Genomic DNA, 53988 nt, shown 5'->3' on the forward strand with positions numbered 1-53988 from the left:
TCGCGGCCACTGTTTTCGTCTCCGCTTCTCCCTTCCCTCATCTTTTCCATTCACCGCCCAGCAAGGACCGCCGCATTGAAATCAGCCAGCGCAACCACCTTCGACGAAGCCTATTACCAGCGCTTTTACTTCGACAAGAAGACCAGCGTGGTGGACCCCCAGCACATGGAACGCCTGGGCACCTTCGTGTGCAGCTACCTCAAGTACCTGCGCGTGCCGGTGCAGCGCGTGCTGGACGTGGGTTGCGGCATCGGGCTGTGGAAGGACATCGTCGCGCAGCACTTTCCGGCGGCCAGCTATCAGGGCGTGGAGTTCAGCCCCTACCTGTGCGAGCGCTACGGGTGGCAGCAGGGCTCGGTGGTGGATTACCAGGCCAGCGGCGAGCCGTTCGACCTGGTCATCTGCCAGGGCGTGCTGCCCTACCTCAGCCCGCCCGATTTGAAAGCCGCCCTGCGCAACCTGGGCCAGCTGAGCCGCGGCGCGCTGTATGTCGAGGCAGTGTCCCGCGAAGATTACGAGCGCGACATCATCGATGAAGACCTGACGGACGCGCGCATTTTTCGGCACTCCGCCACGCTGTACCGGCGTGGGCTGCAGGAGGGCGCGCTGGAACTGGGCGGCGGCCTGTGGCTGAGTCGCAAGGCGGAGGTGCCGCTGTTCGAGTTGGAGCATGTGGGCGGGTGATGGGAATGCTCGCAGAAGCGTGCCCGCGCGCACGGGCCGGCTGCGGCGCAGAGTGTGCAATGGGTGCGCCCTAGAATCCCTTCGCATGCACTCCGCCATCGCCCAACACCTGCCGCGCATCGCGACCATTTGCCAACGCTTCGGCGTGCGCCGGCTGGAGGTGTTCGGCTCCGCCGCACGGGCGGAAGACTTCGATCCCGGCACCAGCGATGTGGATTTTCTGGTCGAGTTCGCTGACAACGCGCCCGTCGGGCTGCATTCGTTTTTCGGCACCAAAGCCGCGCTGGAGCAATTGCTCGGCCGCCCGGTGGACCTGATCGAGCCGGACGCGGTGCGCAATCCCTACGTGCTGGCCAGCATCAACCGCCATCGGGAGCCCGTGTATGTTGCCGCGTGACCCGCGCGCCTTTCTGTGGGACGTGCAGGCGGCAGCAGAGGCCATCCAGAAATTTCTTCAAGGCATGGATGCCGAGGCTTACGCTGCGAATGAGATGGCTCAGGCGGCCGTGGAGCGCAAGTTCGAGATCATCGGCGAAGCGCTCGGGCAGTTGGCCAAGGCCGATGCCGCACTGGCCGCGCGTGTGCCGGATCTGGCGCAGATCGTGGCGTTTCGCAACCAGCTGATCCACGGCTACGCCACCATCCGTGTGAAAACGGTCTGGACCGTTGCACAAGACTCGTTGCCTGCACTGATCACCACCGTCGCTTCGCTGCTGGAAGAGCTCGCTTGACCGATCTTTCGGGCCCGTCGTCCGGCAGCGCGTCCAGCCCCCACGCCGTTTCGCGCCTGCGCACCGAGCGCCTGGCGCGCAGCTCCAAACCCTTCCTCGCCCGTGGCGGCCCGCGCGGCGAGCGTTGCCCCGGTTGCCGCCTGGTGCCCAGCCATTGCCTCTGCGCCGTGCGCCCGCAGGTGAACACGCAGGCTGGCATATGCCTGCTGATGGCCGACATCGAGCCGCTCAAGCCCAGCAACACGGGCTGGCTCATTGCCGATGTGGTGCCCGACACGTTCGCCTTCGGCTGGGCGCGCACGGTGGTGGACCCGGCGCTGCTGGCACTGCTGCGCGATCCGCAATGGCAGCCGTATGTGGTCTTTCCTGGCGAGTTTGCGCAGGCTTCGCGGGTGGTGACGCAGGTGGAGGAGACGGGGCTTGCCGGCGCCGCCTCGCCGCTGTCAGGCCGGCGCCCGCTCTTCGTGTTGCTGGACGCCACGTGGACCGAGGCGCGCAAGATGTTCCGCAAAAGCCCGTATCTGGACGGCCTGCCGGTGCTGAGCCTGCACCCCGATCAGCTCTCGCGCTACCGGCTGCGCCGCTCGCAGCGCGACGACCATTTCTGCACGTCCGAGGTGGCGGCCATCTGCCTCGATCTGGCCGGCGAATCGCACGCGGCGCAAACGTTGGAGGCCTATCTGGACGTGTTCACCCACCACTACCTGCAGGCCAAGCACCAGTTGCCGGTGGAGCCCGATGGCGAGGCGCACGGCCGTTTGCGGGCGTTGCGCGATGGGCGTTCACCAAACACTGCGGCATAAGCGCCCGCACCTTGAATCGCCCGGGGTGCGCGGTGGACAATGTACCGCCGCCGCCCTTCAGCATCACCGTTTGCAGGCCTCGCAGTGGTAGAAGTAAACGTCTTCTTCTTCCTTGCCCGTGTCCTTGCGCACCGGCGACAAATAGCCCACGCCGCTGTCTGCCGTGAAAGAAAGGCGCACCTGCCGCCCGTCCGTGAACTGAACGTCCACGGTGTCGCTGATGCATTCCCCGAAAGAGCCGTAATAGTTCATCACCGCCACTTGCGAGATCGGGAACGCTTGCCGCAAGAAGCTGCGCACGTATCGCTCGGTGATGCGTGCCGGCGCAGGCGCCGTAGCGCACGGCTTTCCTTCCGCATCGAAGAATTTGGGGCTGGAAAACGTGATGCGGCGCACCTTGCCGATGGCGTAGGCGCGTGCCTCCATGCGGCGCCGGTCCTCTTGCAGTTCAGCGGCAGACAGTTCGGGGGCAGCGGCTGACGCGGCCGATGCCGCGCTGGCCGGTGCTGGGGCTGCGGCAGTGTTTACTTCCGATGCGGCATGGGCCAGCGTCGCAGCCGCTGCCCATGGCATGCACAGCAGCGTGATGCAGCGAAGAAGCGATTTCATTGCCATGCCGCGGTACTCGCTTCAGTCGGGTTTTTACGGCTCACGTCGGGGTGGCGGAACACCTCATTTTTGGGAATGGACAGCGACATGGCCAACTCGTCGACCAACCATTGAAGAGAAGCGTTCTGAGCGTTGTTCACAGGCTCGTAAACGGCGTTCTGGTTGAAGAAAATTTCGCGTTGCCGAGGTGTCGCATTGGCGGGCGGATTCTTGCCGGGAGGCAGCATGGGCCGCCCCACGATTTCTATCCCCAGGCTGTCGATGTTGGACGGGTACCGCACCGGGACAGACTTTTGCATCTCGATTTTGTGCATTCTGTCCGGAACGCTGGTCTGAGGAAATTGCCTGGATTGCCGGAACTCTGCGGGTTGGCATTTGAGTTCAACGAGACACCGTGCGAGCAGTGGGCCCACATGGTTGGTTCGTTTCTTGACTGAGGCCGTTTGATAGATCGTGCCGTTTTTGTCGATGAGGAAATGCGCGCCGTTGGCGTTTGCGTTGCCGTAGCTGTTGAAAGCGCTGTCGGCGGTTGCGGCCCCCGTCTGGTGAACAATGATTCCGTGGATCTCCGTCAACGGCTGCCGCTCGATTTGCGAGTAACGCCTTGGTACGACGCGTGCGTGAACGACCATTCCTTGTGCTTCTATGGTGAGCAAATTCTTCTCCCTCGATGAACGAACCGATGTGTTTTGAATGCCGTGGCAGTGGCTGGCGATGAGGCTTCATTCCTGCGAACAAGACAACTTCACAGATTGATTAATTCGCAGATAAAGGCGCCGCCCGTTTGAAGGCGAGCCATCTTGCCTGAGCGAAAAATGCGCTGTGTTTTAAAGCGTTAATGATGAGCGCAGGGCTGTCCTGGCATAGGTAGTAATGCAGGACTGAAAACCATGCCTGTATTACCTACCTATCCCGAAAAACAAAAAGCGGCCTTTAAAAAAAGACCTTTTGGCTCAGCCTTGGCCCCGCAGTTTCGTGGCAAACGGCCGGCTCAAAAACCGCGAACCCTTCTCCCCGAACCGCCAGGGCACATCCACCGCTTTGGAGATGCCGATGCGCGGCCCTGCGATCACTTCGGGGGCCGGATGGCCGGGGGGCGGCTGCAGCAGTGCGAACGGCGGCAGGTGCAGGGGCGCGCCGTTGAGCCGGGCATCGATGCCGAGCGCCTGCGCCAGCCGGCCAGGGCCGGCGCACAGCAGGCGGGCGTCTTGCAGGCCGCGGCGCTCGCGCAGGGTGTCCAGGCCGTGGGTGGGTTCGATGGCCCGCAGCAGCACGCCGGCGCCATGGCCCGCTTCGCGACACACGGTGTTGACGCACCAGTGCAGTCCGTATGAGCGGTACACGTACGCGCAGCCGGGCGGGCCGAACATGGCCGCGTTGCGCGGGGTGGGGCCGCCGAAGGTGTGCGAGGCAGGGTCGAGCTGGTCGTAGGCCTCGGTTTCCACGATGCGCCCGCCCACGCCGTCAATCAGCAGCGTGACGCCGATGAGCCGTTGCGCCACCTCGTGCGCAGGGGCGGTGAAGTCGATGTCGGCCAGGATCAGCGGCGTGTCGTTGGGCATGGGCACGATGCTAAAACAGCCGCGGTGCGGGGCATTGCGGCCGGTGGTGAAGGCGAGCGGCCCTCGGGGCGATACTGCCGGGCTGACGGCCGTGGCCGCGCCCTGGTTGCCTTGGCCACGCTGTCACGCTTTGCATTTTTTGACCGCCGACGAACCGACTTGAAAGCCTTGCCCATGAACCGCTCGCCCCACCGATGGATTCGCACCTGCTGTGCACTGCTCCTTTCCTGCCTGCTGGTGGCCACCCCATGGGCGGCCGAACTGAGCGCCAAGCGGCAGGCGGTGCTGATGTCGATGTTCAAGCCCGATGCGGTGCTGACCGAGCAGGTGCACCGCGATTTCTGGGCGGGCCTGGACGTCAGCGATGTGGCGGCCACCGAGGCCGCGCAGGACCGACTGGCCGCAGCGATGCGCAATTCGCTGGAGTTCGAAAGCGCGACGGCGCTGAGCTACAAGGCCAGCATGAAACAGCGCAAGCCCGTCGTGAACCCGCGCTACGAGTCGGCACTGAAGGACCGGCTGGTCATGCTCAAGGCACGCAACCTGTCCCCCGATTCCGTGCTGGCCAAGGACAAGGCGTTCCGCGCCTCGCTGGTACCCATCTCGCGCGGCAAGCCGTTCGAGGTCGATGGCAAGAGCGTCGTGATGACGCCGGCGCTTGCCGATGCGGCGCTGAAGCAGGTCGAGGCCTCGCATGATCGGCTGGAACGGCTGCTCGACCCGGTGTGGCGTGAGGCGGCGAAGTAAGCGAAGAGAAGAGCTGAGGGACGAGGGCACACTGGCCCAGGCCTGGGCGACTCTGGCCCGTTTTGGCCGTTTTGGCCGCAGCCGGCGTTATTTCTGCCCTTCGGCGCTGCGTTGGCGGATCGCCTGTTCGATGCCGTCCGGCTGCAGATAGCCGCTGCACGACTGGTACAGGGCGAACCGGGTTTCGGCGGATGTGCCCACCACCTGCGCTGCCACGTCCTTCGCCGAGGCTTCCAAGGCCTGCGTGTAGAAGGCGGGCTCGGCGTCGTACACCGAAACGGCCGCGGCCATGAGGGCTTCGGCGCCGGCGCGCATGCCTGCTTGCTTGGCCTGCGGCACCGTGATCGACAGCGCGTTCATCACGTTGCCGCAGCGGATGAGGTCTTGCGCGACCGCCTTGCGCACTGCGGCCGGGGCGGACGATGGCGAGGGCGCTGTGGGACTGGCTGCGGCTTTCGAAGGCTGTGATGACTGCGCAGGGTCGAGGTAGCGCCATTCGTTCAGTGCGGGCGTATCGGCCGAACAGGCGCCGCGGTAGTTGCCCAGGAAAGCCTGCTTGCCCTGCAGGTCCCCAGTCGCCGTGGCCGTGACCCGGCTGTCGATCACCAGCCGGCCATCTCGGCCGTGCACCGTGATGTCGTAGGAGCGGCCGGCATCAGCGGTGCCTGCGGCGCCCGCGCCGGCCTTGGCACCGGCGGGCATGCAGGTGGCCTTCCAGGTTTCCAGCCCGGGCATGGGCTGCGTCGTTTCCCCCATCGTGCATTCCTGCCCGCGCTGCTGCATGGCGGGCTTCCAGGAACGGGCCGTCAGGCGCTCCAGGGCTTGGCGGGTCACGCACGAGGTGCGGTCCCCATCAATCTCGTCGGCATAGGCGCCTTCGCGCAACGGTTCCGCAGCCTGTGAGGGCAGGGCGCCAGCCATCAGGCAACTGGCCAGCGAGAGGGCGAGCGCGCGAGGCACGGGAAGGCAAAGGGCAAGGGGCACGGTAATCCTGGGTGTTGAGGCGGGCAGGGGGAGAGGCTAACGGACGGAAGGAAAGCCGAACTCCGGCTCCATGAGGCTTTCGCACGATTCGCAGTACAGGTAATGGGTGGTCTTGCCGATCTGCAGCACGCCCCAGCCGGTCGCGTTGTCCAGCGACAGCCGGCCTTTGCGGGCTTTTTTGAGCTGCACCTGCGCTTCGGCCTGGCAATCGCCCTGGTCCAGGCCCTGGCGGTAGTTGGGCTGGGCGCTCACCACGGCGTGCTGCCAGAAATACTCCACCCGCCGCGCGTCGAGCGTGAGCCGGGCGCAATCCGCGTGGCCGCCTTCCACGCTGTGGGCGATGCCGTTCGCGATGTGGACGGCAGCGAGTTCGCCGATGGCTTTGTAGGCATAAGCGGATGGCGGAATGTCGGCGCTGGCCCAGGCCGCGCAGGCACCGGTCAAGGCCCATGCCAGCATGCACGCGGCGCGCGCTACCGCCGTTGCCGTGGCGTGTGCAGGCCGCCGGTGCGCGCCGAAAGGCGCGGCGCTTGAGCCGTGAGGAATGTATGAAGAAAAGGTCATGTGCGTGCGGGTTGCCTCGCTGGTGCGGCCAGCCCGGGAGGATAGGCGCGATCTCCCAGGGCGCAAAATGCCCTGATGAAAGCTCCCCCCAGACTCCAGTCCCTCATCGAGGAAGGACTCATCGACACCGTGGTGCGCCAGCTCATGAGCGGCAAGGAAGCCATGGTGTACGTCGTGCGCTGCGGCGACGAAACGCGCTGCGCCAAGATCTACAAAGAGGCCACGCACCGCAGCTTTCGGCAGGCGGTGGATTACACCGAGAACCGCAAGGTCAAGAATTCGCGCTCGGCCCGCGCCATGGCCAAAGGCAGCAAGTTCGGCCGGCAGGAGCAGGAGGCCGCTTGGCAGAGCGCTGAGGTCGATGCGCTCTACCGCCTGGCCGCGGCCGGCGTGCGGGTGCCGCAGCCGTTCAATTTCCATGAAGGCGTGCTGCTGATGGAGCTGGTGACCGATGCGCATGGCGACGCCGCGCCGCGGCTGAACGATGTGGCCTTCACGCCCGAGCAGGCGCGCAGGCACCATGCCACGCTGATCGCCGAGGTCGTGCGCATGCTGTGCGCGGGCGTGGTGCATGGGGATCTGTCCGAATTCAACATCCTGCTGGCGCACACCCCCGGCGAAGGTGACGGCGAGGGCGCCGAGGGCGCGGAAGGCCCGGTGATCATCGACCTGCCGCAGGCCGTGGACGCGGCCGGCAACAACCATGCGCCCCGCATGCTGCTGCGCGATGTGGCCAACCTGCGCGACTTCTTCGGCCAGTTCGCGCCCGAGCTGCGCACCACCGAATACGGCCCCGAAATCTGGAGCCTGTACCAGCGCGGCGCACTGACGAACGAGACCGTGCTCACCGGCCGCTACGAGCGCCAGCACACCGACGTCGATCTGCACGCGGTCATGCGCGAGATCGACGATGCCCGGGCCGAGGACGCAGCGCGGCGGCTGCGCATGGCCGGGTAGCGGGCTGGCGCAGGGGCAGGGCAGGCCGTGGGGACGGACGGGGCGTACTCGTCCTGTTACGCCCTGCTTCCAGCCCTGGGGAACTGCGCGGCGCGGCAAGGGTCAGTCACCGCCATGGCCGGTGATCCTTCGGCCGCTGCCGGTCTTTCTTTTCTCGCACACGAGGGTGTCCACCACATGGTTGCTGTTCGATCGCTTTCACACCCCCTGCATCCCCGTCACCGCTTCCATGCCCTGCACCGCCGCGCTTTCGCCGCGGCCTGCGCTTTGCTGGCGCTGGGCCTGTTCGCCGTGGCGCCCCGCGCCGGGGCGCAGCCCAGCTACACGATCTCGGCCGAGCAGATGCAGGGAGCGGTGGCCGAGAAGTTTCCGCGCCGCTATGCGCTGGGCGGGCTGATGACGCTGGATGTGCAGGCGCCCCGGCTGCGGCTGCTGCCGCAGCAGAACCGGCTGAACGCCGACATGGACGTGACGGCCTCCGGCCCGCTGCTGCAGCGCCATTACAGCGGTGCATTCGATGTGGATTTCGCACTGCGCTACGAGCCCTCGGACCGCACGATCCGCGCGCACCAGCTGCATGTGAACGCGCTGCGCCTGGAAGGGCTGCAGCCCCAGGCGGCCGACATGCTGGACGTGTACGGCCCGCAACTGGCCGAGCAGACGCTGCGCGAAGTGGTGCTGCACCAGTTGCGTCCGCAGGACCTGGCCCTGCCGGATGGCCTGGGCATGCAGCCCAGCAGCATCACCGTGACGGACAAGGGACTGGTGGTGCGGTTCTCTCCCAAACCGGTGCCTTGAACGTGCGATGAGGCCGTGAGCCACGCGGCCCGGCCGGTGGGGTGTGCAGCATGTGCGGCATGTGCGGCCGTTGCCGCAGCGCTGCCCCACCCGGGCATGTGCGGCATGGTCCTACTCCTGCCCGGTGCCTCGTTTTCTACGATGGGCCATTCCGGCGCGGCTCTGGTGAGCCGTTCATGCGCCGTCCCTGCGGCACCGCCCGCTGTCCCACGGGCACCCTCTGCCCCTTTTTGGTCCGCCCTGTCGCCGGCCGCGTTCCGTGCGCTGCCGAGGCATTTTATTTTTCGAGGAGTTTCATGAACACGCCGTCCTTCACCTCGTGGTTCCAGACCGAGACGCTCTGGGGCCTGTCGCTGGTCAGCATCGCGCTGGCGGTGGCGGCCGCGCTGGGGGCTTACCTGGCCATGTCGCTGCTGCTGGGCGTGGCCGTGAACCGCGCGCGGCGGCTGGCCGAGGGCGGCAACCACCGCACGGCGGGCGTGGTGTACGAGCTGCTGGCCGGCACCAGCCGGCTGCTGGTGCTGGTGGCGGCCGTGCTGGTGGGCGTGAGCCTGCTCGACCTGCCGGGCCGCTGGGCCACGCGCGTGGCCCAGCTGTGGTTCCTGGCGCTGGCGCTGCAGGTGGGGCTGTGGGGCACGCGCGCCGTGGGCCTGGGTATTGCGCGCTACCGGGCGCAGCACGGGGTTGCGGCGGCGGGCGATGCGGCACCGTTCAGCGCATCGGCCACGCTGCTGTCGTGGGGGCTGCGCACGCTGCTGTGGACCACGGTGCTGCTGGCCATGCTGTCCAACCTGGGGGTGAACATCACCGCGTTCGTGGCCAGCCTGGGCGTGGGCGGCATCGCGGTGGCGCTGGCGGTGCAGAACATTCTGGGCGACCTGTTCGCCTCGCTGGCGATCGCGGTGGACAAGCCGTTCGATGCCGGTGATTTCATCGTGGTGGGCAGCGTGGCCGGCACGGTGCAGCGCATCGGCCTCAAGACCACGCGCATCCGCAGCCTGAGTGGCGAGCAGGTGGTGATGAGCAACACCGACCTGCTCAAGCAGACCATCAACAACTACCGCTACATGCAGGAGCGGCGCATCGTGTTCCAGTTCAGCGTGCCCTACGGCACCACGGCGGAGCAGGCCGAGGCGATTCCGCAGGCCGCGCGCCGCATCATCGAAGCCGAGGACAAGGCCCGCTTCGACCGCGCGCACCTGCAGGGTTTCGGCGAGAACGGGCTCAAGTACGAAGTGGTCTACATCGTGCTCGACCCGGGCTACAACCTGTACATGGATTTGCAGCAGCGCATCAACCTGTCGCTGATGCGCGAGTTGGCCGTGCTGGGCGTGGAGTTCGCCGTGCCCGCACGCACGCTGCATTGGGCCGTGCCCGGCGGTGGCCAGCCGCCGGGCGGATTCCTGCAGGTGCAGCAGCCGGTGACGGCCTGAGGCGGATCGATCGGGAGGGCCTGCGCCGCTTGGCGGTGGCTGCCCGCAGCGCCGTTGGTTAAAGTAGCGGCCCTCGTCCCGGCTGCACTTCGGCCCTTCGCCCAGCGCGCCCGCGGCACCCCTCATTCCCAACGCGGCAGAAAACCCATGACCCAGGACCCGGCTCGACAGAGCGAATTGAAGAAGATGGAGCTGTGCGAAAGCTGCGCCGGCATCCAGCGCAACTGGCGCCGCGCGCCGGGCCACGCCGAGCTGGTGCAGCGCGGCAACCGCAAGGAAGAGCGCGACCACGGCATCGTCACCATCACCCGCTACCAGTGCGACCGCTGCGGCACGGCGTGGGAGTACGAGAACGACAAGACCGACCAGCGCGCCGGCTGGTCCGTGGTGGGGCGCTGAGGCGCCTGCACCGGGCCCTTGGCCATGATGTCAGTGGATGTTCGGTTGCTATTGTTTTGATAGCTACGTGCCCTAGTACTGATTGCGCTGGAGGCCGATTGGGCTTGAAGCGCGGCGCAAGCCCGCGGCGCCCGGCATCGATCGGGTGAACCCTGAAACCGGTCCACCGCCTTTCCGGCACCGTCCTACGCCAGCGCCCCGGGGTCGGGGCTTAAAACAGCTTTGGAAGGCGGCGCCTTCGCTCCCTGCCGTTCCAGGGGCCCGCGCCGTCCGAAGCCACGACTGATTTCAAGGACCCCCGGACCCATGTTCTTTGCCCGCTCCTCCGCCCCCGATTCCGATTCCGAGCCGCCCGTCGAAGGCGGCAACGCCGCCACTCCCCTGCCCGAGCGCACCGTCGTCGTCATCACGGGTGCATCGAGCGGCATCGGCCACGCCACGGCGCTGGCCTTCGCGCGCCGCGGCGCGTGCCTGGTGCTTGCCTCGCGCGATGCGGACACGCTGTCGCCCGTGGCGATGGAGTGCCGGGCCGAGGGCGGCACCGCCATCGGCGTGCCCACCGACGTGACCGACCCCAAGGCAGTGCAGGCGCTGCTGGCCAAGGCGCTGCGCCACTTCGGCCACATCGACGTGTGGGTGAACGGCGTGGGCGTGGGCGCAGTGGGCCGGTTCGAAGACGTGCCCGTGGCCGCGCACCGCCGCGTGCTCGAAACCAATCTGCTGGGCCACCTGCACGGCGCGCACGTGGTGATGCCGCACTTTCGCGAGCGCGGCCGGGGCACGCTGGTCAACCTCATTTCGATGGGCGGCTGGGTGCCGGCGCCCTACGCCGCGGCCTACACCGCCAGCAAGTTCGGCGTGCGCGGCCTGTCGGAAAGCCTGCGCGCCGAAGTCTCCGACCTGCCCGGCGTGCACGTGTGCGACGTGGCGCCCACCTTCGTCGATTCGCCGGGCCTGGCCCACGGCGCTAACTACACGGGCCGCAGCATCCGCCCGCCGCTGCCCATGGTGGACCCGCGCCGCGTGGCCGACGCCATCGTCGGCCTGGCCACGCGCCCGCGCGACGTGACCTGGCTGGGCGCGCCCGCGCTGCCCGGGCGCATCGCGCATGCGGTGGCGCCCGCCGCGGTGGGCCGCGCCATGCGCTGGCTGACCGATGCCGCACTGCGCCGCGCGCGCACCGTGCCCAACTCGGACGGCAACCTGTTCGAGCCCTCGCGCGGCACCGCCATCGACGGCGGCCACCGCGAACACCGCGACAGCCGAATGGCCGCCGTCGCCGCGCTGGGCGTGGCAGGGCTGGCCTATGGCTGGTGGCTGGCCACGCGCGATCGCAGCAGCGCCGCCGACCAGCAGCAGCCATAACCCAGGCTCCAGATTCCAGGTTCCGTGGCGCAGACGGGCGTGGCCGGCCCGTCGCGCAAGGCCCCTTCACCGGCCGCAGCCTTCTGTTTGAAAAGGACGAGTCCCATGCCCGCTTCCTCCATCTCCCCTGCGGCGCGCGCCGCGCAGACCTTCACGCTCTACGCGGCCAACGGCCGCGTGTACGCCAGCAACGTGCGGGACAAGCTCATCGACCTGGGCGAACTGAAAGAGGCGCAAGGCCAGTACGGCTATGCACTCGACGGCGGCGACCACGTGGAGCGCTCGGGCTTCCCCAGCGCCGAAGACGCCCTGGCCGACTTGGCCAACACCGTCACCTTCCTGTACCTGGACGGCCAGTTCACCGCGCTGGAAGACCTGTCGGACGGCCGCAGCCCCGATCTGGCCGACGTGCCGCAGATCCAGATCAACCTGGACGCGCTGGGCCACGGCGAACCCGCCATCGCGGCGGACGTCTGACGGTTGCTATCGAAATAGGAGTCAAGGTGCTTGCCGGACGTGCGCTGGAGGCCGTTTTGGCTGGAAGGCGCTAGGGCCCGGGAATTCCCTGGTGACGGGCTGAGTTGACGCAGTTATCGTTTGTGAACGGTGTTCACAATGGTGTCGGGCGCCGCCACGGGCCCGGCACGGGCCGCAAGGAGAACAGCGATGAAAGTGGAGCCCTACCTGTTTTTCGACGGCCGCTGCGAAGAGGCGCTCGAGTTCTACCGCACGGCGCTGGGCGCCGAGGTCACCGGCCTGATGCGCTTCAAGGACAACCCCGAGCCGCCCGCCGAGGGTGCCAACGCCGGCTGCGGCGGCGCATCGTCGCCGCCACCGGGCGACAAGGTCATGCACGCGGCGTTTCGCATCGGCGAGACGACGCTCATGGCCTCCGATGGCATGAACGGCGGCAAGCCCGTGTTCCAGGGCGTGTCGCTGTCCCTTTCACCCAACGACGCCGCCGAAGCCGGGCGCCTGTTCGCCGCGCTGGCCGACGGCGGGCAGGTGCAGATGCCGCTGGCGCCGACGTTCTTTTCGCCCGCGTTCGGCATGGTGGCCGACCGCTTCGGCGTGCCGTGGATGGTGGTGTGCAACCCCGCCGCCTGATTTGATGAATTGACTGATCTCTAACGCCCGCGCGGCTTGAACGACCCATTACCCCATGAACGAAACGCCCCACATCGCCGACCTGCCCGCCCGCCACACGGCGTTCATCCACGTCACCTGCACGCGCGAGGAAATCCAGCAGGTCATGGGCCAGGGCGTGCGCGACTTGATGGACGCGATCGCCGCGCAGGGCGTCTCGCCCGCCGGACCCTGGTTCACCCACCACCGGCGCCGGCCCACCGACACGTTCGACTTCGAAATCAGCGTGCCTGTGGCCGCACCGGTCGGCCCGGTGGGCCGCATGCAGCCGGGCGAGTGGCCGGCGATGCGCGTGGCCCGCACGGTGCATTGCGGTCGCTACGAAGACCTGGCCCAGGCCTGGGGCGAGTTCCTGCAATGGATCGAAGGCCAGGGCCTGCGGCCCACGTCCGAGTTGTGGGAGTGCTACCTGACCGGCCCCGAAACCGGATCAGACCCCGCCGCCTGGCGCACGGAGCTGAACCAGCCGCTGCAGGACTGAGCGGAGAGCGCGGGCGTTCCGGGCTGGGGCTCGGGCTCGGGCTCGGGCTCGGGCGCCACCGTTCCATGCCTGCACCAGTGCGTTGCGCCACCGCCGCGTTGCAGAGCCGCCCGCAGCCCCCATGTGGGATAAGACCGCGCGGCCATCGCTGCGCCTGCCCGCCTTGCCTGGCCCCGTGCGTGATCGCGCGGCCGGCGCAACGCCCACCGGAGTTTCCGCATGACCGACCCCACGACCGCCACCACCCCGATCCTGAACACCCAGCCCCTGGGCGCCCTGTGGCCCACGGTGGACCCGTTCCTGTTCTGCGCCCACCACGACGACGCCTATCCGCCCGGCAATGCCGCGCTGGGGCCCGATGCCCCGCTGCACGGCCGGCAGATCGGCCAGGACTTTTCGGGCCGCGACGGCTGGAGCATGTACCACGGCGACGTCGTGCCCGGCTTTCCGCCGCACCCGCACCGCGGCTTCGAGACCGTGACCATCGTGCGCAAGGGCCTCATCGACCATGCCGATTCGCTGGGCGCCGCGGCCCGCTTCGGCCAGGGCGACGTGCAGTGGCTCACCGCGGGCGACGGCGTGGTGCATTCCGAGATGTTCCCGCTGCTGGACCGCACGGCGCCCAACCCGCTGGAGCTGTTCCAGATCTGGCTCAACCTGCCGGCCGCCAACAAGCGCGTGGCCCCGCACTTCACCATGTTCTGGTCGGGCGACATGCCGCGCGTGGTGGACCGCAGCGCGGACGGCGCCGCCACCCATGTCGCCGTGGTGGCCGGCCGGCTGGGCGATGCCGCGCCCCTGGCGCCGCCGCCCGGCTCGTGGGCCGCGCAGGCCGAGGCCGACGTGGCCATCTGGACGCTGCGCCTGGAGCCCGGCGCGCGCTTCACGCTGCCCGCCGCCACGGGCCAGGGCACGCGCCGCATGCTGTACTTCTTTGCCGGCAGCGGCGTCACGCTGGCGGGCCAGCCGGTGGCGCACGCCGCCATCGAACTGCGCGCGGGCGATGCGGTGGAGCTGCGCAACGGCGGCGCGGCCGACGCCGAATTCCTGCTGCTGCAGGGCCGCCCGCTGGCCGAGCCCGTGGTGCAGTACGGCCCTTTCGTGATGAACACGCAGCAGGAGATCGCCGAGGCGGTGGCCGACTACCGCCGCACCGGCTTCGGCGGCTGGCCCTGGGGCGACGAGGCCCCGGTGCACGGCGCGGATGCCGGCCGTTTCGCGCGGCGGCCGGGCGATGCGGCACCGGAGGTTCCTGCGCCGGTGTGAGCCGTGCGGACGCCAGGCAGTTAATCTTGCTGCCTTCTGGTGTAAAGGTATCGGTTACGTGACTTTTGGGGTTGGCGTCAGAATTGCGCCGGCCCCACTTCCATGACGTGCCATGAATAGCCTTCTGTTTCTACTGCTCTGCGTGCTGCTGTCGATCCTCGCCTGGGGCGCCTTCCAGGTATTGGGCAACTACGCTTTTCTGCTGATGGTGGTCATCGTGGTCGCACTGCTCGTCCGCCAGGCGGGCAAACCGAAGTTCGGGCGAAGGAAGTAGCGGCGCGCCGCCGCGGGAACGCCGGCCGGTTGCCGCATACTCCGGCCCCTTTTCCATCATTCCCTCTCCAGCCATGTCCAGTCCTGTTCTCGTTCGTCCCATCCGGCCCGATGACCTTGCCGCCTGGCAGCCGCTCTGGGACGGCTACAACGCCTTCTACGGGCGCGAGGGCGCCACGGCCCTGCCCGCCGAGATCACGCGCACGACGTGGTCGCGCTTCTTCGATCCGGCCGAGCCGGTCTTCGCGCTGGTGGCCGAGTCGGAGGGCGCGGTGTGCGGCATCGTCCATTACCTGTTCCACCGCAGCACGACCCGCATCGAGCCCACCTGCTACCTGCAGGACCTGTTCACCGCCCCCGGCGCACGCGGCAAGGGCGTAGGGCGGCAGTTGATCGAAGGGGTGTACGCGGCGGCGCAGGCCGCGGGCGTGCGCCGGGTGTACTGGCAAACGCACGAGACCAACGTGACCGCCCGGCGGTTGTACGACCAGGTGGCCCGGCACGCGGGCTTTCTCATCTACGGAAACGACGCCTGAAGTCGGCCGGGTTCAGGGGCGGCCGCTTGGGGCTGCGCCCGCCTTGTTCGACAATGCACGCCTGACCGCCGGGCGCGCAGTGCCTGCCGCCTTTGCCGATTCATCGATTCGCCGGAACACTCCATGAACATCTCCAAAGACACCGCCGTCACCCTCAGCTACAAGGTGACCACGCCGCAGGGCAAGCCGCTCGATTCCGGGCACCTGGCCTATCTGCACGGCGGGTACGAAGGCATCTTCCCCAAGGTGGAGGCCGTGCTGGACGGCCAGGCCACGGGCTTCGCCACCACGCTGGACCTGGCCGCCGCCGATGCCTTCGGCGAGCGCGACGAAAGCCTGGTGCGCACCATTCCCAAGAGCGAATTCCCGCCGGGCGTGAAGGTGGGCGGCCAGTTGCGCGGCGCGGGCGACGACGGGCAGGAGCGCGTCTTCAACGTGGTCAAGATCAAGGGCCCCGAGGTGCACCTGGACGGCAACCACCCGCTGGCGGGCCAGGCGCTGCGCTTTTCGTGCAAGGTGACCGAAGTGCGCGCCGCCACGCCCGAGGAAGTGACGCACCGCCACGTGCACGGCGGTCACGGCCACCACCATTGAGCGGATCGATTTGCTATTAAAATAATAGCGTAACACCGTTGATTTGATTGCGCTGGAGGCCGATTTGGCTCCAATGCCGGCACGGCGCCCGCGCTAGAACTGCACGTCCACCACCACGTTGTCCAGGTAGATGCCGGGCACCGGCGCCGGCTGGTCCGGGTACACGCGGGCCCGGTACGGAAAGAGGTGCGAGCCCGTGCCGTTGGCGATGCCGCCGGCCGGCCCGGCGGTGGCCTGGCTGCTGGCCACGCGCGAACCCACCGCCGTGCCCCAGGGCGTGGTGCCCGACCCGAAGAAGATGTCGTAGGCCAGCCGGTTGGCCCCGTTGGCCATCTGCCGCCGCCCGCCGCTGGGGTTGCTGCCCGGCCCCAGGCCCACGGTGTAGGTCATGCCGGTGGTGCACACCAGCGCGACCTGCGAGGCCGCTTCGCCGAACCCGGTGGGCAGTGCGGCCGTGCCGAAGTTGATGGCGCCAGGGGTGATGAGGCAGTCGTTGGTCACCTGCAGCTCCACGGTCACGGTGCGCGTGGCCGAGCCGGCGTACACGGTGCCCAGGCAGGTGCTGATCAGCCCCAGTCCGTCGCACAGGTTGTAAACCCAGGCCACCCGCAGCGTGTCGCGGTAGGTGCCGGCCGGCACGTTGGCGCCGAGCGTGGCGATCTGCAGCGGCACGGTCGCCTTGCGGTTGGGCAGCAGCGTGAGGATGTTCGCGCCCGAGCCGTTGATCACCAGCAGCCCCGACGAATACGTGAGCCCGCCGCCGTTGCCCGCCTGATAGCCGACGGTCTTGGTGGTGTCGGCGATGTTGCGCAGCAGAAAGCCGTTGTCGCTGGTGAGCGTGGCCCGGAGCAGGCTGTCGGTGGACAGCACCGAGAGCAGCCCGCTGCCGCAGGTGATGCCGAAGCTGCCCGAGGTGCTGACGCTGCCGTCGCGCACCGCGAACGACGACACGGTGCCCAGCGATGCGCCCGTTTCCGCATAGCTGCACACGGCGGCCACGGCGGGCGCGCCGGCGCCCAGCGCCGCCAGGCACACGGCGAGCCGTGCGGCCCATCCGGCGAGGGAGCGCCATGCCGTCACAGCTTGACCCCTTCGGCCGGCGCCACCGGCGCTTCGCCCGTGCTGCAGACCACGCGCAGATCCCGCGTGGCGGCGTAGGCCTGTTCGGTGAACGCCGCGCGGCACACGCCGCCATCGGGCAGGCGCGCGACCAGCGTGTTGCGGGCCTGCAGCGCGGTCAGGTACACCACGCCGTCCCATCCCACCACGGTGGGCACGTTGCCTTGTTCGTGCACCACGGCCGCGCCGACGGGCAGCGGCGCGCCGCCGGCATCGACCAGGGTGATGGTGGCGGTGCGCATGCGCATCACCGGCAGCCGCACCAGCGAGCCCGTGCCGCGCGCGACCGCCACGCGCTTTTCCAGCGTGGGGGTGTGCACGTCGGCCGGCAGCGAGAGCGGATCGATCTCGTAGCGGCCCTCGTAGTAGGCCGGCACGTCCGGCACGAGCAGGTAGCCGCGGGCGTTGGTGCGGCCCACCCGCTGGTTGTTGAACAGCACCGGCACGTCGGCCATGCCCTCGGTGGAGACCAGCGCGAAGCCGTCGCTGATGCGGTTGGAGGCGAAGGCGTAGCCGTCCATCAGCCCGATGGAGCCCGATGCGCCCGCGAACCGGGTCGCGTGGCCGGCCATGCCGTAGGCACCGCCTTGCACGGTGAGCGTGTCGCCCCGGTACTGGGCGGAGGCCTGGCGGTACCGGTTCGACTCGCCGCCCAGCGTGTGGCCCAGGCTCCAGCCGAAGCCGCCGTCCGACGGCACGGTGCGCTGCACGCTCGACTGCAGTTGCGTGGCGCCGTCGCCGTAGCGGGCCACGGCCGCCTGCGCGCTGGTGTTCGGCCCCAGCAGGTAGGTGAGTTGCAGGCGCACCTGGGTCTGGCCGGTTTCCACCGTGCGCCCGGCAGTGACCGATACGTAGGCGTTCTGCCCCACGGGCGTGCTGTAGCCGGCGTAGGCGAGCCGGCTGCGCTGGCCCTCGCGGCTCTGCAGGTCCACCCAGCCCACGCTGACCGAGCCGCGCGCCAGGTTCAGGCTGGCATCGAGTTGCCGCGTGCGGCGCGGCAGTTGAAAGCCGTCGTCGGCATAGGTGCTGGCGTCGCCGTAACCCGGAGTGCGCTGCAACTGCTGCACCGAGATGCCGCCGCGCGTGCTCTGGAACTGGTAGCCGGCCGCGAGTTGCCAGCCGCCCCGGTCGCGCTCGGACTGCCCGCGCGTGATGGCCGCATTGGCCACGCCCCACAGGCCCAGCCGCACGAGGCCGCCGACCCCAGCCACGCTCAGCCCGCGCCCGGCCTGGGCCTGGGCCTCGGCCGTGAAGGCCTCGGTCACGCCGTGGCGGTACACGCCCGAGGCCAGCGGCCGGCCATACGACAGGCTGCGAAAGCCGTAGGCCCGCCGCAGCGCGCCCAGCGACAGCGAATAGTCGTTCCAGCCCAGCCGCAGCAGCTGCGTGTTGACGTAGAACGGCACCGAGGTCAGCACCTGCCGGCCGAGCGCGTCGGTGGTCACCACCGAGGCCGTGCCCGAGCCGTTCACGGTGGGCAGCTCTCCCAGCGTGAAGGGGCCGGGCGCGACGGTGCGGTTCGCCGCGCGAAAGCCGTTGATGAACACGTCCACCGCCGAAGGCACGGCCGCCTGGCCCGAGAACGCAGGCAGCGGGTAAGTGACCAGGTCGGGTCGGATGCCGAAGTTGCGCGACCACTGCACGCCGCCCATGCGCACGGGGGTGGTCCACGGCAGCGCGCCGGTGATGAGGTCGCCGTACAGGGTCTGGGTGGCGGCCTCGGTGTCCGGCCGGGCCCATTGCGTGTCGTAGCGCACGAAGCCGGTCGAAAAGCCGGTCGAGCCGTGCCGGAAGATGCCCGTGCTCGACACCACGCCCATCGGGCCGAAGTACCGGGCCTCGGACCACACGGACGACGTGGTGCGGCCCTGCGTGGTCATGGCGTAGGCGTCGTAGTTGAGCAGGAGGCCCGTGCCCCCGGCCAGTTGCAGCGGCTCGCGGGCGTCGGCCAGGTCCTGGCGCGGCAGCCAGTGGGGCGGCACCTGGATGAGCAGGCGCTGGCCCAGGCTGTCGTATTCGGTGACCACGCCGGGCAGGGCGTTGACGGCCACGCGCGTGCCGTCGGGCATGGTGGTCTGGATGTGCAGCTCGCGCAGCAATTGCGCGTCGATCTCGTACAGCGAGCCGTTTTGCAGCACGTTGGCCACCTCGCCGGTGGTCTTGCCGTTGACCACGAGTTCCAGGTACAGCGTGGCGGGCGCGCCGGGTTTCGCGTCCGGCATGGGGTAGTCCGCCGCGGTGAGCAGGCGCGGCAGGCAAGCCACCAGCAACCCCCAGCGGGCGACGCGGGCACGCAGCGAGACAGGGCGCGGTTCATTGCGATGCACGGGGCAGTTGGGCTTCGCGCCCGTTGACCGTCACCGTCAGGGTGTGGCCGGGCGTGGGAGGGGCTGCCACGTCCAGCGGCATCTGGCTTTGCGGCAGCACGTAATTCAGCACGTCCTTGGGCGGGGTGGCGGGCGTGCCCGCGCGCGTCCAGCCCACCGAGGTGATGCGGGCGTGGCCCGGGCCGCGGTTGGTCAGCACGACCTGGCTGGCGCGGCCCTGCGGCCTCAGTTCCCACGACAGGTCGGGCTCCAGCACGGCGGTGCCATCGATCAACGAGCGCGCGTCGGCCAGGCGCCGCGGCAGCGTGTCCGGGCCGTAGACGAACAGCGGAATGGCGTAGCGGATCTGCAGGCGCACCGCCACCGCCGCCGCATCGGCGGTGGCCCGCTCGGGCGGGCCGGGAATGCTGGCGGGGCCTTCGGGGACCGGCGCGTCCGCGGCGGGCAGTTCGTCCACCAGCACGCGAAAGGTCTGCTCGGCGCGGGGCGGCACCGGGTGCGTCGCCAGCAGCCGCACCATCTGGCGCTGGCCCGGCGGAATGTGGCTGATGGGCGGGCTCGCCACCACGTCGCGCTGCGCATCGAACTGGTCCTTGCCGTCGGCCTGGCGCCACTGGAAAACGCGCACCTGCATCGATACCGGCGTGCTGCCGCGGTTCTCCAGCCACAGGGCCACCGCGCGCTGCGGGCCGGTGATGACCGGGTCCACGGGCCAGATCATGATCGGCGTGGCGGCCCCTGCCGGGGCGGCTGCGGCGGCGGCCAGAACCCACGCGAGGGCAGCCGCCAGCCGCCGTAGGAAAGGGGGAATCGTCACCACGACAAGGTCACCTGCAAGGTATCGGTGTAGGTGCCCGCACCGACGCCCGAACCGGGGAACGTCGCCGTCGCCTGGATGGGCAGCGCCGTGGGCGTGGCGCCCAGCGCCATGTTCGCCACCACGTTGGGCAGCAGCGCCGGCGTGCCGGCCGCCATGAGCGTGAGCGCGTACGGAATGAACTGCGAACCGTTGGAGAGCCTGCGCTGCGCGCCGCTCGCGTGCAGCCCGGCGTTGATGGTCACCTGCAGCGTGGTGCCCGGCGTGCACAGCACCTGGGCCTGCATGCCCGGCCCGCCGGCGGCCATGACGCTGTGCGTGCCGGTGCGCACCGGCGAATGCACGCCGAAGTCCAGCATGCCGAACGACAGGCCCGTGGTCTGCGAGCTGCCCGAAATCTGGCAGCCGCGCGCCACCGTCGCGCTGACGGGAATCGTCGCCGTGGTGGGGATGGGCGTGGCCGCGCGGGCGGGCGCAGCGGGCCAGGCCGCCAGGGCGGCGGCCAGTGCCCACAGCGCCCACAGTGCCCGCATCGCCCGCATCGCCCGCATCGCCCGCATCGCCCGCATCGCCCGCAGTGCCCGCAGTGCCCATGAAGCACTCGCGGGGGTGAACCGATGGGTCGAAAACGTGCGAAGGAAATCCTTTCGGCAAGGCAACGCCCTGTGCCGTCCGATGGCTTGCATCATGCTTTTCTCCGGGCGGGCCGGGCGCTCGGCCGGCCGCCGAGCTGTCAGAACGTCAACGTCACCCCGAGGGTGTCGGTGTAGGCGCCGAAAGGCAGCGACTGGCTGCCGGTCTTGTTGACCTGCCCGTAGATGGGCAAATTGAACGCGGCGCCCGCCGTGGGAATGGCGACATTCGCCACGGGCGTGTTGAGCGGGTAGGGCGTGGTGTGGCTGGCGTCCTGGTAGACCTCGTACGGGATGTACGCCGCCGCGGAGTTCATCGCCCGCGTGCCCACGCCCACCCCGGCGCCCTGGCCGGCATGCAGCCCGCCGCTCACCGTCACGCTGATGACGGTGATCTCGGGCGAACACAGGATTTGCGTGGTGCCGGCCCCGCCGGCGCCGCCCGTGGGCGCGGCGCTCACCGTGCCCGAGAACGTCGCGGGCTGGGTGCCGAAGTCCAGCGTGCCGAAGCTCACGCCCGACTGCCCGCCCGAACTGCCCGAAATGACGCAGCCCGTGCTGATGCGCATGGTGGCCTGCAAATTACCGGTGAGCGTGTCCGCCGCAGCAGATCCCGCTCCACAGACCAACGCCAGGCTGATCGCCGCGGCGGCGGGAAGGCCGCGCAACGTCTGTCCTGGGGGTGTCTGGCTCCATTTTCCGCTCGGCGTTGCGCCTGCGGGCACGTCTCTCTTTTGCATCGCTTTCTCCTAAACACAGGAAGAAAAATTCGATGGGACAGGGTGCTTGGCCCCGCAGCATTCAAGGCTGCAAATGTCTCCGGACACAGTTATTGCACATTTACACGCCAGAGCTTCGCATTTTTAACAATTTGAAACAACTGATCGGAAAATGGAGACTTAGGTTTGGATGAGAGAAAAGACCGTCCGCTGCCGTGCTAGCTGGCGCGGCTGCTATCGTTTTCAGGCGCTCGGCCGTACTGTGTTTTTTCGGTGTTACCGGCGCAGGAGCAGCGCCTGGCGCAGCAATCGCGCGGCGCGGTCGCGGATCTGAAAGGGGCTGTGCCCGGGCAGCGGCCGCACTTTGGTGCGCGAACATGCGGCCAGAAAGTCTTCAAGAATCGGGGCGTCGTCCATCGTCTGCGACGAGCCGGGCTTGAAGAACTCCGGATGCCACTGCGTGGCCGCGATGTAGCCGCGCCCCCGATCCGGCCGGCGCCGGATGGCCTCCGGCACGCCGTCGGGGTGGCTCCAGGCTTCGATCTCGAAACCGGGGGCTAGGTTCTTGATGCCCTGGTGGTGGATGCTGTTGACCACCACGCGCTGCTGACTGGGGTACATCTGCGACAGGCGGGTGCCGGGCACCAGCTCCACCTCATGGAAATGCTGGTCGTAGGTGACCGCGTTGCGGTGCTGCTGGGCGCCCGGGTGCTGGGTTTCGATGTCCTGGTACAGCGTGCCGCCGAAGGCCACGTTGATCAATTGCAGCCCCCGGCACACGCCGAAGATCGGCTTGCCCGCCTGCTCGAAGGCTTCGACCACGGCGAGGTCGTACAGGTCGCGAATGCGGTCGCCCAGCCAGGCATCTTTCAGCGGCACTTCGCCATAGGTGCCGGGCCACACGTCGGCGCCGCCGTGCATCACCACGCCGTCGAGCCAGTCCGCATAGTGCGCAAGGGTGACGTCGCCGCGGGCGGTTTCGCCGGTGGGGCAGGGCACCATCACCACCATTGCGCCGGCGGACATGATCCAGTGCGCGATGGACTGCTCCACGTATTGCAGGGTCTTGTTGGTGAACAGCGAGCGGGCGGGGTCCGCGTGCGAAAAACAGGCGGAGAGACCGATCTTGAGGCGCTTGGAAGTGGACATGCTCAGCGTTCCGCAAAGGAAAGGCGACTGCGTTGCGGCGCGCCGGAAATCAGGGAAAAAGGCATCCGAAGGTTGTATCACCCGGCGTTTGGCGGCGCTGTAGGAACCGGCCGCTCCCGCCATGGGCGTCTGCCCGACAGCCATCGGCGCCGCCGCGTTGCTGTGCGCGGGCTGCGCCCTGTGCGACCATGGCTTCGGGTGGCGGCTGAGCGCGGGCCTTCCCGCAGCGGCGCCGCCCCATCACCGTGCCGGGCCACGAGGCCGGGCGTCATTGGAAAAAAGGAGCAACGCTATGCAAGTACAGGTGCACACCGACGAATACATTCAGGGAGGCGAATCGCTGGCCCAGTGGGTCCAGGAAGAAACCAACAGCCGGCTTGCACGCTTTCGCGAACACCTGACACGGGTGGAGGTTTTCCTGTCCGACGTGGACGCCGGCAAATCCGGCGCTGGCGACAAGCGCTGCGTGATCGAAGCGCGCGCTGCAGGCCGCCCGCCCGTCGCCGCCAGTGCCGATGCCGACAAGCTGGCCGACGCCTTCACCAACGCCGTCGACAAGGTGAGCCGCGCGCTCGACACCGACCTGGGCCGCCTGAAGGACCGCCACGGCCGCGAGACGATCCGCACCGCGACCGAATGACGGAATAGGCGCCCCGAGGCGGCCGCTCACAGGTCGTGTTCCGTAGACCTTGTTTCGCGTTCCGCCCTTCGGCCGCCCGGTTCACCAGCCCCGCTCTGCGGGGCTTTTTTCATGCCCGTGCCAAACGCATCACGGCGTGGCCTGGCCTCGTCCGGCGATGCGCCGCTGGGGCACCGTGCCCGGCGCCTCCACCATGCGGCCGCTGCGGGCGTGCGCGGTCTGGGCGAGTTCGCCGATCAGCGCGGCCTCGGGCAGGTTCTTCCAGTAGCGGGTGGGCATTTCCTTGCGCATCATGTCCAGCTTCAGGCGCGCGGGGTTGAAGATGTTCCGGTAGTACGTGAGCCACAGCGCCTCGCCGGCGTCCGGCGGCGGTGCATCGCTGCGCTGGGCTGCCGGGCCGGTGTGCAGGCGGGCGCCGTCCCAGTGCACGCTGCCGTCCGGCGTGAGGATGGCCCAGCGCATCTGCGTGAAGCGGCGGGCGAAGAACGGCGCGTTGGCCTCGGTGATCCAGTGGTCCGGCTCGAACCAGGCGATGTGCAGCGTGCCGCCATCGGGCTCGGGGACCGGGCGGAAGCGCACGAAGGCGCGCATCTTGTGCATGTCGCGCTTCACCGCGCGGGCCAGGTGCTGCAGGCGCAGGCGGTCGGGGTCCAGCGGGTCGTGGCGCAGGCCAGGCTCGTGCGCCAGCCGCCACAGCAGCCGGTACATCAGCGCGAAACGGCCCGGGTCGCGGTGCAGCACGACGCGCTCGCACAGCTGCAGAAACTCGCGGGGCACGCGCAGTGCCGGTGTGCGGGGTTCTGTCGGTGGTTCTGTCGGTGCAGGAGGCGCGCCTTCGCTGGCGGGCGGTGGATCGTCTTGCAGCGGGGGAAGGGCCGCATCCGCAGTGCCCGACGTTTCGGTGCCCGGCGCTTCGAACAGATCCTGTTCCACAGGCGCATCGGCAAACAGATCGGCCACCGCGTCCGCCTGCGTGAACCACTGCACCTGTTGCGGCGGGCATCCGCTTTGCAGCAGAGCGCGCGCCGCATCGCGAAAGCCGGCCCAGTCGGTGGCATGGCGCAAGGTGATGGTGGTGGTCGTGGTGTTGGAAGCGGCCACGCCGGGTGCGATGGCCGATGGCGTGTCGTGCGCCGGGTGCGAATCGATGATCGGCATGGCAGCGGTCCGTCGTCAGCCGAACAGCGACGCCTGCACCGGCTGCGCCATGGCGCCTGGCATGCGGCTGGTGCCCGAAGCGCTGGCGGTATTGGCGGCCGCGCCCGCGGTGGCGGCAGGGCGCGCAGGTGTGGCGAAGAACGCCTTCAGGTGCATCGAATCGAGCATGCGGCCCGGCCGGTGGTCCACCGTCTCGACGAACGGCAGCACTTTCTTGAGCGGAATGCGCAGCCGCGACAGGTCGGCATGCCGCACGCGGCGCACGCGCCGCGAGGCCAGCAGGCGGTCCACCGAACCCACGCCCAGGCCCGGCACGCGCAGCAGCATCTCGCGCGGGGCGGTGTTCAGGTTGACCGGAAAGCGCTCGGGGTGGGCGATCGCCCAGGCGAGCTTGGGGTCCATGTCCAGCGACAGCATGCCGCCCTGGCGCGCGGGCACGATCTCTTCATGCGCGAAGCCGTAAAAGCGCATCAGCCAGTCGGCCTGGTACAGCCGGTGCTCGCGCACCATGGGCGGCGCGGACAGCGGCAGCGCGCGCGAGGCGTCCGGAATGGGGCTGAAGGCCGAGTAGTACACGCGCCGCAGCCGAAAGCCGCCGTACAGCTGCGCGCTGGTGGCCAGGATGGTGCGGTCGTCGGCCGCGTCGGCGCCCACGATCATCTGCGTGCTCTGGCCGCCGGGGGCGAAGTGCGGCGCGGCCGCACGCCGCGTGCGCCCGGGCAGCGAGACGACCTGCGCGGCGTTCTGCTGCTCGCGCCGCGCCTCTTTGGCATCGGCGATGTGCCCTGCCATGCGCGCCATCGAACGGCGGATGGCGGCGGCGTCCTTTTCCGGCGCGAGCGCCGCCAGCCCCTGCGCGGTGGGCAACTCCACGTTGATGCTCAGGCGGTCGGCGTAGCGGCCGGCGCGCTCCATGAGCTCAGGCGATGCATCGGGAATGGTTTTGAGGTGGATGTAGCCGCGAAAGTCGTGCTCTTCGCGCAGCACCCGGGCGACCTCCACCACCAGCTCCATGGTGTAGTCGGGGCTTTGGATGATGCCGCTGGACAGGAACAAACCTTCAATGCAGTTGCGGCGGTAGAAGTCGAGGGTGAGGTCCACCACCTCCTGCACCGTGAACCGCGCGCGCTGCACGTTGCTGCTCACCCGGTTCACGCAGTACAGGCAGTCGTACAGGCAGAAGTTGGTGAGCAGGATCTTGAGCAGCGAAATGCAGCGCCCGTCCGGCGCGTAGCTGTGGCAGATGCCCGAGCCCTCGGTGGACCCGATGCCGCGCCCGCCCACCGAGTTGCGCGGTGCCGCGCCGCTGGAGGCGCACGACGCGTCGTACTTGGCGGCGTCGGCCAGGATGGCGAGCTTGGAAGAAATGATCACTGTATGAATTTACAGTGATGCGCGCCCGCAGGCAACGACTATTCCCGTTTGCTATTAAAAATATAGCAATGCACCCTAGGGGAATATGCGCTGGAGGCCGATTTGCCTTAAAGACCCTTTTCCACCATGTCGAGCAGCCGCTGCGCCACCCGGTCCATCTGCGGCCCCACCACGCGCGCCAGCGGCCCGTCGATCACCAGCAGCGCGAGGCCGTGCACGGCCGACCAGGCCAGAAACTCCGCCCCCGGCCTGCGCTCGGGCGGCAGCGCGCCGGCCGCCACCATGCGGTCCAGGGCCCCGCCGAGCAACTGGAAAGGGTCCAGGCCCGTGGCGCCGGTCTTTTCCGCATGGTTGGGGGTGCCGGGGCCGATGTCGCCCGCTGCGGCGAAGGCCGTGCGGAACAGGCCCGTTTCCTCCCGCGCGAACCGCAGGTAGCCCGCGCCCACCGCACGCAGGCCGGCGCAGGCGTGCTCGTGCGGCGCCAAGGTCGCTGGCACCGCGGCCAGCTCGGCCTCCATGGCCCGCGCCACCTGGGCCAGGGCGACGGCGCGCACCGCCTCCAGCAAGTCCTGCCGGTTGGCGAAGTGGCGATAGGCCGCGTTCGGCGCCACCCCCGCACGGCGCGTGGCCTCGCGCAGCACCACGGCCTGCGGCCCCCCTTCGCGCGCCAGCGCCACGCCCGCATCCAGCAGCGCGCGCCGCAGATCGCCATGGCGATAGGTCTGGCGGGGTGCAGTGGCGGAAGGCGAGTCGGGGTCGGCAGGGCGGTCGGCGGGATCGGGCATTCGGGTTTGTCAGGATGTGGACGCTGTCCATTGTCTCTGCTAAGGTTTTGTGTACGGCGTCCACAATAACCCCGCCGCGCTGCCTTTGCCACACCGACACGATGGGGCGCCGCGCGGCAGGCGGGCCGGGCGCTCGCACTCCCTTCCATTTTTCGTGTTGTTGCGGGCCTTGCGGCCCTTCGCTTGGAGACGATCCCCATGGCCACTCAGATTTTCGTGAACCTGCCCATCCAGGACCTGCCCCGGTCCGTCGCCTTCTTCACGGCGCTGGGTTTCCGGTTCGATCCGCGCTTCACCAACGACCAGGCCACCTGCATGATCGTGGGCGAGAACATCTTCGTCATGCTGCTCACCCAACCCTTCTTCCAGGGCTTCACCGACAAGCCGGTCAGCGACGCGCACCAGTCCACCGAGGTGCTGGTGTGCCTGTCGCGCGAAAGCCGGGCCGACGTGGACGAGATCGTGCGCCGGGCCGCCGCCGCGGGCGGCAAGGTGCCGCGTCCGGTGCAGGACCTGGGCTTCATGTACCAGCACGGCTTCGAAGACCCGGACGGCCACCTCTGGGAGGTCATGTTCATGGAGCCCGATGCCGTTCCTCCGCTGTAAGGCCTGAACTCGATTGAAGAGGACCGCCCCATGCGTTTCATGCTCTTGATGATTCCCCACGGCTACGAATCCGCTGCGCCCGGCGCCGTGCCCACCGCCGAAGCGGTGGCGGCCATGATGGCCTTCAACGAAAGCCTGCAGCAGGCCGGTGTGCTGCGCTCGCTGGAGGGGCTGCACCCGCCGTCGGCCGGCGTGCGCATCACGTTCGAGGGCGGCGCCCCGAAAGTGCAGCCCGGGCCGTTTCCGGGCGTAGCCGAGGTGCTCGGCGGGTTCTGGATCATCGACGTCGCCTCCAAGGAAGACGCCATCGCGTGGGCGTCGCGCTGCCCTGCCTCGGGCAACGAGGTCATCGAGGTGCGGCAGATCCAGGAGATGTCGGACTTCCCGCCCGATGTGCAGGCGGCCGCCAAGGGATTCACGGACCTGCAGCAGGGCCGTTGAAGCGCCGGCCTTCGCCCCGGGTCAGAACGCGCTGCCGGGCTCGCGCAGGAAGGCGGTTTCCTCGGCGGTCGAGGCGCGGCCCAGCACTGCGTTGCGGTGGGGAAAGCGGCCGAATCGCGCGACGATGTCCCGGTGGCGCACCGCGAAATCGAGGTTGTTCGGGTTGCCCAGCCGCGTGAACAGCGCCACCGATTCATCCTGCACGGCGAGCGATTCACTGTGCATGTACGGCATGTAGACGAAGGCACGCCAATCCACCGGCAAGGCAGCGTCGGCCTGCGCGGCGACGGCCTCCTGCGCGAGCACCAGCGCCATGCCGTCGCAGACAAAGGCCTGCGCGCTGTCGCGGTGCAGGTTCCGTGAGAACTGGTCCAGCACGAGGATCTCCGCCAGCCGTCCGGACGGCGTCGTGCGCCATGGCCACAACTGAGCCTGCGCGGCTTCATGGTGCAGGTTGGCGAAGCGCTGCCGGATGGCGGCGTCGAACGCATCGTCCTTGGCGAACCATTGCTGGGGCGTGCTGTCTTCGAACCAGAAGGACAGCACGCTGCATGCGGCGTCGGGCAGGGCAGTGGTCATGGCGGCGGGGGCAATAGGGGGGGAGGTTCATCGGTTCATCGGCAGGGCCGACGAACGAAAGCCGCCGTCCCGGCGAAGCGGGAGCGGCGGCGCGAGGCCGCAGGCTGCATGCGTAGCCTGCGGATCGACGGACTTTAACGGCCCTTCAGATTGCCCTGCGCATCGGCGATCACGATCTCGACGCGGCGGTTCATGGCGCGGCCCTCTGGCGAGCCGTTCTCGGCCACCGGGTACGACTTGCCGTAGCCGCGTGCCGTGATGCGGCTGGTGTCCACGCCGCGCTGCACCAGTGCGTCACGCACGGCTTGCGCACGGCGTTCCGACAGTTCCTGGTTGTAGCTATCCGAGCCCACGCTGTCGGTGTAGCCCTCGATCAGCAGCTTGCGTTCAGGGAACTGCTTGAGGAAGTTGGCCAGCTTGTCCAGGCGGGGAGCGGCCTGCGCGGACAGGTCCGCCTTGTTGAACGCGAAGAGCACATCGCCCAGCGTGACCAGCAGGCCGCGCTCGGTCTGTTGGCCTTCGATTTCGCGCAGTTGCGCTTCGAGTTGGCGCACGCGGTCTTGCGCGGCACGGGCCTGGGCCTGCTGCTGCGCGGCCAGTTGCTCGGCCGTCATGGCGCGGGCCTGGGCGGCCTGGGCATTGCGGGCCGAGGCTTCGGCTTCGCGGGTGCGGGCTTCCAGGCGCAGGCGGTCGGTCTCGCTGCCGGCTTGCTTGATCTCGGCGTCCAGGCGGCGGGCCTGTGCGGTGTTGGTGGCGATCGCGGCGCGCTGTGTGGCCAGGTAGGCCAGGTGGTTGGCTTCGGACTCGTCCTTTTCATCGCGCAGTACGTGGTCGGCGCGGGCCAGCGTGTCGGTCGCGGACTTCAGTTCGAGCTGGGCGTATTGGCTCACGGCGGGGTCGGTGGCAGCGCGGTTCACTGCGGCACGGGCCTGTTCGACGGCCGGCAGCGGGCCGGGCGATGCGCAGGCGGCCAGCAGGCCGGCGGCGAGCAGGGCGGTGGCCAGGGCGGAGGTTCGGCGGAGGGTGGATGACTGCATGGTGGTGTCCTTCAAATCGGGTGGGAGCTAGCTACGGCGCGGCAACGGTGCCGGCGGTGCCAATGAGGGGCGCACGGGCCCCCGGTGCATCAGCGATCAACGATCAGCGGGCGGGAGGCATTGCGCCGGGCATGGGCGCCGGCATCGGTGCGGCCATGGGCGCGGGAGCCACGGGCGGGGGCATGGCGCCCGGCACAGGAGGCGCGCGGCGGGTGATTTCGTCCTGCAGCGACTGGATGCTGGCCTTGACCTGCTGCAGCGTGGCGGCGTTGTCCGTGGCTTCTGCCTTCGTTTCGGCCACGCGGGCGTCGGCTTCGGCTTCGGCGGCCAGGCGGCGGGCGCGGGTGTAGTCCTTGCTGTCCAAAGCCTGCTGGGCCTGCGACCACTTGTCGCGGGCGCTCTGCAGTTCCACCGGGGCGTTGGCCGCCACCTTCGGCGCGGTCGTCGCGCGGTCCACGGCAGTGCGGCTCACCGCCATTTGCTCCGTGGGCTTCGGGGTGGAGGAGCAGGCAGCGAGCGCGCCCAGCGCCACCACGGCAGTGGCAGTTCGGATCAGGGTGAAAGTCGACATATTGTTTTCTCCGGACAGGGGTGAAATGGCGCTGTGGACGGGGAGCAGTGCTCCGCGGCAACAGGTATCCGATTGTTCGATCCCTGCCTCTTTGCGGGCGTAGGCCCATCGCAGCAAGGCGCGTGGGCGATGTCCGACGAAACGTGTGCAATTGCTTCCGAAAGCAACGGTCGAAGTGGCACTGGCGTCTGGTCGCTTTCGCTTTGGCGGCGCCCATGAAAAAACGCGCCCGAAGGCGCGTTTTTTGGCGAAATCCAGCGGGTGCCGGATCAGCGGGAAGACACCACGCGCACCATGTCCAGGCACTTGTTCGAGTAGCCCCATTCGTTGTCGTACCAGGATACGATCTTCACGAACGTGTCGTCCAGCGCGATGCCGGCGTCGGCGTCGAACACGCTGGTGCAGCTTTCACCGCGGAAGTCGGTGGCCACCACCTTGTCTTCGGTGTAGCCCAGGATGCCCTTGAGCGCGCCTTCGGACTGGGCCTTCATTTCGGCGCAGATCTCGGCGTAGGTGGCGGGCTTTTCCAGTTCGACCGTCAGATCGACCACCGACACGTCGGAGGTCGGCACGCGGAACGACATGCCCGTCAGCTTCTTGTTCAGCGCGGGAATCACCACGCCCACGGCCTTGGCGGCACCCGTGGAGCTGGGGATGATGTTTTCCAGAATGCCGCGGCCGCCGCGCCAATCCTTGTTGGACGGGCCGTCCACCGTCTTTTGCGTGGCCGTGGCGGCATGCACCGTCGTCATCAGGCCGCGCTTGATGCCCCACTTGTCGTTGAGCACCTTGGCCACGGGGGCCAGGCAGTTCGTGGTGCACGAAGCGTTGGAGATGATGGGCTGGCCGGCGTAGGAATTGCAGTTCACGCCATGCACGAACATCGGCGTGTCGTCCTTGGACGGGGCCGACAGGATGACCTTCTTGGCGCCTGCATCGATGTGCTTTTGCGCCGTTTCCTTGGTCAGGAACAGGCCCGTGGCTTCGATGACGACATCGGCGCCGACTTCGTTCCACTTCAGCTGCGCCGGATCGCGCTCCTGCGTGAGGCGGATCTTCTTGCCGTTGACGACCAGCGTGTTGCCTTCCACCGCGATGGTGCCCTGGAAGCGGCCATGCACCGAGTCGTACTGGAGCATGTACGCCAGGTAGTCGGGCTCCAGCAGGTCGTTGATGCCGACGACTTCGATGTCGGAGAAGTTCTGCACGGCAGCGCGGAACACCATGCGGCCGATGCGGCCGAAGCCATTGATGCCAATCTTGATCGTCATGAGATTTTCCTTTAGTAGAAAGTTAAAAATGCCGTAGACCAGATATCAAACGCCGCCCAGGGCGTTGTTGATAAAAAGCGTTCCCTTTTTCGCGGGTTTTATGTGAGCCAGAAATTCCGGTATGCGAGGAAGCACCCCTGCGCATTCGTTAATGCAGGCCTTGTCATTGATGACGGATGTGTCCGGGCTGAACATCGGCTGGAATCCTCTGTTCTTATTGCTGCCCACCGAGCCGTTGCGGTCCCATATGGCCAAAGCAGTTTCTTTGGAAACCGGCTTTGCCATGGCCAAGGCTTGGGCTTTGGTCACGGTGCCGATGGCAATATGAAAGCCGATCAAGTTGGAAACCAGATCTTCCTGGCTAAAACCGCTGTCCGTGATGAAGTTCGGAAAGAACTCTTGATGCGCCTCAAATTCCAGGCTGACTTCCATGAAGATGGCCAACGCCACTGATTTCTTCTCGGCAGGAGACAGGCCATGCTTGACCACATATTCGCGCTTGACCCCGGACGATATCTTCTTGCCGAGCGCATGCATGTCTTGCCGATGCACCACCTTGAAACCCGTCGTCTTTTTGTCAGGGAAGGTGACTGCCTTGAACGTATCCGCCCTGGAGGGCTGCGTGCATATTTGCGGATGAGTGCCCAGGCAATGCCTTACATCCGGGCCGCCCGCGTTGATTTCGTTCCAGAGTGCAGAGGCTCCGGTATGCGGTCGTGTGGACGCTGGATTCATATGGCCCAAGTCCAGCCAACCAAGATTGCAGGTGTACACGAGCCCGTAGTTTTGAGACAGGGCTCTTTGCCCATCCAAAATATCAATGCGTTTGCTCAAGCGACACTCCCATTGATTTAATCGTTGTCCAGAAAATCAACGGTGACCGTCTTGCATTCACCCTGCTTGGCGACGAATACCTTGGCCTCCAGAAAATCTTTGTTGGTGCAAGTCATGCTCAGCATGTGCTCAGAATCGGGTGCCGGCGTGAGTGTTTCAGGAGTGCAGGACTGCGTTAGGAATTTTTGGCGATAACGTTTGAAGATATCGGTGGCTGGCGCCGAACTGCCGTAATTCAACGAGCTGAATGGAGCGGCAGTTCCATCGCGTCCCTTCCATCGATATTTTGGGCTGCTGCATTCGCCAATGATCTCCACATCCTGAAGATGTTCCGGGGCCGCCAATCGGTAGGTCATCGAATTGCGGCCGACCTCTGAAACGTCAAAAGTCGACCAGGCAAAAACCAAGAACAGCAGAAAGGCAGCCATCAAGCCAAGAGCGCCGAAAAGGAAGATCTTGGCTCGCTTGCTGTACTTCATTGATCCGTCAAATAGGAATGAAAGACGCGCTGTTCTTGAAAGACGATGAGGCGATGCAACAACAACCAGGGACTATCGTCGAAGCGCCGCCTGCACGGTGTCAGCCACGTTCTCTTCCGTGAAGCCGAAGTGCTTGAACAGCACCGGTGCCGGGGCGGATTCGCCGAAGGTGTCGATGCCGACCACGGCGGCGCAGCCGTATTTCCACCAGCCGTCGGTCACGCCCATTTCCACCGCGATGCGGGGGATGCCGGCGGGCAACACGGACTGCTTGTACTTCGTGTCTTCGCGGTCGAAGGTGGTCGTGCTGGGCATGGAAACCACGCGCACGGCGATCTTGCGGGTGGCCAGCAGTTGCTGGGCCTTGAGCGCCAATTGCACTTCGGAGCCGGTGGCGATGATGACCGCCTGGGCCTTCTTCTTGATGCCCACATCGGCCGGCTCGGAGAGAACGTACGCACCGCGGCTGATGTCGCCCAGGTCGCGCTTGGGGGTGTAGGCGATGTTTTGGCGCGACAGCAGCAGCGCGGTGGGCTTGGTGCGGTTGGACAGGGCCACGCTCCAGGCCACGGCGGTTTCCGTCGTGTCGCCCGGGCGCCAGACGTCCAGGTTGGGGATGAGGCGCAGGCTGGCGGCGTGCTCGATCGACTGGTGGGTCGGGCCGTCTTCGCCCAGGCCGATGGAGTCGTGCGTGAACACGTGCACCACGCGCAGCTTCATCAGCGCGGCCATGCGGATGGCGTTGCGGCTGTAGTCGCTGAACGTGAGAAAGGTGCCGCCGTAGGGGATGAAGCCGCCGTGCAGCGCGATGCCGTTCATGATCGCGGCCATGCCGAATTCGCGCACGCCGTAGTTGATGTGGCGCCCGCCCACCTTCACGGTTTCGGCGCCCACGTTCACTTCCACCTGCATCACGTCGCCGTGCTCGTCGAAGCGCAGGGCGGGCGTGCTCTTGGTGTTGGTGAGGTTGGAGCCGGTCAGGTCGGCGCTGCCGCCCAGCAGTTCGGGCAGTTGCGCGGTGAAGGCTTCCAACGCGAGCTGGCTGGCCTTGCGGCTGGCCACGGTCTCGCCCTTGGTGTGCATGCCGACGACGGTGTCCACGGCGGTCTGCGCGAAGTGCTTGGGCAGGTCGCCGGCCATGCGGCGGGTGAATTCGGCGGCCAGTTCAGGGAAGGCGGCGGCGTAGGCGTCGAAGCGCTGCTGCCATTCGGCCTCGGCCTCGGCACCGGTGTCCTTGGCGTTCCAGTCGGCATAGACCTCGGCCGGGATCTCGAACGGCACATGGCTCCAGCCGATGGCGTTGCGCGTGAGCGTGATCTCGTCGGCGCCAAGGGGTTCGCCGTGGGCCTTGGAGGTGTTGGCGCGGTTGGGCGAGCCCTTGCCGATGGCGGTCTTGCACACGATGAGCGTGGGCTTGTCGGTGGAAGTCTTGGCGCTTTGCACGGCGGCAGCGACGGCTTCGACGTCGTGGCCGTCCACGGGGCCGATCACGTTCCAGCCGCAGGCGCGCAGGCGGGCCGGGGTGTCGTCCACGAACCAGGGGGCGACCTGGCCGTCGATGCTGATGCCGTTGTCGTCATACAGCGCGATGAGCTTGTTGAGCTTCCACGCGCCGGCCAGCGACAGCGCTTCCTGGCTGATGCCTTCCATCAGGCAGCCATCGCCCAGGAAGACGTAGGTGTGGTGGTCCACCACGGCATGGCCGTCCCGGTTGAATTCCTTGGCGAGCAGCTTCTCGGCCAGCGCGAAGCCCACGGCATTGGTGATGCCCTGGCCCAGTGGGCCGGTGGTGGTCTCGACACCGGGCGTGATGCCGTATTCGGGGTGGCCGGCCGTCTTGCTGTGCAACTGGCGGAAGTTCTTGAGCTCTTCGATGGGAAGGTCGTAGCCCGTGAGGTGCAGCAGCGCGTACAGCAGCATGGAGCCGTGGCCGTTGGAGAGCACGAAGCGGTCGCGGTCCAGCCACTGGGGGTTGGCGGGGTTGTGCCGCAGATGGCGGCCCCACAGCGCGACGGCCATGTCGGCCATGCCCATCGGGGCGCCGGGATGGCCGGAATTGGCCTGTTGAACTGCATCCATTGCGAGTGCGCGGATCGCATTCGCCATTTGTTGAGAATTGGCCATCAGGGGCGGCTCCGGAAGGGGGCTGTGGGGGGAAAACCCGGCATTTTACCGGGGCGGCCCGGCAGGCCCCGGCCCTTCGGTCCAATGCACTACAGTGCAGCCCCATGCAAGGCCTGCACCTCACCGCCGATCTCCATGGATGCCGCTGCGCGCCGCACTGGCTGACCGATGCCGCCGCGCTGGGCCAGGCCTGCGCCGAGGCCGTGCAGGCGGCAGGTCTGCAGGCGGTGGGCCAGTTGTTCCATGCCTTTCCGGCGAGCGTCGAAGGGCCGGGCGGCGTGACGGCCACGCTGCTGCTGGCCGAGTCCCACCTGTGCGTGCACACCTGGCCCGAGCTGGGCGCCGTCACGCTGGATGTCTATGTGTGCAATTTCGGGGCGGACCATTCGGCCAAGGCCGAATCGCTGATGGCCGCGCTGCTGGCGCTCTTTGCGCCGCAGCGGGCGGAGCGGCATGCCCTGCAGCGCGGCGCCGTGGCGGCCGGGAGCGTGTCCGCATGACGACGAGGGCGAAGACTACGGCGCCGACCGACCGCTTCGCGCCGCCCGCCCAGGTGCCCGCCATGGTGCTGGCTGCCGGCCGGGGCGAGCGCATGCGCCCGTTGACCGACACGGTGCCGAAGCCGCTGCTGCCGGTGCAGGGCGTGCCGCTGCTGGAGTGGCACCTGCGCGCCCTGGCGCATGCCGGCGTGCCGAATGCGGTCATCAACACGGCCTGGCTGGGAACACAGATCAGCGACCGGTTTGGTAGTGTTTTTGGCCTCCAGCGCAATGAAGACGGCGGGAGTGCGCTATCAATTTCATACTCGCACGAGGGCGAGGATTTCGGGCACGCGTTGGAAACCGCAGGAGGCATCGCCCGCGCGCTGCCCCAACTGGGGCCGGTGTTCTGGCTGGCGGCGGGCGATGTGTTCGCGCCCGACTTCGTGTTTGCGGCCGACGCGGTGCAGCGCTTCGTTGCCAGCACCGCACTGGCCCACCTGTGGCTGGTGCCCAACCCGGCGCACAACCCGCGCGGCGATTTCGGCCTTTCGGAGCATGGCGTGGCCCTGAACCTGCCGGCGGACAAGTCCGAGCCGCGCTACACCTACAGCACCCTCGCGCTGCTGCGGGCAGAACTGTTCCAGCCGCCGTGGTGCGACCTGCCTGCCGGCAATCCGCAGGGCGCAAGCGCCGCCCTCGCGCCGCTGCTGCGCCGGGCGATGGACGCAGGCCGCGTCACCGCGTCGCTCTATGCGGGCCGCTGGACCGACGTGGGCACGCCCGAGCGGCTGGCGCAGCTCAACACCTGATGGGCCCAGCTCACCTGCCCATGCGCAGGGGCTGCAAAGCGATCATTGGGGAGCGGGCGTGCTGGCCTGCGCAGGCTGCACGGCAATGGGGGCTCCGACCTCGCAGTTGCGGAACATCCACTGGCTCGGCATGAAGCGCGCTTCGGGGCCGTCGGGCGCCGGCTTGCCCACTTCGGCCTGCACGTCGTACGGAATGTGCGGCACCTGGAACACGGCGATCTGCCCTTTTTTGCAGGCCAGCGCCGGCACTACCTTGTTGGGCACCCAGCCCTGGCGGGCGCTGTCGTAGCGGTAGAGGGGGCCGATGCGCTGGTCCTGCGCCAGCTCCACCCGCAGCGGTGTGATCTGCAGCGCGCTGGCCCACACGCCCGCCACCAGCACCGGCTGCGAAAAGCGCACGGCTTCCAGCCCGTGCAGCGCCACAGGGCGCACGGGCTCGCCCTTGTCGAAAGGGTCCTGGCGGTTGATCAGGCTGCCGGCGGGAATCAGCAGTTCGCCATATTGAAAATCCTGCGGCAGGGCGAAGCGCTCGCGGCTTGCCCGGTACACGGCGCCATCCTTCCAGCCTTGCCGCTCGCTGTGCGACAGATAAAGGCGCAGCCCGAGCCACACATCGCACAGCAGCGCCACCGCACACAGCGCCAGCAGCGCGCGCCGCGACAGCAGCCATTTCTGGGGCAGATCGATCCACAGCACATAGGCGCCGTAGCCCAGCAACGCGACCGTCAGGACCAGGCCCAGCACAGGCAGAAAGCTCGACAGGATGAACTGCAGCGGGGCGAAACCGGACATGGACCGTATCCAATCAAAACAGGCGATCCGGTATTTTCAACGGCTTTGGCGTGGTGGCAGTGACGGCTTTCAGTAGTGCTGCCAAATGTAAAGAGTGCAGCGCAATTGCAAAAACGACGGGTCCGATGCCCTGAGAATGGCTGCATGAGCCCACAGAACTCCCTCTACGCCCAGCGCCGCGCCCGCCTTGCCTCGATGCTCGGCGAAGGCGGTATCGCCATCGTGCCCACCGCGCCGGAGCGCCCCCGCAACCGGGACAGCGACTTCCTGTACCGGCACGACAGTTACTTTTACTACCTCACCGGATTCACCGAGCCCGGCGCCTGCCTGGTGATCACCGCGCAGGGCGAGAGCACGCTGTTTTGCCAGCCCAAAGACCTGGAGCGCGAGATCTGGGACGGCTACCGCCTCGGCCCCGACGCGGCGTTGGGCACGCTCGGGGTGGACGCCGCGCACTCGTCGGCACTGCTGGAGTCGCAGCTGCCCCGCCTTCTGGAAAACCGCAGCCGGGTCTGGTACCCGTTCGCCATCCACACCGGCCTGGCCGCAAGGGTGGAAGGCTGGCTTAACCAGGTGCGCGCGCGGGTGCGCTACGGCGCGATGTGTCCCGCGCAGCAGGACGATCTGTGCACGTTGCTCGACGAGATGCGGCTCGTGAAAGACGCGCATGAACAGGACATCATGCGGCGCGCATCGGCCATCAGCGCCCAGGCCCACATCCGCGCCATGCAGCGCAGCGCCCGCATGCTGCGCGCTGGCGAAGACGTGCGCGAATACCACCTCGACGCCGAACTGCTGCACGCTTTTCGCGAAGCCGGTTCGCAGTGCCCGGCCTACAACTCCATCGTCGCGGCCGGCGCTAATGCCTGCGTGCTGCATTACCGCGCCGACGCGGCTCCGGTGCGCGATGGCGAGCTGGTGCTGATCGATGCCGGCTGCGAGCTCGACGGCTACGCCAGCGACATCACGCGGACCTTTCCGGCCAATGGCCGCTTCACCGGTCCGCAGCGCGCGCTGTACGACCTGGTGCTGGCTAGCCAGGACGCCGCCATCGCTGCGACGAAGGCCGGCGCCCGCTTCAACGACCCGCACGACGCCACGGTGGCCGTGCTCGCGCAGGGCATGCTGGACCTGGGCCTGCTCGATCGGAACGCTGTGGGCACGGCGCAGGACGTGATCGACAGCCGCGCGTACTTTCAGTTCTACATGCACCGCACCGGGCACTGGCTCGGCATGGACGTGCACGACTGCGGCAGTTACGTGGAGCCATCCGAGGTCGGCCAGGTCAGCGAGCGCAAGGACCCGTTGTCCGGCGAGACGATCACCAACCGCCCCAGCCGCATCCTGCGGCCGGGCATGGTGCTGACCATCGAGCCGGGCCTGTACGTGCGCCCGGCGCCGGGCGTGCCCGAGGCTTTCCACCACCTGGGCATCCGCATCGAAGACGACGCGATCGTCACCGACGGCGGGTGTGAGCTCATCACGCGCGGCGTGCCGGTGAAGGCGGATGAGATCGAAGCGCTCATGCGCGCTTGAGGCATCGGAGCCCACACCATGCGCGTGATGGCGCTGTGCCTCGCAGCGTGCGCCATCGCATGCATCGGCGTGGCGCTGTGGCTCTTGTTCCTCACGGCGCAGTACTACGGCAGTGCTGCATACGCCCCCCACTCTGGCGCCATGCCGGGCTACACGGCGGGCGGCGTGGAAGCCGATGGGGACGGCATTTTCATCCCCGGCATGCTGCTGCTGGCCGTGGGCGTTTTTCTCGGCAAATGGGCGCACAACCTGTGGCGCCATCTTTAGCCGCAGGCATTTTTTCGGGCAGCCTTCGCCCCGCGCCAGCATCGGCTTTTTGATAGCCCCCATCCGGGGCGAGTAGGTGCCCCGGCTGCCGCTTGGGGTTGCCATAAGTTCCCTCCGGGACTCTCCCACCGTCTTTCTTTTTCGCATCCCTCTCCATTCCTTCGTTTGCCGAGGCTTGGACAGCGGTGGTGCGCCCAACGATGCTTTCCGTCGGCACGCTTTCAGAGACAAGTGCCGGCAGGTGTAAAGGGCACCGACTCCGCACATTGCGGAACACATCAACGACAACAGTTGAAAGAAAGACGATGAACAACGAGAAACCACAGCCATCACGGCGCAGCCCCGCGCTGTCCACACGGCGCAAAGCCTGCATCAGGGAGGCCGCCTTGGAGATGGGGGCTGATGCGGCCACCGCCCGGAAGTTTGGCGAGACAGGGGAGATAACGGTAGGGACGTTCACACTCAGCGTGAAGCCCTTGAGCCATCGGGAGGATGGCCCATGGACGGCCATCGCAACGATGGCCCGGCCCGATCAGATCCCGGAGGACATCTGGACCGACGCATTGCTGGTCGCCAACGGGCAGTCGATGCTGAGTTCCGATGGGGGGTACGGCCTCGAAGACAACGGTGACGCCGTCTTGGTGCGCCGCCTGGAGACGAAGCAGGAACACAAGCGTTTGCTGGCCGCGCAGCTCAGCGGCTTGCTGGCCCTGTGCCAGGCCACCCGCGAGGGCGCACAGGCGCTGCACGTGGCCTCGCAACGCCAGGGGGGTGTGCGATGAGCGCCGTTCTCACACCCTGTCCACCCGCCACTGCCCCTGCGCAGGAATTGGAAGCCTCGTCCCGCGTCCTGGCGCTGATCCGCGAGACTGCCGTGTTCCTCGGCGCATCGCAGGAGCAGGCCCGGGAGGCCTCGCGCACCGGCACCTTCGCCCTGGAAAGCCGCCCCATCGCCTTGGTGCCCGACGTGGATGAAGAGGCGCTGATCATGTCCGCCCCGTTGCCTGCAACGTGTCTGGACGATCCTGCCCGGCGCGTGGCCGCGCTGCAGGCTTCCACGGTGCTGGTGCTCTGCCTTGGAGCGGTCTTCGCCCGCGGTCTGGCCGGGCCGCAACTGCTGTGCCGTTGCCCGTTGGATGACGCCTCGGCGGAGATCGTCGGTCGACATGTTCTGCAGCTCGCTGCGCTCGCCAATGCCGTGCAGGTGGGTGCTCCCGGCACGCCGAGCGAAGCCGTTGCCGGCGGGAAGGAGCGTTCCCATGTTCAATAAAACGAACGCCTCAGGTTCGGCGACGCCCATCCGCTCGACACCTCCTTCCGGTGCTCAGACGCCCCAGGCCCGCTCCACGGGCGCCAGCACTTCCGGCAGCCTTCGGCACGAGTCGCTGACCAGCCGGCGAGGCCCGTCCCAATCGCAGCCGCAGACGATGTCGCCGCGCCAGCCCTTGGCGTCTCAAGAAGGGGATTCCTTATCCCTGCTGTCCAGTCCTACCCGCTCCGAATCCTTCAATACGCCCCCTGTCGGACTCGACATCCGATGGGATGCCAGCGGACCCGTCACTCCGAATGCCAGCAGCTTCAGGGGGGGAGCGGCGATGGCCGGGGCATCGCTCGCCAATGCATCGTTCTTCACCATGGGCGAGTTGCCGGAACGGGACGAGCTCGTCGATATTCCGCTGGAGCGTTTCATGCGCAACAGCCGTCGGCAGGACATGCCGCACCTGGCGGAGCACGAAGAACCAGCAGTGCCCGAGCCGCAGAGCTGGAACGCGATGCTGCGGCAACTGGGAATCGGCGCGATGGAAACCGGCGGGGCGGCCATGCACCGGCTCGGCGAGGTCGCCACGGCGGCCCGCACCGCGGTAGCGGAATCCACCACGGTGCAGGCGGTCGGCTCGATGCTGCCCAGCCAGCGCATCATGGGTGCAGCCTTGGGCCATGGTATCCATCAGGCGGCTTCGGTGTTTGGACCGACCTTTCTGCGCGAGATGATGGCGGAGTCCATGAAAGTCGCTTTTCGCACCGCGTCGCCTTCCATGGTCCTGGGCATGCAGTTGGGCGTGGGACTGCTCAACATCGGTATGGCCGTGATGCGGGAGCAGCGAGAGTCCAGGGATCCAGACACGGCTGCGCGGGGCTTTCATGCGATGACGGCGGAGCAGTGGGCTGCGTGCTCGGACGGCCAGCAGGAAGCGCTGCGCCAGACGCAGCAGCGCATGTCGCGCCTCGTGACGCTGGAGCAGATCGGTGCGTCGATGGCTTCGGTCGGGCTTTCACTGTATGGCACGCTCACCGGCAATGAGGGTATGGCCGCAGATGTGCTTGCAGTGGACATCAAGACCTTGGCGTATTCCTTCGCGCGCGACTTCATCCAGGCGTCCTTCAGCATGGTCGGGACGGAAGGTGAAACGTCAGGCGGCGTGAGCGGAAGCCACCTCAATTCGGCCAGCTTGTTCTATGGACTGGCCAATGTTGTCGGCAACGAAGCGTGGTCCGAGCTTCCGATTCTGGGAGGGGACACGGCTGCTGCCCGCGCCGTACTGTTGGATGGCGCCAGCAGCAGCAACGCCCGCAGCGCTGCGTGGGGCGAAATCGCAGGGGCATCCGCCATCAAGGCCGCGATCAACTGGGCGGTGGAGACTGCGGACTGGATCTCCGTCACGCAGCAGGAGGCATTGCAGTCCGATACGGTGCAGCAATGGAGCCCTCGCCTCACGGGAACTGACTATGGCCGGTTGCTGGATCAGACACCTGCTCGCATCACCGCCATCACGGCTGGAAATGCCGTTTACAACGTGCTGGGGAACGTGAACCGCGGGGGTACGCCAGGGCAGCAGGACTTCGTGAGCAACACCCTTGCCGGCTTGCTGGCAGGGTTGCAGTACGCGGCCATCGGGGGAAGCTGGCAGGCGGAGGGTGCGGTGCGCCAGGCCCGCCGGGAAGCCGAGGCAGAGGTCCGCAACGAAGACCGCAGCGCTCCACAGGGCGGGTTGCGGCAGCGCCGGCCCCATCCATCGGGCAACGCGCAAGTCTGAGTCGCCGGTGCCCCGGGCTGCTTTGCTGCCCGGGGTCTGCCCGGAAGCTATGTAACCTGTTTTCATGCAAAATTGAAACCCGATTACATCCATGCAGAGAGACCCCAACGCCATGCAGATCCGCCGCGCCACCAAGATCGTCGCCACCCTCGGGCCCGCTTCCAGCGACCCGCAACTGCTGGAGCAGATGATTCGCGCGGGGGTCAACGTCGTGCGACTGAACTTCAGCCATGGCAAGGCACAGGACCACATCGACCGCGCCATCGCCGTGCGCGAGGCGGCGCAGCGTGCCGGCCGCGAAGTGGCCATCATGGCCGACCTGCAGGGACCGAAAATCCGGGTGGGCAAGTTCGCCGACGGCCGCGTGCAATTGCAGCCGGGCCAGGCTTTCATCCTCGACGCTTCGCGCACCGCGCCGGGCGACGACAACGGCGTGGGGCTGGACTACAAGGAATTGCCGCGCGACGTGAAGGCCGGCGACGTGCTGCTGCTCAATGACGGGCTGATCGTGCTGGTGGTGAACGCCGTGCGCGGCGAAGAGGTGCACACCACCGTCAAGATCGGCGGCGAGCTGTCCAACAACAAGGGCATCAACAAGCAGGGCGGTGGCCTGACGGCGCCAGCCCTCACCGCCAAGGACATGGAAGACATCCGCACCGCGATGAGCTTCCAGGCCGACTATGTGGCCGTGAGCTTTCCCAAGAACGCCACCGACATGGAAATGGCGCGCCAGCTTTGCAACGTGGCTGCCGCCGAATACCGGCACAAGCCGGGCCTGATCGCCAAGATCGAGCGCGCCGAGGCCGTGCCCCGCCTGGAGGAAATCCTGCGCGTGTCCGACGGCATCATGGTGGCGCGCGGCGACCTTGCCGTGGAAGTGGGCAACGCGGCCGTCCCTGCGCTTCAAAAGAAGATGATCCGCATGGCGCGCGACATGGACAAGGTCGTCATCACCGCCACGCAGATGATGGAAAGCATGATCACCAACCCCGTGCCCACGCGGGCCGAGGTGAGCGACGTGGCCAACGCCGTGCTGGACGGCACCGACGCCGTGATGCTGAGCGCCGAAACCGCCGCCGGCAAATACCCGCTCGAAACGGTGGAGGAAATGGCCAAGATCTGCGCCGCCGCCGAGGCCGCGGAAGACCCGGAGCGCGATTCCGACTTCACGGGCCAGACGCTGGGCCGCATCGACCAGTCCATCGCCATGGGCGCGCTCTTCACGGCCCACCACCTGGGCGCCAAGGCTATCGTGGCCATGACCGAAAGTGGCTCCACCGCGCTGTGGATGAGCCGCCACCGCATCCACATTCCGATCTACGCGCTCACCCCCAAGGTGGCCACGCAGCGCAAGATGGCCATGTACCGCAACGTGCGCCCGCTGCTCATGGACACCAGCGCCGACCGCGACACCGCGCTGGAGCAGGCCGAAGGCCATCTCAAGAGCCGCAACATCGTGCAGCAGGGCGATCTTTACGCCATCACCTGTGGCGAACCGATGGGCGCTCCCGGCGGAACGAACATGCTGAAGATCTGCCGCGCGACCTGATCGCGCGCCTTCGCTGCCCAGGCCCGCCACGCCGCCGCGCCTGCACGGCGCTGCCGCTGCAGCCGGCGGGGGCCTGGGCAACCGAGGGGCGGCTAAGCGCCGCTGACAGTCAATGCGTCGGCGCGGGCACCGCGGCATCGGCAGGAAGGCCGCTGTCCGCTTCGGGAATGCGCCGGCGCAGCGCCGTGCCCGCCACGTCGCACAGCCAGCCGGTCATCCAGCACAGCCAGCCGGTCCACAGGGTGTGGCTCGTGAAGTGCGCGCCCCGCGCCTGCTGCGCCAGGCCCAGCGCCACCCCGGCCAGCAGCGAAGCGACCAGCCACGCGCGGGCCGCCTTCGGCGCCTGGCGGCGCAAGGCGAAATAGCCCCCCAGGAACGCAAACCCGGCCGAAGCGTGCCCTGCGGGAAAGCAGTGGCCGGACCCGCCGTCGATGGCGCCACGCGCCCAATGCGAGGCATAGCGCGCCACACCGCCGAACTCGGCCAGATCCCACGGGCAGCTGGTGGTGCTGCTTTGCTTGAGCAGTGCAATCACGCCCAGCGACAGCAGCGCGCTGATCGCCAGTTGCAGGCGCTCGCTCTGCGTGATGCGGCGCAGCACGCCCACCGGCCACCACACCCCCACCGCAAGCAACAGCACCATCACCCAGCCCAGGCGCCGCGCGCCTTCGTGCAGCACGTGCACGAAAAGCCAATGGTCCCGCAGGGGAAAGCCTCGGGCCGAGCCGAACGCGCGGGCCAAAACGAGGTCCAGGCCCGAGGCGTCCCAGGCGATGAGCACCGCGAGGGCGGCCAGGGCCCAGGCCAGCGGGTGGAAGGGGGTGTAAGAGCGGGGCGCGGCAGGCGCGGCATCATGGGAAGAGGGCATCGGCATGGCGGCGGACGATAGGCAGCCGCTCTTAACGCCGTCTTAACGCCGCGCGGGAGCCCGCAACGCGGTGACAATCGTCCCATGCGAATCCTCGTGGTCGAAGACGATGCGGGCATTGCCGACGGCCTGCGCACCAATCTGCAGCAGCGTGGCTATGCGGTGGACGTGTGTTCCAGCGTGGCGACGGCCTGGAGTGCGCTGCGCATGGAGCGGTTCGATGCCGTGCTGCTGGACCTGGGCCTGCCCGATGGCGACGGTGCACAGTTGCTGCGGCGACTGCGACACAGCCCGGCAGCGACTGCGGGAGCGGCTGCCTTGCCCGATCCCGCCACCCCGGTGCTGATCCTCACCGCCCGGGACCAGGTGCACCAGCGCATCGCCGGGCTGGACGAGGGCGCCGACGATTACCTGGCCAAACCCTTCGATGTGGACGAACTGGAAGCCCGCCTGCGCGCGCTGCTGCGCCGCGCAGCGGGGCGCGCGTCGCCCACCATCCGACACGGCGACCTGGAGGTGGACCCGGCCGCACGCACCGTGCGCCAAGCCAGCCAGTTGGTGGACATGTCGCCGCGCGAGTTCTCGGTGCTGCTGGTGCTGCTCGAATCGCGCGGTCGGGTGCTGTCGCGCCAGCAGATCGAGGAAAGCCTCTACAACTGGCAAAGCGCCGTGGAAAGCAACGCCGTGGAGGTGCACATCCACCACCTGCGCCGCAAGCTCGGCAGCAGCCGTATCCAGACCATGCGCGGGGTGGGCTACTTCATGCCGCTGGAGGACGCCGCATGACGCCGGATCAGGCACCGCTCGCTTCCCCCGAGCCTTCGATATCCTTGCCCGCTCCCACGCCGGCGGCCGCGCCCAAAAACGGGCCCTCGGCCCGACGTGGCTCGCTCATGCGGCGCCTGCTGGTGTGGACGCTGGGCGCGCTGATCCTGGTGTGGGGCACCTTCGTCGGCCTGGGCTACCAGACCGGAGTGCACGAGGCGGATGAACTCACCGACGGGCACTTGGCCAGCGTGGCCGCGCTGCTGCTCAATCTGCGCGCCTCCGACGGGGTGGAGCCGTCGCTTGCCACCCAGCGCGCGCCCACGCCGTGGCTCAAGGCGCACGACTACCAGCAGTCGCTCAGCGTCGTGCTGTGGGGCGCGGACGGACAACTGCTGTCGCGAACCGGCAGCGCACCGCTGCCCGCTTTCAACCTGCCGGACGGGTTCGCCGATCTGCAGCTCGGCGACCCGCCCGTGGCCTGGCGCGGCTTTTCGCAATGGGACGCAGCCCATGGCCGAAAGATCATGGTGCTGCTGAATCTGGACGAGCGCGATGACCTGGCGGACGACATCGCCGGCCAGATCATCGAGCCCGGGCTGTGGCTGCTGCCGGTGGTGGCGCTCGCACTGGGGCTGGCCGTGCGGCGCGGGCTGCGGCCGCTGTATTCGCTGTCCGATGCGGTGGCCCGGCTGGACGTGGTGCGCGCCGAGCGGCTGGAGGCCGGCAACGCCCCGCGCGAACTCGATCCGATGGTGGTGTCGATCAACACGCTGCTCGACCGCCAGCAGGCGGCGCTGGCGCGAGAGCGCCGGCTGGCCAACGAAGTGGCGCACGAGCTGCGCACGCCGCTCTCGTCCATCGTGCTGCAGGCGAGCGCGCTGGACGGTGGCCTTTCCGGGCCGGAGCAGGCCCAGGCCCTCGCCCGCATCGGGCAGGACGCGCTGCGCGCCGGGCATGTGCTCAACCAGTTGCTGGCCCTGGCCCGGGCCAGCCGCACCCAGCTGCACGAAGCAGCCTCGCCCGTCGATCTGGCCGAACTGGCCCGCCGTGTGAGCGCCGACTATGCCCAGGCCGCCTGGGCGCGTGAGGGCAGCATTTCGGTGGCAGCGCCGGCCACCCTGGTCTGGCGCGGCAATGCGGTGCTGCTGGAGATCGCGCTGCGCAACCTGCTGGAAAACGCCCTCAAGCACACGCCGCACGGCACCCGCATCGAAGTGCAGCTGGGGCTGTCCGACACCGGTGCGCCGTGGCTGCAGGTGTGCGACGACGGTCGCCGCGACCAGGCGCAGGGCGCGGCGTCTGCGCCGGTGGACAGCCTGCATCTGGGCCACGAGATCGTTGCGCGCGTGGCCGAGGCCCATGGGGCCCGCTTTGCCGCCAGCGATGTGCCTGCGCCATTCACCACCGGCTACCGTCTGGAATTCACGGACTCCATGGCGGGGCCGACGGGATAAAATCGGCGGTTACGAAGCGGTTACCGCCGCGATCGCCGGCCTCGTCAAGGGGCCTTTGTGCCTTCCCCACCATTGAACGGACCCATCCCATGCCTCTCGTCTCGATGCGCGAATTGCTCGACCATGCCGCAGAAAACCGCTACGGCATTCCCGCTTTCAACGTGAACAATCTGGAGCAGGTCCAGGCCGTCATGGCCGCCGCCGACGAGACGGGCGCCCCCGTCATCCTGCAGGCCAGCGCCGGCGCCCGCAAATACGCTGGCGAAGCCTTCATCAAGCACCTGATCCAGGCCGCCGTCGAAGCGTACCCCCACATTCCCCTGGTCATGCACCAGGACCACGGCCAGAACCCCGCCGTGTGCCAGGGCGCGATCGACCTGGGCTTTTCGTCCGTGATGATGGACGGCTCGCTCGAAGCCGATGGCAAGACCATCGCCAGCTATGAATACAACGTGGACGTGACGCGCAAGGTCGTGGACATGGCCCACAAGGTCGGCGTCACGGTCGAAGGCGAACTGGGCTGCCTGGGCTCGCTGGAAACGATGAAGGGCGACAAGGAAGACGGCCACGGCACCGACGCCACCATGACGCGCGAGCAACTGCTCACCGACCCCGAGCAGGCTGCCGACTTCGTGAAGCGCACCCAACTCGACGCGCTGGCCATCGCCATCGGCACCAGCCACGGCGCCTACAAGTTCACGCGCAAGCCCACTGGCGACATCCTGGCCATCGACCGCATCCAGGAAATCCACCGCCGCATTCCCAACACCCATTTGGTGATGCACGGCAGCTCCAGCGTGCCGCAGGAACTGCTGGAGATCATTCGCCAGTACGGCGGCAACATGAAGGAAACCTACGGCGTGCCCGTCGAGGAAATCCAGAAGGCCATCCAGATCGGCGTGCGCAAGATCAACATCGACACCGACATCCGCCTGGCCATGACCGGTGCGGTGCGCAAGTTCCTGGCCGAGAACCCCGAAAAGTTCGATGCCCGCGAATGGCTCAAGCCCGCACGCGAAGCTGCCAAGGCCATCTGCAAGCAGCGCTACATCGAGTTCGGCTGCGAAGGCCAGGCGCCCAAGATCAAGGGCCACAGCCTGCAAGTGGTGGCCGGCCAGTACGCCGCGGGCGCGCTGGCCCAGGTGGTGAACTGACCCTCCCTGTGCACGGGAGCGCCTGCGCTCCCGCACGGCAGGCCCGGCGCATTCGCGTGCCCCGGGCCTTTGCTTTTGGGACCTGCCTTAGCGCTGAAGCGCATCGGGTAAGCTCGGGCCCAGTGAGCGGAGATCGCCGAGCACAGCCAGCCGGGAGACAGACAACATGCAGATAGGTGTACCAGCCGAGTCCATGGTTGGAGAAACCCGGGTCGCCGCGACCCCGGAGACTGTCAAGAAGCTCAAGGCCCAGGGCCACGCAGTGCGCGTCCAGACCGGTGCCGGTGTGGCCGCCAGCGTGCCCGATGCTGCCTATGCCGCGGCCGGCGCGGAGATCGTGGACGCCGCCTCCGCGTGGGGCGCCGACCTGGTGCTCAAGGTCCGCTGCCCCACCGAATCCGAAACGCCCCTGCTGCGCCCCGGCGCCACGCTGGTCGGCATGCTCAACCCCTTTGACGCGGCGGGCCTGCAGCGGCTGGCCCAGGCCGGCGCCACCGCCTATGCCCTGGAAGCCGCGCCCCGCACCACGCGCGCGCAAAGCATGGACGTGCTCTCGTCTCAGGCCAACATCGCCGGCTACAAGGCTGTGATGATCGCGGCCGACCGCTACCAACGCTTCTTTCCCATGCTCATGACCGCTGCCGGCACGGTGAAGGCCGCGCGCGTGGTGGTGCTGGGCGTGGGCGTGGCCGGCCTGCAGGCCATCGCCACGGCCAAGCGGCTGGGTGCGGTGATCGAAGCCTCCGACGTGCGCCCCTCGGTCAAGGACCAGGTCGAGTCGCTGGGCGCGAAGTTCATCAACGTGCCGTTCGAGACCGACGAAGAAAAGGAAGCGGCCCAGGGCAGCGGCGGCTACGCCCGCCCCATGCCGCCCAGCTGGCTGGAGCGCCAGAAGGTCGAGGTGGCCAAGCGCGTGGCGCAGGCCGACGTGGTCATCACCACCGCCCTCATTCCCGGCCGGCCCGCGCCGGTGCTGGTGACCGAGGCGATGGTCGAGTCCATGAAGCCGGGCTCGGTGATCGTCGATCTGGCAGCGCCCCAGGGCGGCAACTGCCCGCTGACCGAAGCCGGCCAGACCGTGGTGCGCCACGGCGTGACGCTGGTCGGAGAAACCAATTTGCCCGCGCTCGTCGCGGCCGATGCCTCCGCGCTCTACGCGCGCAACGTGCTCGATTTTCTCAAGCTCATCATCAACCCCGAAGGGGCCCTGCATGTGGACCGGCAAGACGACATCGTCGCCGCCTGCCTCGTGGCCCATGAAGGCGCGGTCACCCGCGCATGACTCGACAACCAAGCATCCCTGTGAAGACCCGGTTTTCTCCCCTGTTCCCCCTGTCCGCCCGCCTCGGCGGCCCGTTGCTCGCCATCGCCGCACTGACTGCCCTGGCCGCCTGCGCGCCGATGCAGCCCGCGCTGCCCCACGTGGGCCGCGCCCAGCTCGACCTGCCGCCCGGCGACTGGGAAGTGCTGGGCCGCCGCGACGAAGTCATCGACGTGCTGCCCGACGACACCGCGGCCGACCTGCCCACACAGATGACCGCCATGGGCCTGCGCGGCCCCGGCAAGGACCGCCCGTTGCTGGCCGTGCTGCTGGTGCAGACCAACAGCACCAACTACCCGCGCGACACCACGCTGTGGACCGCACCGTGCACCGAACAGCAAGGTGTGTTCGTCGAGGACAAGGCCCAGGGCAGCCCGGCGCGCATCGACTGCCTGCGCTACAAGCGCCGCGCCGACACCGAGGACTACCTCGCCAAGAACCGCCCTGCGGTGGCGCAGTGGCTGTCGATGAACAAGGCGGCGCCCACCAAGCCTTACTCGCACGTGTCCTTTCGCTACGCCACCAACGGCGGCGCGTTCATTTCCATCGATGCGGTGGTCGACCAGCGCCTGCTGCGCCCGCCGTCGCGCGACAACGAGGCGTTTTTGCGCGCCGGCCGGCCTGCTCTTGAATGGGGCGACAAGATGGCGCAGGCCGCGCGGCTGAGCACCTCGATGATGGACGGCCGGCTGGTCGTGCCGCCGTTTCCGATCGCCCCACCCCAGTAGTTCGTTCGCTCTCAAGGAGTGCTGCCATGGATGCCGTTTCCCCCACGCTGATCAACCTGATCATCTTCGTACTGGCCATCTATGTCGGCTACCACGTGGTGTGGACCGTGACCCCGGCGCTGCACACGCCCCTGATGGCCGTGACCAATGCGATCTCGGCCATCGTGATCGTCGGCGCCATGCTGGCCGCCGCGCTCACGGAAACGACGCTGGGCAAGACCATGGGCGTGCTGGCGGTGGCGCTGGCCGCCGTCAACGTGTTCGGCGGCTTTCTCGTCACCCGGCGCATGCTGGAGATGTTCCGCAAGAAAGAGCGCAAAGGGGCCGCGGCCTCCACCGGTAGCGCGGCGGACCAGAAGGTCGAGAAGGCCGCGCCATGAGCATGAACCTCGTCACGCTGCTGTACCTGGTGGCCAGCGTCTGCTTCATCCAGGCGCTCAAGGGGCTGTCGCATCCCACCACGTCGATCCGGGGCAACCTGTTCGGCATGGCCGGCATGGCGATCGCGGTGCTCACCACCGCCGCGCTGATCTGGAGCGTGGCGCGCGGCGCGCCGATGGGCCTGGCCTGGGTGCTGCTCGGCCTGCTGGTCGGTGGCGCTGCCGGCACGGTGATGGCCCAGCGGGTGGAGATGACCAAGATGCCCGAGCTGGTCGCCTTCATGCACAGCATGATCGGCCTGGCGGCCGTGTTCATCGCCGTGGCGGCGGTGGCCGAGCCCTGGGCCTTCGGCATCGTGCCACCGCCCGTGCCGGCCCTGGCCAGCGCCACGACGCCCGTGGGAACGGTGCTGGTGGAAGGCTTCGCGCGGCTGCCGATTCCGTTCGGCAACCGGCTGGAGCTGTTCCTGGGCGCCGCCATCGGGGCCATCACCTTCAGCGGCTCGGTGATCGCTTTCGGCAAGCTGTCGGGCAAATACAAGTTCCGCTGGTTCCAGGGCGCTCCGGTGCAGTTCAAGGGCCAGCACCTGCTGAACCTCGTGCTGGGCCTGGCGACGGTCGCGCTGGGGCTGGTCTACATGGCCACCGAAAGCTGGACCGCCTTCTTCGCCATGCTGGCGCTGGCCTTCGTGCTGGGCGTGCTCATCATCATTCCGATCGGCGGTGCGGACATGCCGGTGGTGGTCTCCATGCTCAACAGCTACTCGGGCTGGGCGGCGGCGGGCATCGGCTTCAGCCTGAACAACAGCATGCTGATCATTGCGGGCTCGCTGGTGGGCAGCTCGGGCGCCATCCTTTCCTACATCATGTGCAAGGCGATGAACCGCTCGTTCTTCAACGTGATCCTGGGCGGGTTCGGCGGCGATGCCGCAGCCGCCTCGGCCGTGGGCGCGCAGGCGCAGCGCAGCGTAAAAAGCGGCAGTGCCGACGACGCCGCCTTCGTGCTGGGCAATGCCGAAACCGTGGTCATCGTGCCGGGCTATGGCCTGGCCGTGGCGCGCGCCCAGCATGCGGTGAAGGAACTGGCCGCCAAGCTGGCCGAGAAGGGCATCACCGTCAAATACGCCATCCACCCGGTCGCCGGGCGCATGCCGGGCCACATGAACGTGCTGCTCGCCGAGGCCGAAGTGCCCTACGACCAGGTGTTCGAGATGGAAGACATCAACGGCGAGTTCGGCCAGGTGGACGTGGCGATCATCCTGGGCGCCAACGACGTGGTGAACCCCGCCGCCCACACCAAGGGCAGCCCGATCTACGGCATGCCCATCCTGGAGGCCTACAAGGCCAAGACCGTGATCGTGAACAAGCGCTCCATGGCGGCGGGCTACGCCGGGCTGGACAACGAGTTGTTCTACATGGACAAGACCATGATGGTCTTCGGCGACGCCAAGAAGGTCGTCGAAGACATCGGCAAGGCCATCGAATAGCCGGCAAACCGTACCGCGGCGCGGCTGCCCGGGCCGATGCCGAGGGCTGCCGCGCTTTAGGGAAACTACAGGCCCCCGGCCCCTTCGCCTGCGACGACAATGCGGGCTCCTTTTTGTAACAGCAGGTTTGGAGACATACAGCATGAATGACCGCCCGTGGCTTGCCGCCTACCCACCCGGGGTGCCGGCCGACATCGACCCGGCGCAGTACCCCTCGCTCGTCGCCCTGATGGAAGAGGCGTTCGGCAAGTACGCCGACCGCGTGGCCTACAGCTTCATGGGCAAGGATGTGACGTTCGGCGAGACCGACGTGCAAAGCCGCCAGTTCGCGGCTTATCTGCAAAGCCTGGGACTGGTCAAGGGCGACCGCGTCGCCGTCATGATGCCCAACGTGCCGCAGTACCCGGCGGTGGTCGCGGCCATCCTGCGCGCAGGCCTGGTGGTGGTGAACGTGAACCCGCTGTACACCCCGCGTGAACTGGAACACCAGCTCAAGGACTCGGGCTCCAAGGCCATCATCATCATCGAGAACTTCGCCGCCACGCTGCAGGCCTGCATCGGCGCCACGCAGGTCAAGAACGTGGTGCTGTGCACCATGGGCGACCGGCTGGGTTTCCTCAAGGGAATGATCGTCAATTACGTGGTGCGCAGCGTGAAGAAGCTCGTGCCGCCCTTTTCGCTGCCCGGGGCGGTGCGCTTCAACGACGCACTGTCACAGGGCGCGCGCGGCGCCTTCAAGGCGCCCGACCTGCGGCCTGACGACGTGGCCCTGCTGCAGTACACCGGCGGCACCACGGGCGTGAGCAAGGGCGCCGTGCTTTTGCACCGCAACATCATCGCCAACGTGCTGCAGGCCGAGGCCTGGAACGCGCCAGTGATGCAGGCCGTGCCCGCCAACGAGCAGCCCACCAGCGTGTGCGCGCTGCCGCTTTATCACATCTTCGCGTTCACCGTGAACATGATGATGAACATGCGCACGGGCGCCAAGAACATCCTGCTGCCCAATCCGCGCGACCTGTCGGCCGTGCTCAAGGAACTGTCGCGGCACACCTTTCACAGCTTCCCGGCCGTGAACACGCTGTTCAACGGGCTGGCCAACCACCCCGACTTCAACACGGTGAACTGGAAGAACCTCAAGATTTCGGTGGGCGGCGGCATGGCGGTGCAAAGCGCCGTGGCCAAGCTGTGGCTGGAGAAGACCGGCTGCCCCATCTGCGAGGGCTACGGGCTGTCTGAAACCAGCCCCACGGTGGCCTGCAACCCGGCCACGGAGAAGGGGTTCACCGGCACCATCGGCGTGCCGATCTCCAGCACCTACATGAAGCTGATCGACGACGACGGCCGCGACGTGACCGAGCCCGGCCAGCGCGGCGAGATCGTCATCAAGGGCCCGCAGGTCATGGCCGGCTACTGGCAGCGGCCGGACGAGACCGCCAAGGTCATGACCGACGACGGCTACTTCAAGTCCGGCGACATCGGCGTGTTCGACGAGCGCGGCTACTTCAAGATCGTGGACCGCAAGAAGGACATGGTGCTGGTGAGCGGCTTCAACGTCTATCCCAACGAGGTTGAGGACGTGGTGGCCATGCTGCCCGGCGTGCTCGAATGCGCGGTGGTGGGAGTGCCGGACGAGAAGACGGGCGAAGCCGTCAAGCTCGTGATCGTGAAGCGCAGCAACGACCTGACCGAAGCCCAGGTGCGCGAGTTCTGCAAGGCCAACCTCACGGGGTACAAGCAGCCGCGCGTGATCGAGTTCCGCGAGTCGCTGCCCAAAACCCCGGTGGGCAAGATCCTGAGGCGCGAACTGCGCGACAAGCGCTAGTGGGTCTCGCACGGTCCGGGCAGCCCCGTGCCTTCGCGGCGCGGGTGCGGTTGCAGCCGGCGGTGCAGCCGTGACGACCGCCATCCTCAGCGCCCTGGCCGAAGAGCAGCAGGGCCTCATCGACGCGTTGGCCCGCGGGCGGCGCACGCTCCATGCCGGCCGCACCTTCTGGAGTGGCGGCCTGCACGGGCGCGAGGTGGTGCTGGCGCTGTCCGGCATCGGCAAGGTGGCCGCGGCCACCACGGCCACGGCACTGATCGAGCGGTTCGGCGCCGCGCGCATCGTGTTCACCGGCGTGGCGGGCGGCCTGGGGCCCACAGTGCAGGTGGGCGACGTGGTCGTGGCGCAGGACTTTTTGCAGCACGACATGGACGCCTCGCCCCTCTTTCCCCGCTGGGAGTTGCCTGGCTACGGGCGCACCCGCCTGCCCTGCGATCCCGGCATGGCCGACCGGCTGGCGGCGGCTGCGGGCGAGTGCCTGGCGTCGGGCGCGGCCGAGCTGCTCGACGGCGCCGGGCTGCCACCGCCCCTGCGCGCGCCGTGCGTGCACCGGGGGTTGATCGCAAGCGGCGACCGGTTCGTTTCGACCGTGCACGAATCACAGGCATTGCGCATGGCGTTCAGCGCTGCCGGCCACGCGGTGCTGGCGGTGGAAATGGAAGGCGCCGCCGTGGCCCAGGTGTGCAGCGACTACGGCGTGCCCTTTGCCGCCGTGCGCACCGTGTCCGACCGCGCAGACGATGCCGCGCACGTGGACTTTCCCCGCTTCGTGCGGACCGTGGCCAGCCGGTATGCCGACGGCATCATCGGCCGGTTTCTCAGGGCGCTATAAAATTTATAGCTAACCACCCTGGTGCTGATTGCGCTGGGGGCCGATTTGACTCGATACCGCCGATTCTCGGCAGCGCGCGTGCCTTCACGCCAGCGGATGCCGTGGAACCG

At 67.9% G+C, this 53988-nt stretch carries 60 protein-coding genes; 37 read left to right on the forward strand and 23 right to left on the reverse strand.

The annotated features are described in order from the left end of the window. The first annotated feature begins 75 nt into the window (after window positions 1-75). The 4 genes from BLT03_RS09455 (at window position 76) to BLT03_RS09470 (ending at window position 2218) form a co-directional block, all read left to right on the forward strand. Complete coding sequence (locus BLT03_RS09455; RefSeq protein ID WP_092742721.1) at window positions 76-684, forward strand: methyltransferase domain-containing protein; 609 nt, start codon at window positions 76-78, stop codon at window positions 682-684. An 85-nt stretch (window positions 685-769) separates the two neighbouring features. After that, the gene (locus BLT03_RS09460; protein WP_092742724.1) at window positions 770-1081 is read left to right on the forward strand and encodes a nucleotidyltransferase family protein; all 312 of its coding nucleotides are present in this window, start codon (window positions 770-772) and stop codon (window positions 1079-1081) included. Further along, a complete protein-coding gene (locus BLT03_RS09465; RefSeq protein WP_245711301.1) occupies window positions 1068-1415 on the forward strand; it encodes a HepT-like ribonuclease domain-containing protein in 348 nt (115 codons plus the stop codon). Before BLT03_RS09460 ends, BLT03_RS09465 begins: the two co-directional genes overlap by 14 nt. Beyond that, on the forward strand, window positions 1412-2218 hold the full coding sequence (locus BLT03_RS09470) for a tRNA-uridine aminocarboxypropyltransferase (RefSeq protein ID WP_092742727.1): 807 nt from the start codon (window positions 1412-1414) through the stop codon (window positions 2216-2218). Before BLT03_RS09465 ends, BLT03_RS09470 begins: the two co-directional genes overlap by 4 nt. A gap of 63 nt (window positions 2219-2281) precedes the next feature. On the opposite strand, the gene BLT03_RS09475 is transcribed toward BLT03_RS09470, so the two are convergent. From BLT03_RS09475 to BLT03_RS09485, 3 genes are all read right to left on the reverse strand, one after another. Further along, on the reverse strand, window positions 2282-2827 hold the full coding sequence (locus tag BLT03_RS09475) for a hypothetical protein (protein ID WP_092742730.1): 546 nt from the start codon (window positions 2825-2827) through the stop codon (window positions 2282-2284). Continuing rightward, the gene (locus BLT03_RS09480) at window positions 2824-3483 is read right to left on the reverse strand and encodes a peptidoglycan recognition protein family protein (RefSeq protein ID WP_245711302.1); all 660 of its coding nucleotides are present in this window, start codon (window positions 3481-3483) and stop codon (window positions 2824-2826) included. Before BLT03_RS09480 ends, BLT03_RS09475 begins: the two co-directional genes overlap by 4 nt. A gap of 297 nt (window positions 3484-3780) precedes the next feature. Further along, the gene (locus tag BLT03_RS09485) at window positions 3781-4389 is read right to left on the reverse strand and encodes a DNA-3-methyladenine glycosylase (protein WP_092742736.1); all 609 of its coding nucleotides are present in this window, start codon (window positions 4387-4389) and stop codon (window positions 3781-3783) included. Between the two features lie 174 nt (window positions 4390-4563). On the opposite strand from BLT03_RS09485, the gene BLT03_RS09490 reads away from it, so the two are divergent. After that, window positions 4564-5136, forward strand: coding sequence for a hypothetical protein (locus BLT03_RS09490; protein WP_092742739.1), 573 nt, complete (start codon window positions 4564-4566; stop codon window positions 5134-5136). 87 nt (window positions 5137-5223) lie between these two features. Here BLT03_RS09490 and BLT03_RS09495 read toward each other — a convergent pair whose 3' ends face one another. Together BLT03_RS09495 and BLT03_RS24810 are read right to left on the reverse strand one after the other, a co-directional pair. Continuing rightward, window positions 5224-6120 carry a hypothetical protein gene (locus BLT03_RS09495; RefSeq protein WP_139160359.1) on the reverse strand — a complete coding sequence of 299 codons (897 nt, stop codon included), beginning with the start codon at window positions 6118-6120 and terminating at the stop codon, window positions 5224-5226. A gap of 36 nt (window positions 6121-6156) precedes the next feature. Continuing rightward, complete coding sequence (locus BLT03_RS24810; protein WP_245711303.1) at window positions 6157-6684, reverse strand: hypothetical protein; 528 nt, start codon at window positions 6682-6684, stop codon at window positions 6157-6159. A 75-nt stretch (window positions 6685-6759) separates the two neighbouring features. On the opposite strand from BLT03_RS24810, the gene BLT03_RS09505 reads away from it, so the two are divergent. The 12 genes from BLT03_RS09505 (at window position 6760) to BLT03_RS09555 (ending at window position 15932) form a co-directional block, all read left to right on the forward strand. After that, window positions 6760-7641 carry a PA4780 family RIO1-like protein kinase gene (locus tag BLT03_RS09505; RefSeq protein WP_092742745.1) on the forward strand — a complete coding sequence of 294 codons (882 nt, stop codon included), beginning with the start codon at window positions 6760-6762 and terminating at the stop codon, window positions 7639-7641. Between the two features lie 177 nt (window positions 7642-7818). Beyond that, on the forward strand, window positions 7819-8439 hold the full coding sequence (locus tag BLT03_RS09510; protein WP_245711304.1) for a DUF1439 domain-containing protein: 621 nt from the start codon (window positions 7819-7821) through the stop codon (window positions 8437-8439). Window positions 8440-8735: 296 nt separating this feature from the next. Then, entirely contained in the window at window positions 8736-9872 is a 1137-nt protein-coding gene (locus BLT03_RS09515) for a mechanosensitive ion channel family protein (RefSeq protein ID WP_092742748.1), read from the forward strand. Window positions 9873-10019: 147 nt separating this feature from the next. After that, window positions 10020-10271: a hypothetical protein gene (locus tag BLT03_RS09520; RefSeq protein WP_092742751.1), complete on the forward strand. Its 252-nt coding sequence runs from the start codon at window positions 10020-10022 to the stop codon at window positions 10269-10271. Window positions 10272-10577: 306 nt separating this feature from the next. After that, the gene (locus BLT03_RS09525) at window positions 10578-11636 is read left to right on the forward strand and encodes an SDR family oxidoreductase (RefSeq protein ID WP_092742754.1); all 1059 of its coding nucleotides are present in this window, start codon (window positions 10578-10580) and stop codon (window positions 11634-11636) included. 105 nt (window positions 11637-11741) lie between these two features. Further along, the gene (locus tag BLT03_RS09530) at window positions 11742-12113 is read left to right on the forward strand and encodes a hypothetical protein (protein WP_092742757.1); all 372 of its coding nucleotides are present in this window, start codon (window positions 11742-11744) and stop codon (window positions 12111-12113) included. A 189-nt stretch (window positions 12114-12302) separates the two neighbouring features. Next, entirely contained in the window at window positions 12303-12743 is a 441-nt protein-coding gene (locus BLT03_RS09535) for a VOC family protein (RefSeq protein ID WP_092742760.1), read from the forward strand. A gap of 55 nt (window positions 12744-12798) precedes the next feature. Then, the gene (locus BLT03_RS09540; RefSeq protein WP_092742763.1) at window positions 12799-13263 is read left to right on the forward strand and encodes a GyrI-like domain-containing protein; all 465 of its coding nucleotides are present in this window, start codon (window positions 12799-12801) and stop codon (window positions 13261-13263) included. 219 nt (window positions 13264-13482) lie between these two features. Further along, the gene (locus tag BLT03_RS09545; protein ID WP_092742766.1) at window positions 13483-14529 is read left to right on the forward strand and encodes a pirin family protein; all 1047 of its coding nucleotides are present in this window, start codon (window positions 13483-13485) and stop codon (window positions 14527-14529) included. Between the two features lie 112 nt (window positions 14530-14641). Next, on the forward strand, window positions 14642-14803 hold the full coding sequence (locus tag BLT03_RS24445) for a hypothetical protein (RefSeq protein WP_175537712.1): 162 nt from the start codon (window positions 14642-14644) through the stop codon (window positions 14801-14803). A 73-nt stretch (window positions 14804-14876) separates the two neighbouring features. Further along, the gene (locus BLT03_RS09550) at window positions 14877-15338 is read left to right on the forward strand and encodes a GNAT family N-acetyltransferase (RefSeq protein ID WP_092742769.1); all 462 of its coding nucleotides are present in this window, start codon (window positions 14877-14879) and stop codon (window positions 15336-15338) included. Between the two features lie 123 nt (window positions 15339-15461). Beyond that, on the forward strand, window positions 15462-15932 hold the full coding sequence (locus BLT03_RS09555; protein ID WP_092742772.1) for an FKBP-type peptidyl-prolyl cis-trans isomerase: 471 nt from the start codon (window positions 15462-15464) through the stop codon (window positions 15930-15932). A gap of 93 nt (window positions 15933-16025) precedes the next feature. On the opposite strand, the gene BLT03_RS09560 is transcribed toward BLT03_RS09555, so the two are convergent. The 6 genes from BLT03_RS09560 to BLT03_RS09585 all read right to left on the reverse strand — a co-directional run bounded on the left by BLT03_RS09560 (window position 16026) and on the right by BLT03_RS09585 (window position 22695). After that, window positions 16026-17012 (reverse strand): Csu type fimbrial protein, encoded by a 987-nt coding sequence (locus BLT03_RS09560; protein WP_175537713.1) that lies wholly within the window; start codon window positions 17010-17012, stop codon window positions 16026-16028. Beyond that, window positions 17009-19378: a fimbria/pilus outer membrane usher protein gene (locus BLT03_RS09565; protein ID WP_245711305.1), complete on the reverse strand. Its 2370-nt coding sequence runs from the start codon at window positions 19376-19378 to the stop codon at window positions 17009-17011. Before BLT03_RS09565 ends, BLT03_RS09560 begins: the two co-directional genes overlap by 4 nt. After that, the gene (locus BLT03_RS09570) at window positions 19365-20195 is read right to left on the reverse strand and encodes a fimbrial biogenesis chaperone (RefSeq protein WP_245711306.1); all 831 of its coding nucleotides are present in this window, start codon (window positions 20193-20195) and stop codon (window positions 19365-19367) included. Before BLT03_RS09570 ends, BLT03_RS09565 begins: the two co-directional genes overlap by 14 nt. Next, entirely contained in the window at window positions 20192-20728 is a 537-nt protein-coding gene (locus BLT03_RS09575; RefSeq protein ID WP_175537714.1) for a spore coat protein U domain-containing protein, read from the reverse strand. The genes BLT03_RS09570 and BLT03_RS09575 overlap by 4 nt, the downstream gene beginning before the upstream one ends. Before the next feature lie 200 nt (window positions 20729-20928). Then, a complete protein-coding gene (locus BLT03_RS09580) occupies window positions 20929-21567 on the reverse strand; it encodes a Csu type fimbrial protein (protein WP_092742782.1) in 639 nt (212 codons plus the stop codon). A gap of 255 nt (window positions 21568-21822) precedes the next feature. Further along, a complete protein-coding gene (locus tag BLT03_RS09585) occupies window positions 21823-22695 on the reverse strand; it encodes a gamma-glutamyl-gamma-aminobutyrate hydrolase family protein (protein ID WP_092742785.1) in 873 nt (290 codons plus the stop codon). Between the two features lie 292 nt (window positions 22696-22987). Here BLT03_RS09585 and BLT03_RS09590 point away from each other — a divergent pair, with 292 nt between their 5' ends. Next, entirely contained in the window at window positions 22988-23335 is a 348-nt protein-coding gene (locus tag BLT03_RS09590) for an HPF/RaiA family ribosome-associated protein (RefSeq protein WP_092742787.1), read from the forward strand. A gap of 129 nt (window positions 23336-23464) precedes the next feature. Here the strand turns inward: BLT03_RS09590 and BLT03_RS09595 are convergent, their stop codons facing one another. The 3 genes from BLT03_RS09595 to BLT03_RS09605 form a co-directional block, all read right to left on the reverse strand. Next, window positions 23465-24493 (reverse strand): TIGR03915 family putative DNA repair protein, encoded by a 1029-nt coding sequence (locus BLT03_RS09595; RefSeq protein WP_092742790.1) that lies wholly within the window; start codon window positions 24491-24493, stop codon window positions 23465-23467. Between the two features lie 15 nt (window positions 24494-24508). After that, entirely contained in the window at window positions 24509-25867 is a 1359-nt protein-coding gene (locus BLT03_RS09600) for a putative DNA modification/repair radical SAM protein (protein WP_092742793.1), read from the reverse strand. Window positions 25868-25974: 107 nt separating this feature from the next. Beyond that, complete coding sequence (locus BLT03_RS09605; RefSeq protein ID WP_092742796.1) at window positions 25975-26652, reverse strand: TetR/AcrR family transcriptional regulator; 678 nt, start codon at window positions 26650-26652, stop codon at window positions 25975-25977. Window positions 26653-26850: 198 nt separating this feature from the next. Between BLT03_RS09605 and BLT03_RS09610 the strand changes: the two genes are divergently transcribed. Further along, window positions 26851-27258 (forward strand): VOC family protein, encoded by a 408-nt coding sequence (locus BLT03_RS09610; RefSeq protein WP_092742800.1) that lies wholly within the window; start codon window positions 26851-26853, stop codon window positions 27256-27258. 30 nt (window positions 27259-27288) lie between these two features. Beyond that, on the forward strand, window positions 27289-27699 hold the full coding sequence (locus BLT03_RS09615; RefSeq protein WP_092742803.1) for a YciI family protein: 411 nt from the start codon (window positions 27289-27291) through the stop codon (window positions 27697-27699). Between the two features lie 21 nt (window positions 27700-27720). Here BLT03_RS09615 and BLT03_RS09620 read toward each other — a convergent pair whose 3' ends face one another. The 7 genes from BLT03_RS09620 to tkt all read right to left on the reverse strand — a co-directional run bounded on the left by BLT03_RS09620 (window position 27721) and on the right by tkt (window position 34594). Continuing rightward, complete coding sequence (locus BLT03_RS09620) at window positions 27721-28278, reverse strand: DUF924 family protein (RefSeq protein ID WP_092742806.1); 558 nt, start codon at window positions 28276-28278, stop codon at window positions 27721-27723. Window positions 28279-28412: 134 nt separating this feature from the next. Further along, a complete protein-coding gene (locus BLT03_RS09625; RefSeq protein ID WP_092742808.1) occupies window positions 28413-29315 on the reverse strand; it encodes an OmpA family protein in 903 nt (300 codons plus the stop codon). Between the two features lie 103 nt (window positions 29316-29418). Then, window positions 29419-29886: a DUF4398 domain-containing protein gene (locus tag BLT03_RS09630; protein WP_092742811.1), complete on the reverse strand. Its 468-nt coding sequence runs from the start codon at window positions 29884-29886 to the stop codon at window positions 29419-29421. A 269-nt stretch (window positions 29887-30155) separates the two neighbouring features. After that, on the reverse strand, window positions 30156-31157 hold the full coding sequence (gene gap / locus BLT03_RS09635) for a type I glyceraldehyde-3-phosphate dehydrogenase (RefSeq protein WP_092742814.1): 1002 nt from the start codon (window positions 31155-31157) through the stop codon (window positions 30156-30158). A gap of 45 nt (window positions 31158-31202) precedes the next feature. Further along, window positions 31203-31991: a hypothetical protein gene (locus BLT03_RS23865; protein WP_139160361.1), complete on the reverse strand. Its 789-nt coding sequence runs from the start codon at window positions 31989-31991 to the stop codon at window positions 31203-31205. A 17-nt stretch (window positions 31992-32008) separates the two neighbouring features. Further along, window positions 32009-32470, reverse strand: coding sequence for a hypothetical protein (locus BLT03_RS09645; protein ID WP_092742819.1), 462 nt, complete (start codon window positions 32468-32470; stop codon window positions 32009-32011). A gap of 72 nt (window positions 32471-32542) precedes the next feature. Beyond that, on the reverse strand, window positions 32543-34594 hold the full coding sequence (gene tkt, locus BLT03_RS09650; RefSeq protein WP_092742822.1) for a transketolase: 2052 nt from the start codon (window positions 34592-34594) through the stop codon (window positions 32543-32545). 104 nt (window positions 34595-34698) lie between these two features. Here tkt and speD point away from each other — a divergent pair, with 104 nt between their 5' ends. Both speD and BLT03_RS09660 read left to right on the forward strand, forming a co-directional pair. Beyond that, window positions 34699-35094 (forward strand): adenosylmethionine decarboxylase, encoded by a 396-nt coding sequence (gene speD / locus BLT03_RS09655; RefSeq protein WP_092742825.1) that lies wholly within the window; start codon window positions 34699-34701, stop codon window positions 35092-35094. Continuing rightward, a complete protein-coding gene (locus tag BLT03_RS09660; protein WP_271465972.1) occupies window positions 35091-35885 on the forward strand; it encodes a nucleotidyltransferase family protein in 795 nt (264 codons plus the stop codon). Before speD ends, BLT03_RS09660 begins: the two co-directional genes overlap by 4 nt. Before the next feature lie 42 nt (window positions 35886-35927). Here BLT03_RS09660 and BLT03_RS09665 read toward each other — a convergent pair whose 3' ends face one another. Beyond that, complete coding sequence (locus tag BLT03_RS09665) at window positions 35928-36677, reverse strand: hypothetical protein (protein WP_092742831.1); 750 nt, start codon at window positions 36675-36677, stop codon at window positions 35928-35930. A gap of 144 nt (window positions 36678-36821) precedes the next feature. Here BLT03_RS09665 and BLT03_RS09670 point away from each other — a divergent pair, with 144 nt between their 5' ends. From BLT03_RS09670 to pyk, 6 genes are all read left to right on the forward strand, one after another. Beyond that, window positions 36822-38213 (forward strand): aminopeptidase P N-terminal domain-containing protein, encoded by a 1392-nt coding sequence (locus BLT03_RS09670; RefSeq protein WP_092742834.1) that lies wholly within the window; start codon window positions 36822-36824, stop codon window positions 38211-38213. Between the two features lie 18 nt (window positions 38214-38231). Next, on the forward strand, window positions 38232-38480 hold the full coding sequence (locus tag BLT03_RS09675; protein WP_092742837.1) for a hypothetical protein: 249 nt from the start codon (window positions 38232-38234) through the stop codon (window positions 38478-38480). A 305-nt stretch (window positions 38481-38785) separates the two neighbouring features. Next, window positions 38786-39262, forward strand: a complete 477-nt coding sequence (locus BLT03_RS09680) for a hypothetical protein (protein WP_139160362.1) — start codon at window positions 38786-38788, stop codon at window positions 39260-39262. Beyond that, window positions 39259-39750: a hypothetical protein gene (locus tag BLT03_RS09685; protein WP_139160363.1), complete on the forward strand. Its 492-nt coding sequence runs from the start codon at window positions 39259-39261 to the stop codon at window positions 39748-39750. Before BLT03_RS09680 ends, BLT03_RS09685 begins: the two co-directional genes overlap by 4 nt. Next, window positions 39740-41515, forward strand: coding sequence for a hypothetical protein (locus BLT03_RS09690; RefSeq protein ID WP_139160364.1), 1776 nt, complete (start codon window positions 39740-39742; stop codon window positions 41513-41515). The genes BLT03_RS09685 and BLT03_RS09690 overlap by 11 nt, the downstream gene beginning before the upstream one ends. A 112-nt stretch (window positions 41516-41627) precedes the next feature. Continuing rightward, window positions 41628-43064 (forward strand): pyruvate kinase, encoded by a 1437-nt coding sequence (gene pyk / locus BLT03_RS09695; RefSeq protein WP_092743106.1) that lies wholly within the window; start codon window positions 41628-41630, stop codon window positions 43062-43064. 109 nt (window positions 43065-43173) lie between these two features. Here pyk and BLT03_RS09700 read toward each other — a convergent pair whose 3' ends face one another. Continuing rightward, window positions 43174-43932: a phosphatase PAP2 family protein gene (locus BLT03_RS09700; RefSeq protein ID WP_092742847.1), complete on the reverse strand. Its 759-nt coding sequence runs from the start codon at window positions 43930-43932 to the stop codon at window positions 43174-43176. An 84-nt stretch (window positions 43933-44016) separates the two neighbouring features. Here BLT03_RS09700 and BLT03_RS09705 point away from each other — a divergent pair, with 84 nt between their 5' ends. From BLT03_RS09705 to BLT03_RS09745, 9 genes are all read left to right on the forward strand, one after another. Continuing rightward, window positions 44017-44718, forward strand: a complete 702-nt coding sequence (locus BLT03_RS09705) for a response regulator (RefSeq protein ID WP_092742850.1) — start codon at window positions 44017-44019, stop codon at window positions 44716-44718. Window positions 44719-44825: 107 nt separating this feature from the next. Next, complete coding sequence (locus tag BLT03_RS09710) at window positions 44826-46154, forward strand: histidine kinase dimerization/phospho-acceptor domain-containing protein (protein WP_245711319.1); 1329 nt, start codon at window positions 44826-44828, stop codon at window positions 46152-46154. A gap of 89 nt (window positions 46155-46243) precedes the next feature. After that, on the forward strand, window positions 46244-47308 hold the full coding sequence (fba, locus tag BLT03_RS09715; protein WP_092742855.1) for a class II fructose-bisphosphate aldolase: 1065 nt from the start codon (window positions 46244-46246) through the stop codon (window positions 47306-47308). A 166-nt stretch (window positions 47309-47474) separates the two neighbouring features. Next, window positions 47475-48590 (forward strand): Re/Si-specific NAD(P)(+) transhydrogenase subunit alpha, encoded by a 1116-nt coding sequence (locus tag BLT03_RS09720; RefSeq protein ID WP_092742859.1) that lies wholly within the window; start codon window positions 47475-47477, stop codon window positions 48588-48590. Beyond that, a complete protein-coding gene (locus BLT03_RS09725) occupies window positions 48587-49357 on the forward strand; it encodes a hypothetical protein (protein ID WP_245711307.1) in 771 nt (256 codons plus the stop codon). Before BLT03_RS09720 ends, BLT03_RS09725 begins: the two co-directional genes overlap by 4 nt. A gap of 26 nt (window positions 49358-49383) precedes the next feature. Further along, window positions 49384-49737 (forward strand): NAD(P) transhydrogenase subunit alpha part 2, encoded by a 354-nt coding sequence (locus tag BLT03_RS09730; protein ID WP_092742862.1) that lies wholly within the window; start codon window positions 49384-49386, stop codon window positions 49735-49737. Further along, window positions 49734-51224 carry an NAD(P)(+) transhydrogenase (Re/Si-specific) subunit beta gene (locus BLT03_RS09735; RefSeq protein ID WP_092742866.1) on the forward strand — a complete coding sequence of 497 codons (1491 nt, stop codon included), beginning with the start codon at window positions 49734-49736 and terminating at the stop codon, window positions 51222-51224. Before BLT03_RS09730 ends, BLT03_RS09735 begins: the two co-directional genes overlap by 4 nt. Before the next feature lie 142 nt (window positions 51225-51366). Beyond that, complete coding sequence (locus tag BLT03_RS09740) at window positions 51367-53046, forward strand: long-chain-fatty-acid--CoA ligase (protein WP_092742869.1); 1680 nt, start codon at window positions 51367-51369, stop codon at window positions 53044-53046. Between the two features lie 70 nt (window positions 53047-53116). Further along, window positions 53117-53878 (forward strand): 5'-methylthioadenosine/adenosylhomocysteine nucleosidase, encoded by a 762-nt coding sequence (locus BLT03_RS09745; RefSeq protein ID WP_092742872.1) that lies wholly within the window; start codon window positions 53117-53119, stop codon window positions 53876-53878. Window positions 53879-53988 lie beyond the last annotated feature (110 nt).

The sequence above is a fragment of the Paracidovorax valerianellae genome (assembly GCF_900102625.1).
GTDB lineage: Bacteria > Pseudomonadota > Gammaproteobacteria > Burkholderiales > Burkholderiaceae_C > Paracidovorax > Paracidovorax valerianellae.

Coding starts and splice junctions, on each gene's coding strand:
- tkt (WP_092742822.1), bottom strand. CDS start 34,594: ATGGCCAATTCTCAACAAATGGCGAATGCGATCCGCGCACTCGCAATG.
- BLT03_RS09580 (WP_092742782.1), bottom strand. CDS start 21,567: ATGCAAAAGAGAGACGTGCCCGCAGGCGCAACGCCGAGCGGAAAATGG.
- BLT03_RS09490 (WP_092742739.1), top strand. CDS start 4,564: ATGAACCGCTCGCCCCACCGATGGATTCGCACCTGCTGTGCACTGCTC.
- fba (WP_092742855.1), top strand. CDS start 46,244: ATGCCTCTCGTCTCGATGCGCGAATTGCTCGACCATGCCGCAGAAAAC.
- BLT03_RS09460 (WP_092742724.1), top strand. CDS start 770: ATGCACTCCGCCATCGCCCAACACCTGCCGCGCATCGCGACCATTTGC.
- BLT03_RS09720 (WP_092742859.1), top strand. CDS start 47,475: ATGCAGATAGGTGTACCAGCCGAGTCCATGGTTGGAGAAACCCGGGTC.
- BLT03_RS09690 (WP_139160364.1), top strand. CDS start 39,740: ATGTTCAATAAAACGAACGCCTCAGGTTCGGCGACGCCCATCCGCTCG.
- pyk (WP_092743106.1), top strand. CDS start 41,628: ATGCAGATCCGCCGCGCCACCAAGATCGTCGCCACCCTCGGGCCCGCT.
- BLT03_RS09735 (WP_092742866.1), top strand. CDS start 49,734: ATGAGCATGAACCTCGTCACGCTGCTGTACCTGGTGGCCAGCGTCTGC.
- BLT03_RS09590 (WP_092742787.1), top strand. CDS start 22,988: ATGCAAGTACAGGTGCACACCGACGAATACATTCAGGGAGGCGAATCG.
- BLT03_RS09730 (WP_092742862.1), top strand. CDS start 49,384: ATGGATGCCGTTTCCCCCACGCTGATCAACCTGATCATCTTCGTACTG.
- BLT03_RS09595 (WP_092742790.1), bottom strand. CDS start 24,493: ATGCCGATCATCGATTCGCACCCGGCGCACGACACGCCATCGGCCATC.
- BLT03_RS09510 (WP_245711304.1), top strand. CDS start 7,819: ATGGTTGCTGTTCGATCGCTTTCACACCCCCTGCATCCCCGTCACCGC.
- BLT03_RS09505 (WP_092742745.1), top strand. CDS start 6,760: ATGAAAGCTCCCCCCAGACTCCAGTCCCTCATCGAGGAAGGACTCATC.
- BLT03_RS09700 (WP_092742847.1), bottom strand. CDS start 43,932: ATGCCCTCTTCCCATGATGCCGCGCCTGCCGCGCCCCGCTCTTACACC.
- BLT03_RS09475 (WP_092742730.1), bottom strand. CDS start 2,827: ATGAAATCGCTTCTTCGCTGCATCACGCTGCTGTGCATGCCATGGGCA.
- BLT03_RS09725 (WP_245711307.1), top strand. CDS start 48,587: ATGACTCGACAACCAAGCATCCCTGTGAAGACCCGGTTTTCTCCCCTG.
- BLT03_RS09615 (WP_092742803.1), top strand. CDS start 27,289: ATGCGTTTCATGCTCTTGATGATTCCCCACGGCTACGAATCCGCTGCG.
- BLT03_RS09685 (WP_139160363.1), top strand. CDS start 39,259: ATGAGCGCCGTTCTCACACCCTGTCCACCCGCCACTGCCCCTGCGCAG.
- BLT03_RS09545 (WP_092742766.1), top strand. CDS start 13,483: ATGACCGACCCCACGACCGCCACCACCCCGATCCTGAACACCCAGCCC.
- BLT03_RS09710 (WP_245711319.1), top strand. CDS start 44,826: ATGCGGCGCCTGCTGGTGTGGACGCTGGGCGCGCTGATCCTGGTGTGG.
- BLT03_RS09630 (WP_092742811.1), bottom strand. CDS start 29,886: ATGTCGACTTTCACCCTGATCCGAACTGCCACTGCCGTGGTGGCGCTG.
- BLT03_RS09670 (WP_092742834.1), top strand. CDS start 36,822: ATGAGCCCACAGAACTCCCTCTACGCCCAGCGCCGCGCCCGCCTTGCC.
- BLT03_RS09705 (WP_092742850.1), top strand. CDS start 44,017: ATGCGAATCCTCGTGGTCGAAGACGATGCGGGCATTGCCGACGGCCTG.
- BLT03_RS09535 (WP_092742760.1), top strand. CDS start 12,303: ATGAAAGTGGAGCCCTACCTGTTTTTCGACGGCCGCTGCGAAGAGGCG.
- BLT03_RS09515 (WP_092742748.1), top strand. CDS start 8,736: ATGAACACGCCGTCCTTCACCTCGTGGTTCCAGACCGAGACGCTCTGG.
- BLT03_RS09575 (WP_175537714.1), bottom strand. CDS start 20,728: ATGCGGGCACTGTGGGCGCTGTGGGCACTGGCCGCCGCCCTGGCGGCC.
- BLT03_RS09585 (WP_092742785.1), bottom strand. CDS start 22,695: ATGTCCACTTCCAAGCGCCTCAAGATCGGTCTCTCCGCCTGTTTTTCG.
- BLT03_RS09555 (WP_092742772.1), top strand. CDS start 15,462: ATGAACATCTCCAAAGACACCGCCGTCACCCTCAGCTACAAGGTGACC.
- BLT03_RS09530 (WP_092742757.1), top strand. CDS start 11,742: ATGCCCGCTTCCTCCATCTCCCCTGCGGCGCGCGCCGCGCAGACCTTC.
- BLT03_RS09610 (WP_092742800.1), top strand. CDS start 26,851: ATGGCCACTCAGATTTTCGTGAACCTGCCCATCCAGGACCTGCCCCGG.
- BLT03_RS09525 (WP_092742754.1), top strand. CDS start 10,578: ATGTTCTTTGCCCGCTCCTCCGCCCCCGATTCCGATTCCGAGCCGCCC.
- BLT03_RS09605 (WP_092742796.1), bottom strand. CDS start 26,652: ATGCCCGATCCCGCCGACCGCCCTGCCGACCCCGACTCGCCTTCCGCC.
- BLT03_RS09550 (WP_092742769.1), top strand. CDS start 14,877: ATGTCCAGTCCTGTTCTCGTTCGTCCCATCCGGCCCGATGACCTTGCC.
- BLT03_RS09740 (WP_092742869.1), top strand. CDS start 51,367: ATGAATGACCGCCCGTGGCTTGCCGCCTACCCACCCGGGGTGCCGGCC.
- speD (WP_092742825.1), top strand. CDS start 34,699: ATGCAAGGCCTGCACCTCACCGCCGATCTCCATGGATGCCGCTGCGCG.
- BLT03_RS09645 (WP_092742819.1), bottom strand. CDS start 32,470: ATGAAGTACAGCAAGCGAGCCAAGATCTTCCTTTTCGGCGCTCTTGGC.
- BLT03_RS09620 (WP_092742806.1), bottom strand. CDS start 28,278: ATGACCACTGCCCTGCCCGACGCCGCATGCAGCGTGCTGTCCTTCTGG.
- BLT03_RS09680 (WP_139160362.1), top strand. CDS start 38,786: ATGAACAACGAGAAACCACAGCCATCACGGCGCAGCCCCGCGCTGTCC.
- BLT03_RS09485 (WP_092742736.1), bottom strand. CDS start 4,389: ATGCCCAACGACACGCCGCTGATCCTGGCCGACATCGACTTCACCGCC.
- BLT03_RS09665 (WP_092742831.1), bottom strand. CDS start 36,677: ATGTCCGGTTTCGCCCCGCTGCAGTTCATCCTGTCGAGCTTTCTGCCT.
- BLT03_RS09520 (WP_092742751.1), top strand. CDS start 10,020: ATGACCCAGGACCCGGCTCGACAGAGCGAATTGAAGAAGATGGAGCTG.
- BLT03_RS24445 (WP_175537712.1), top strand. CDS start 14,642: ATGAATAGCCTTCTGTTTCTACTGCTCTGCGTGCTGCTGTCGATCCTC.
- BLT03_RS09660 (WP_271465972.1), top strand. CDS start 35,091: ATGACGACGAGGGCGAAGACTACGGCGCCGACCGACCGCTTCGCGCCG.
- gap (WP_092742814.1), bottom strand. CDS start 31,157: ATGACGATCAAGATTGGCATCAATGGCTTCGGCCGCATCGGCCGCATG.
- BLT03_RS09540 (WP_092742763.1), top strand. CDS start 12,799: ATGAACGAAACGCCCCACATCGCCGACCTGCCCGCCCGCCACACGGCG.
- BLT03_RS09465 (WP_245711301.1), top strand. CDS start 1,068: ATGTTGCCGCGTGACCCGCGCGCCTTTCTGTGGGACGTGCAGGCGGCA.
- BLT03_RS09625 (WP_092742808.1), bottom strand. CDS start 29,315: ATGCAGTCATCCACCCTCCGCCGAACCTCCGCCCTGGCCACCGCCCTG.
- BLT03_RS24810 (WP_245711303.1), bottom strand. CDS start 6,684: ATGACCTTTTCTTCATACATTCCTCACGGCTCAAGCGCCGCGCCTTTC.
- BLT03_RS09675 (WP_092742837.1), top strand. CDS start 38,232: ATGCGCGTGATGGCGCTGTGCCTCGCAGCGTGCGCCATCGCATGCATC.